At 60.5% G+C, this 43,022-nt stretch carries 35 protein-coding genes; 9 read left to right on the plus strand and 26 right to left on the minus strand.

Translation table 11 applies throughout. The annotated features are described in order from the left end of the window. Positions 1-76: 76 nt before the first annotated feature. The 13 genes from HUU46_23985 to HUU46_24045 all read right to left on the minus strand — a co-directional run bounded on the left by HUU46_23985 (position 77) and on the right by HUU46_24045 (position 13,055). A complete protein-coding gene (locus HUU46_23985; GenBank protein ID NUM56700.1) occupies positions 77-1,642 on the minus strand; it encodes a hypothetical protein in 1,566 nt (521 codons plus the stop codon). A 14-nt stretch (positions 1,643-1,656) separates the two neighbouring features. Next, complete coding sequence (locus HUU46_23990) at positions 1,657-2,853, minus strand: alpha/beta hydrolase (protein ID NUM56701.1); 1,197 nt, start codon at positions 2,851-2,853, stop codon at positions 1,657-1,659. A 5-nt stretch (positions 2,854-2,858) separates the two neighbouring features. Further along, positions 2,859-4,763 carry an excinuclease ABC subunit UvrC gene (gene uvrC / locus HUU46_23995; protein ID NUM56702.1) on the minus strand — a complete coding sequence of 635 codons (1,905 nt, stop codon included), beginning with the start codon at positions 4,761-4,763 and terminating at the stop codon, positions 2,859-2,861. A 41-nt stretch (positions 4,764-4,804) separates the two neighbouring features. Beyond that, positions 4,805-6,514 carry an aminodeoxychorismate synthase component I gene (gene pabB / locus HUU46_24000; GenBank protein ID NUM56703.1) on the minus strand — a complete coding sequence of 570 codons (1,710 nt, stop codon included), beginning with the start codon at positions 6,512-6,514 and terminating at the stop codon, positions 4,805-4,807. Positions 6,515-6,517: 3 nt separating this feature from the next. Further along, on the minus strand, positions 6,518-7,291 hold the full coding sequence (locus HUU46_24005) for a TatD family hydrolase (GenBank protein NUM56704.1): 774 nt from the start codon (positions 7,289-7,291) through the stop codon (positions 6,518-6,520). Further along, positions 7,291-8,391: a stage 0 sporulation protein gene (locus HUU46_24010; GenBank protein ID NUM56705.1), complete on the minus strand. Its 1,101-nt coding sequence runs from the start codon at positions 8,389-8,391 to the stop codon at positions 7,291-7,293. The genes HUU46_24005 and HUU46_24010 overlap by 1 nt, the downstream gene beginning before the upstream one ends. A gap of 84 nt (positions 8,392-8,475) precedes the next feature. Further along, positions 8,476-9,564, minus strand: a complete 1,089-nt coding sequence (gene holB / locus HUU46_24015; protein NUM56706.1) for a DNA polymerase III subunit delta' — start codon at positions 9,562-9,564, stop codon at positions 8,476-8,478. Continuing rightward, positions 9,561-10,181: a dTMP kinase gene (locus HUU46_24020; protein NUM56707.1), complete on the minus strand. Its 621-nt coding sequence runs from the start codon at positions 10,179-10,181 to the stop codon at positions 9,561-9,563. The genes holB and HUU46_24020 overlap by 4 nt, the downstream gene beginning before the upstream one ends. Next, positions 10,178-11,035 carry a prephenate dehydrogenase/arogenate dehydrogenase family protein gene (locus HUU46_24025; protein ID NUM56708.1) on the minus strand — a complete coding sequence of 286 codons (858 nt, stop codon included), beginning with the start codon at positions 11,033-11,035 and terminating at the stop codon, positions 10,178-10,180. The genes HUU46_24020 and HUU46_24025 overlap by 4 nt, the downstream gene beginning before the upstream one ends. Continuing rightward, a complete protein-coding gene (hisA, locus tag HUU46_24030; protein ID NUM56709.1) occupies positions 11,032-11,760 on the minus strand; it encodes a 1-(5-phosphoribosyl)-5-[(5-phosphoribosylamino)methylideneamino]imidazole-4-carboxamide isomerase in 729 nt (242 codons plus the stop codon). Before hisA ends, HUU46_24025 begins: the two co-directional genes overlap by 4 nt. 2 nt (positions 11,761-11,762) lie before the next feature. Next, the gene (rplT, locus tag HUU46_24035; GenBank protein ID NUM56710.1) at positions 11,763-12,125 is read right to left on the minus strand and encodes a 50S ribosomal protein L20; all 363 of its coding nucleotides are present in this window, start codon (positions 12,123-12,125) and stop codon (positions 11,763-11,765) included. Positions 12,126-12,214: 89 nt separating this feature from the next. Then, the gene (gene rpmI, locus HUU46_24040) at positions 12,215-12,412 is read right to left on the minus strand and encodes a 50S ribosomal protein L35 (GenBank protein ID NUM56711.1); all 198 of its coding nucleotides are present in this window, start codon (positions 12,410-12,412) and stop codon (positions 12,215-12,217) included. Positions 12,413-12,548: 136 nt separating this feature from the next. Beyond that, the gene (locus HUU46_24045; protein NUM56712.1) at positions 12,549-13,055 is read right to left on the minus strand and encodes a translation initiation factor IF-3; all 507 of its coding nucleotides are present in this window, start codon (positions 13,053-13,055) and stop codon (positions 12,549-12,551) included. Positions 13,056-13,513: 458 nt separating this feature from the next. On the opposite strand from HUU46_24045, the gene HUU46_24050 reads away from it, so the two are divergent. Next, the gene (locus HUU46_24050) at positions 13,514-14,188 is read left to right on the plus strand and encodes a DUF1080 domain-containing protein (GenBank protein NUM56713.1); all 675 of its coding nucleotides are present in this window, start codon (positions 13,514-13,516) and stop codon (positions 14,186-14,188) included. Positions 14,189-14,262: 74 nt separating this feature from the next. Further along, on the plus strand, positions 14,263-15,855 hold the full coding sequence (locus HUU46_24055) for an aldehyde dehydrogenase family protein (protein NUM56714.1): 1,593 nt from the start codon (positions 14,263-14,265) through the stop codon (positions 15,853-15,855). Positions 15,856-15,871: 16 nt separating this feature from the next. On the opposite strand, the gene HUU46_24060 is transcribed toward HUU46_24055, so the two are convergent. Further along, positions 15,872-17,239, minus strand: coding sequence for a cytochrome P450 (locus tag HUU46_24060; GenBank protein NUM56715.1), 1,368 nt, complete (start codon positions 17,237-17,239; stop codon positions 15,872-15,874). A gap of 266 nt (positions 17,240-17,505) precedes the next feature. Further along, positions 17,506-20,811 (minus strand): thioester reductase domain-containing protein, encoded by a 3,306-nt coding sequence (locus HUU46_24065; GenBank protein ID NUM56716.1) that lies wholly within the window; start codon positions 20,809-20,811, stop codon positions 17,506-17,508. Positions 20,812-21,091: 280 nt separating this feature from the next. Here HUU46_24065 and HUU46_24070 point away from each other — a divergent pair, with 280 nt between their 5' ends. Both HUU46_24070 and HUU46_24075 read left to right on the plus strand, forming a co-directional pair. Continuing rightward, complete coding sequence (locus HUU46_24070) at positions 21,092-22,666, plus strand: HTTM domain-containing protein (protein ID NUM56717.1); 1,575 nt, start codon at positions 21,092-21,094, stop codon at positions 22,664-22,666. Positions 22,667-22,776: 110 nt separating this feature from the next. Continuing rightward, positions 22,777-24,900: a hypothetical protein gene (locus HUU46_24075; protein NUM56718.1), complete on the plus strand. Its 2,124-nt coding sequence runs from the start codon at positions 22,777-22,779 to the stop codon at positions 24,898-24,900. A gap of 711 nt (positions 24,901-25,611) precedes the next feature. On the opposite strand, the gene HUU46_24080 is transcribed toward HUU46_24075, so the two are convergent. Together HUU46_24080 and HUU46_24085 are read right to left on the minus strand one after the other, a co-directional pair. Then, positions 25,612-25,914, minus strand: coding sequence for a HigA family addiction module antidote protein (locus HUU46_24080; protein NUM56719.1), 303 nt, complete (start codon positions 25,912-25,914; stop codon positions 25,612-25,614). Positions 25,915-25,926: 12 nt separating this feature from the next. After that, complete coding sequence (locus tag HUU46_24085; GenBank protein NUM56720.1) at positions 25,927-26,208, minus strand: type II toxin-antitoxin system RelE/ParE family toxin; 282 nt, start codon at positions 26,206-26,208, stop codon at positions 25,927-25,929. A gap of 101 nt (positions 26,209-26,309) precedes the next feature. On the opposite strand from HUU46_24085, the gene HUU46_24090 reads away from it, so the two are divergent. Next, on the plus strand, positions 26,310-26,855 hold the full coding sequence (locus HUU46_24090; GenBank protein ID NUM56721.1) for a dihydrofolate reductase family protein: 546 nt from the start codon (positions 26,310-26,312) through the stop codon (positions 26,853-26,855). 246 nt (positions 26,856-27,101) lie between these two features. On the opposite strand, the gene HUU46_24095 is transcribed toward HUU46_24090, so the two are convergent. The 3 genes from HUU46_24095 to HUU46_24105 form a co-directional block, all read right to left on the minus strand. Beyond that, positions 27,102-29,222: a DEAD/DEAH box helicase gene (locus HUU46_24095; protein ID NUM56722.1), complete on the minus strand. Its 2,121-nt coding sequence runs from the start codon at positions 29,220-29,222 to the stop codon at positions 27,102-27,104. After that, entirely contained in the window at positions 29,219-30,073 is an 855-nt protein-coding gene (locus HUU46_24100; protein ID NUM56723.1) for a DUF1837 domain-containing protein, read from the minus strand. Before HUU46_24100 ends, HUU46_24095 begins: the two co-directional genes overlap by 4 nt. Positions 30,074-30,171: 98 nt before the next feature. Continuing rightward, on the minus strand, positions 30,172-30,777 hold the full coding sequence (locus HUU46_24105) for a hypothetical protein (protein NUM56724.1): 606 nt from the start codon (positions 30,775-30,777) through the stop codon (positions 30,172-30,174). Between the two features lie 218 nt (positions 30,778-30,995). Between HUU46_24105 and HUU46_24110 the strand changes: the two genes are divergently transcribed. Further along, a complete protein-coding gene (locus HUU46_24110; GenBank protein NUM56725.1) occupies positions 30,996-32,222 on the plus strand; it encodes a hypothetical protein in 1,227 nt (408 codons plus the stop codon). 401 nt (positions 32,223-32,623) lie between these two features. Here the strand turns inward: HUU46_24110 and HUU46_24115 are convergent, their stop codons facing one another. Further along, the gene (locus tag HUU46_24115; protein ID NUM56726.1) at positions 32,624-35,410 is read right to left on the minus strand and encodes a hypothetical protein; all 2,787 of its coding nucleotides are present in this window, start codon (positions 35,408-35,410) and stop codon (positions 32,624-32,626) included. A 211-nt stretch (positions 35,411-35,621) separates the two neighbouring features. Here HUU46_24115 and HUU46_24120 point away from each other — a divergent pair, with 211 nt between their 5' ends. Then, the gene (locus tag HUU46_24120; GenBank protein ID NUM56727.1) at positions 35,622-37,421 is read left to right on the plus strand and encodes a metallophosphoesterase family protein; all 1,800 of its coding nucleotides are present in this window, start codon (positions 35,622-35,624) and stop codon (positions 37,419-37,421) included. Continuing rightward, positions 37,418-37,939, plus strand: coding sequence for a GNAT family N-acetyltransferase (locus HUU46_24125; GenBank protein NUM56728.1), 522 nt, complete (start codon positions 37,418-37,420; stop codon positions 37,937-37,939). Before HUU46_24120 ends, HUU46_24125 begins: the two co-directional genes overlap by 4 nt. Before the next feature lie 17 nt (positions 37,940-37,956). Here HUU46_24125 and HUU46_24130 read toward each other — a convergent pair whose 3' ends face one another. The 5 genes from HUU46_24130 to HUU46_24150 all read right to left on the minus strand — a co-directional run bounded on the left by HUU46_24130 (position 37,957) and on the right by HUU46_24150 (position 41,532). Beyond that, positions 37,957-38,139, minus strand: a complete 183-nt coding sequence (locus tag HUU46_24130; GenBank protein NUM56729.1) for a FeoB-associated Cys-rich membrane protein — start codon at positions 38,137-38,139, stop codon at positions 37,957-37,959. Beyond that, positions 38,136-40,325 (minus strand): ferrous iron transport protein B, encoded by a 2,190-nt coding sequence (gene feoB / locus HUU46_24135; protein ID NUM56730.1) that lies wholly within the window; start codon positions 40,323-40,325, stop codon positions 38,136-38,138. Before feoB ends, HUU46_24130 begins: the two co-directional genes overlap by 4 nt. 9 nt (positions 40,326-40,334) lie before the next feature. Beyond that, entirely contained in the window at positions 40,335-40,583 is a 249-nt protein-coding gene (locus HUU46_24140; protein NUM56731.1) for a ferrous iron transport protein A, read from the minus strand. Then, positions 40,567-40,863 (minus strand): ferrous iron transport protein A, encoded by a 297-nt coding sequence (locus HUU46_24145; protein ID NUM56732.1) that lies wholly within the window; start codon positions 40,861-40,863, stop codon positions 40,567-40,569. Before HUU46_24145 ends, HUU46_24140 begins: the two co-directional genes overlap by 17 nt. Before the next feature lie 75 nt (positions 40,864-40,938). Then, positions 40,939-41,532: a metal-dependent transcriptional regulator gene (locus tag HUU46_24150; protein NUM56733.1), complete on the minus strand. Its 594-nt coding sequence runs from the start codon at positions 41,530-41,532 to the stop codon at positions 40,939-40,941. Positions 41,533-41,734: 202 nt separating this feature from the next. Here HUU46_24150 and HUU46_24155 point away from each other — a divergent pair, with 202 nt between their 5' ends. Beyond that, the gene (locus HUU46_24155; GenBank protein ID NUM56734.1) at positions 41,735-42,676 is read left to right on the plus strand and encodes a glycosyltransferase; all 942 of its coding nucleotides are present in this window, start codon (positions 41,735-41,737) and stop codon (positions 42,674-42,676) included. Positions 42,677-43,022: the final 346 nt, after the last annotated feature.

Here is a 43,022-nt window from a genome sequence, read left to right on the forward strand (position 1 = left end):
CGCGACCGCCGCCGCGCCCACCGCCGACGCCGCCGCTAGAAAGCCTCGTCGTGTTAGATGCATGTTACGCTTCCCGTCATTTGATTGTTGCGTGGAATGGCGCTTCCTTGTTTGCATGTGCATCGAGTCCCGCGCGCAATGTGTCGCCCGCACTCTCCGATCCATTCACGATATATGATTGGCCGCTGCGAATTGTCAGCCACTCGGGAAACTGGTTCAGGCGTGGATAATCCGAGGGAATGTGCAAATGATCGCTGTGCCGGGGCACGTCGAACCGCAATTTCCCCGTCCAGGGCCAATCGGACTCGACCGAAACATAGGTTGTCCCATCGTCCGCTCGCACCGCGCCCACGCGAACGTCCGCCCGCCACGGTTCCACGTAACACCCCCTGCTCTTCCACAACGCGTACATCAACGCCGTCCGCGCGAAATTCCCGTCGCCGTGCCATCCCTCGATAACACCCGTATCGCGCTGTGTGGCAAGCATTCGGTCTGCCGTGTAATCCGCCCATTCGATTGCCTCGGGCACGGGAATTCGATTGATCAAGTTCATGCCGCCTTCAAGCGAATCGGCAAACCCGTCCATCCGCGCGCCTTCCCACGGATAGTCTTTCGACGCGGGCAGCCTCTTCAGCACGTGCTCGACCGCGCTCCAATACCGCGAGGCGCCGTCGAGATTCGCGACAACGAGAAACGCATTGTAGTTGTAACCCCAATTGTCGGTGCGCTCGTCAGACTTGATCTCGCCTGTCACGGGATTGACCAGGTTGTACAACAACCCATTCTCGTCGCGCGCCACATCGAGCACCCGATCGAGCATCCGGTGCATGGCCGGCTTCCACGTTTCGCGGCGCGCCGGGTCCGTTTGCGCGGCGATGAAATAGACTTCGCTCAGCCCGCCGATCACTTCACAGCCGTGATCGTCAAGCCGCAACTGCTCCGCCTGCTCGGGCGGATGCTGTTCAAGAAAATATGCGGCCAGCCGAAAGGCCGCGTCGCGATAGGCGTCGTTCTTCGTCATCCAGTACATGCGCGACAGCGCCTGCATAAGATCGCCACAGACCTCGTGCGACGTCGACGGCAGCTTCCCCACTTCCGTGTCGTACGCCGCATTATTCAGAATATCGTCGAGCAACTGCAGCATGCGTTCGGACCACGGGCTTGGACCCAGCAATTCCGTAAGCGGCACGAGCCCGTCTTTCGCATATTCGCTCGCGCCGAAAATCAAATCGTCGAGCTTCGGTTCCGGCGTGCGAAAGGCCTTCGTCGTGAAGTCGTAGTCGTCGGGCAGCGCGCCCACGCGGTTCGCAAACTTCTGTTCCGCGGCCAGCATGTCCTTCATGCGTCCCTCGAACAATGCGCGGTCCGTGTAGAAACACGACAACACCATGAATGGATAGTTGTCGGCGGCGGAGTCCTTCGCGTTCCAATACGAGTCCTTATTGAGGTTTCGCGGTATCAGACCCGTTGCCGGGTCAGCGTGCTGCAGCCATCCGTGAACAAAGCGCCAACACGCGTTTAGGAAGACCCGGTTTCGTTCGCCGTTCGCCGACGCCCGAACCCACTCGTCTTCCGCGCGCGCGGCGCACGCCGCGACCGCCAACGCCACCCCAATCCGTATGCTCATTCGCAACGTGTTCATTGTGCCCGTCCCCCTTATCGTGCGCGCTTTGGCCGTTTCTTCGCCGCGACTTCCTTGACGCCCGCTTTCGATTTTGCGCGCGTTCCCGGCGCCCCACTCCGCGCTGCGCGGGTGGCGCTCCGGTTCGTCCGGTGCGCCGTGCCGTCCGCGGGGTGCGCACGCAACCACTCGAGAATCGGCGCAAACACCTCGCGTTCCCCTTCGCGCGCGAATGCCAAATCGATGTGATTGTAGTTTGCGGACGCGCCGGTTGCGCGCGACAAGTAAATCATCTCCTTGTCGGGATTTTCGATGCCATTAAAGAACTCGATTGCCCGCGACTGCGAAATGAACGGGTCCAGCCCCGCGAAGATCGCGAAGAGCGGCGTCTTCAACTTATGCAGATTTCCGCCGATGTCGAGCGTGCCGCCGCACATTTTCCACGGCATCCCCATGGCCCAGCCGTACATTTGTTCACCGATCCCCGGCAGGGGCATTTCCGCGGCATGGAACAAATGCGGCGCGCGCAGCTTCGGGTGAATGTTGTCCCAGTTGATCGGCACAAGACTCGACTCCGGACGCCAAAAATCGAAGAACGGCGCCAGCCCGCGGAACGCAAGCGACAGCAGCGTGTGTGCGCGCTGGTTCAACCCAATCAAACCCGGACGCGGCTTCAGCCTGAACCCTTTGAAACCCGGCGGCGAACCCAGCGTTGTCGCCGACGCGAGCCCCTCGCCGCCAAATTTCAGATCGTACGCATAGAACAACATCCCGCCCATCGAATGCCCAATCCAATGAACGCGCGCGTATCCGGTCACGTCTCGAATCTGCCGCAGCGCGAGCGGGATGTCCATCAGCAACAAATCGTCAACCGTCGACGTGAACCGCATTCCCCGCCGCGGCGGTACGGCGTCGCGGCACGCGCGCGAATCGAAAGTCCAGCAGTCGTACCCCGCGTTTACAAGGTAATCCACGAGCGAGTATCCGTGGGGGACCTCGAAGTTGAGGTGGTTCGACGAAAGGCTGTGCATAAAAAACACGGGCTCGCCTCCGCCGTCTTTCGGTTTGCGCCGGTGCAGCCGAAGCTTCCACCCGTCCGAGGTCGAAACGATGTGAATCTCGTCGGAGTGCGCGGGCTCGGGATACCGCATCTGCAATTGAACGAAATAGGAAAAAGCGAGGAGCAGCACGAAAACCGCTCCCGTCGCCAACACAAACAACACGCCGAGCATCGGTACTACGCTCCCCCGTTCGACGCCGCCAGGTGCTTCTTGATGGTTTCCGCCAGCGCGGAACTGAACCCCGGCAGCGCGGCGATCTCCTCAACGGATGCCGCGCTCACTTTCGCCAACGATCCTATCCTATTCAGCAACACGCGCACACGCTTCGGCCCCACGCCGGGTATCGACGCCAGCGGCGACGTCAACGCGGACTGCGTGCGGCGTTTCCGATGATAGGTTACCGCAAACCGGTGGGCTTCGTCGCGTATCTGTGCGATGAGCCGCACCACCGCCGAATTCTGCGCTACGATTATCGGGTCTTTCATTCCGGGCAGGAAGAAGCGCTCCGGCGAATGCCCGCCGGAATCCAGCGCGCGCGATTTGGCGATCCCCGCGACATCGAGGTCTTCGATTCCGAGGTCCTTGAACACGGTTACTGCGACGTTGAGCTGCCCCTTGCCGCCGTCTATAAGCACGAGGTCGGGCAATTCCTGTTCCTCGATCGCGCGTTTGAATCGCCGCAGCAGCATCTCGCGCATCATCGCGAAATCGTCCTGTCCGTCAACATTCTTAATCGCAAATCGCCGGTACCGCGACTTGTTCGGCGCGCCGCCGTCAAACGTCACCATGGACCCCACCGGCGACGCGCCCTGAATCGTCGAAACGTCGAAGCACTCGATGCGGTTCGGCTCCTTCGCGAGTTTGAGCACGGACTTGATCTGCGTCAATGTGTCGCGCTTCACCTGTTCGGCCAGGCGCTTTTCGTCGAAGCTGCTTTTCGCGTTGCGCGCGGCGAGATCGATCAGCGCGCGCTTCTCGCCGCGTTGCGGCCAGTGGACACTCACCTTTGCTTCGCGCTTGTCCGCCAAAATTTCCGCGAGCGCCTCCGCGTCCTCCAATTCGACGGGCACGAGAATCTCCGCGGGCACTACCGGCGCGTCGGCGTAGTACTGCAACAAGAACGACCCGAGTAACTCGTCGATCGGAAGTTCGCGCTGGTTGAACGAGAACGACCGGCCTCCCGTCATCTTGCCGGCGCGAAAATAGATCACCTGCAATTCGCTGAACCGGCCCTCGGCGTAGTATCCCCAGATGTCCTGGTCGTCGCCGGGCAATGGCCGCACGGTGCGTTGGCGTTCGAGCGTCTCGCGAAGGTCGTAAAGCCGGTCGCGCAACGGCGCTGCTTTCTCGTACTCCATTTTCTCCGCGTGCTCGGCGATACGCGCGAGCAGTAGCCTTTCCAGTTCCGCGTTGCGCCCTTCGAGCACCATCAGCACCTGCTCGACGATCTCGCGGTACGCTGACGGGTCGATAAGATTTACGCACGGCGCGGAACATTGTTTCATCTGATAGTAGAGACACGGACGAGTGCGGCTGCGCAACACGCTGTCGCTGCACAACCGCAGCGGAAACATGCGTTGCAGGTGTTTGATCGTGTGCCGCACAGCCGCCGCGCTGGCGTACGGACCGAAGTAACGCGATCCGTCTTTGCGCAACTTCCGCGTCACCGTCACGCGCGGCCACTCGTGCCGCACGTTCACGCGCACGCTCACGTAACTCTTGTCGTCCTTCAACTGCACGTTGTAGCGCGGTCGGTGCTCCTTGATGAGGCTGTTCTCGAGGAGCAGCGCCTCTTTTTCGTTCGTGGTTACGAGAAAGTCGATGCGCGCCACGCGCTTCATCAGGAATTTGACGGTGTACCGTTCGTCGCATTCGGAGAGGTAGGTCCGCACCCGCGCGCGCAGGTTCTTCGCCTTGCCCACGTAGATGACGCGGTCTTTCTCGTCGCGCATGATGTAACAGCCCGGAAACGACGGCACGTCCGCGAGGTCAAACGATTCGCGAAATTGCTCCGGCGTGCGCCGCTCCGCCGTGGCAAGGTCGATACGATCGATCGACTGAATGTGGGGCGCGGAACTCATGCAAAAATGATAGCAAATTGCGCCCCTAAAGAACCGTGAACTTAACGATCGACCAGTGTCGCCGGCACCCACCTGCGTACGGAATTGATGAGATAAATACCCTTGGCGCGGCGCAGGTCCGCCTTCTCCAGCACGCGCTCATGAATCACGTGATTTCGCAGCAGGTGCTCGCGAAACGTCCCCGCAAGCAAACCGCACGACACCGGCGGCGTCACAAATTTTCCGTCTAACTCGAGCACGATATTCGCAATGGTCGATTCGGTCAATTCGCCGCGCTCGTTCCAGAGAATCACGTCGTCGCAATCCGGCCGAGTGGCGCGCGCTTGGTCGTACACGGCGCGGTGCGTGGTCTTGTGAAACAGATGAATGTCGGTGGATTGAACGTACTTTCGCGCGAGACCAACGCGCATCGACGCGGGTTTGTCCGCGGCTTGCGACTCGACGCGCACCTGCCCCGCCGGGTTCACCAACACGCGAATCCGCATAGGCGCTGAAGTCCCGTTCTGGACCGTTGCGGCAAGCGCCTCCCGCACGTTTGCGGCCTCGACACGAATGCCGAAGTAGCGCGCGCTTCGCAGAAGCCGGGCGATATGCTCCTCCGCCAGAAAGAATCGATTGTGAAAAAGTACCGTCTCGAACAAATCGAATGCCGCCACGTCGGTAGTCAAAACCGCGGCCTTGCTGAGACATTCGAGGAATTCGCTTTCCGGGTTCGAGTCCCACGTGATGCCGCTGCCGACCGGATACTCCGCCACGCCCGACCGGCCGTCGATCGTCGCGCAACGAATCGCCACGTTGAATGCGGCGTTGCCCGCCGGCGATATCCATCCGATCGCACCGCAATACACGCCGCGCGGGTACTGCTCGAACTCCGCGAGCAACTGCATCGTGCGCACCTTCGGCGCGCCGGTCACCGAACCCGAAGGAAACAGCGCGCGCATGATCTCCGGCATCCGCGCGCGCGTTCGCGACGCGATACGCGACGTCATCTGCCACACGGTCGGATAGCGTTCCACCGCGAACAGTTGCTCGACGTGTACCGATCCCGTATCGCTGATCCGGCCCATGTCGTTGCGCAACAAGTCCACGATCATCACATTTTCGGCGCGGTCTTTTTCCGACAGCAGCAACTCTTCGGCGAGATGTTCGTCTTCTTCGAGCCAACGTCCGCGCGGCCGCGTGCCTTTCATCGGCCGCGTGCGCAACACGCCGTCTTTCAGCGTGAAAAACTGTTCGGGCGACACGCAGATGATCTTGAATCGCCCCGTGTCGACGTACGCGCAATAGTCCGCCTGTTGCGCGGCGCGCAGATCGCGGAACCAGCAGAAGGCGTCGCCGCTGAACGTCGCGTGCAACGGAAACGTGTAGTTGACCTGGTACGTGTCGCCCGCCGAAATGTAGTCGAGAATCTGCTTGATGTGCGATCGGTAATCGTCGCGCGTCAAAGCCGATTCCCATTCGCTGACGACGTACGATCCGGTTCGTGGGTCGATCTTCGTCGATTTCTCGTAGATGCCGAACCACACCAGTGGCACGTCCGACGGCGCGTGGCACTCGAATGCGGGATCGAACGCGGGCGCCGCGTCGTACGAGACAAACCCCGCGGCCCACTTGCCGTCGTCGACGAAATGCTGCACCTGCTCGAGCGCGGGCAGCACCTCCGCCATCGTCTGCGCGCTGACAATCGTGTCGGGATCGCGAAACGCCTTCTCCTTCGACCGGGACGCGAATACGATTTCACCCAGCGCCATGTGTCACCTGCGCGCGCCCAACCGAAACACGCGCATTGCGTTATCGGTTGTTCGCTCGACCAGTTCCTGCACGTCGACGTTCTTCACCGTGGCCAGCGTTTCGGCCGTGTGCGTCACAAACGCGGGTTCGCAACGACGCCCGCGCACCGGCTGCGGCGCTAGGTACGGGCTGTCCGTCTCGAGCAACAATCGGTCCATTGGCACTACCGCGGCCGCCTCGCGCAGCGCGCCCGCCTTCGGATACGTTACGTTGCCCGCAAAGGAAACGTAATACCCCCGCCCCGAACACCGCTCGGCAAACGCGGCGTCGCCGGAAAAGCAATGCATGATGACGCCGGGGATTTCCGCATCGTGTTCCGCGAGAATCGAGAGCGTATCCGCCTCGGCGTCGCGGTTGTGGATCGCCACCGGCAACGACAGGTCCGCGGCGAGTTCCAACTGCGCGTGAAAGGCCGCTTGCTGCAGAGGCGCCGGGGCCTCGTTGTACTTGTAGTAATCGAGCCCAATCTCGCCGATCGCGACCACGTACCGGTTCGAGGCCAATTCCGTTAACGCCGATAACGTCTCGGCAGAAATCTCGTCGGGATGATACGGATGCACACCCACCGCCGCGTAGACGTTTTCGCGCGTCAACGCCACCGCCGCGCGGCTGGACTCCACCGTGTCGCCAATCAGCACGATCCCGTCCAACGTGTCCAGGGCGCGCGCCATCACCGCTGCGCGGTCGTCGTCGAATTTCGCGTCCTGAAGGTGGCAGTGCGTATCGACAAGGCGCATTAGGATTGTGGAGGCCTCGGTCCGCCGCCGCCATGCCCGCGGCCGCCACGGCGCCGTCTGCGGTGCCGGCCGTGCCGAACTCCCCCACCTTCGCGCTGCTGCTGGCCTTCCGGGCGCCCCGGGTGCGGCGCGCCGTGCTGTTGCGGATGCGGCGCCTGATCGCGCGGGCGATCGTCACCGCGCGGCGGCGCCGGTTGCGCTGTGTCCGTCGGTGGTGCATCCGCCTCATCCAGAAAATCAACGACCGCGGAATGTTCTTCCTCGCGATCGTCCAACTCCGCAATCGCGTCCATGCTTTCCGCACCGTCCATTTCTTCGAGGCGTTCCTGCCAGTCGGCGGGCTTGTGGCGAATTGTCGAGTGGGCGAACGCGCCCTCGCGGCCCATTGCCTCTTGATACACCTCCGGCGCCTCGACGTCGCGCCCGGCCACCGCGGAAATCTCGCGGCGTCCGCGCGATTCCTGATACTGTTCGTTTTCGTAGCTCAAACAGCACAAGAGCCGGCCGCACTGTCCACTGATCTTGGATGGATTCAACGAAAGGTTTTGGCGCTTGGCCATCTTCATCGAGATCGGCTTGAATTCGCGCAGCCACGTCGAGCAGCACAGTTCGCGCCCGCACACGCCGATACCGCCCAGAATCTTCGCCTCGTCGCGAACCTGTATGTGCCGCAACTCGATTCGTGTCTTGAGGTCCTGCGCCAGGTCGCGCACCAACTGCCGGAAATCCACGCGGTCTTCCGCCGTGAAGTAGAAAATGATCTTGTGCCGGTCGAACGTGTACTCCGCGTCCACCAACTTCATCGGAAGGTTGCGTTCCCGAACGCGAATCGCGCAAGTCTCGAGCGCGCGCTCCTCTTCCATCTGAATATGATGGAACGTCGTCTCGTCCTGGTGCGTAATCTTGCGCACCACGCTCATCTTGTACCGGTTCTTCGCCGCGTCCGGGATCGGCTCGGGCGGCACGATGCACGTCCCATACTCGAGCCCGCGCTCCGTGCGAACGATACAGTCCTCGTTGCGGACGAGTGGGATATCTTCTTCGCACAAGAATGTGAACACCCGCGTCGGTTTGCGCAGGCGCACTTTCACCGTTTGCATACCTATCTATACTCCTCGCGAGGTCTTCGCCCCGCGTCAATTGGTCTGACCCGTCAGAAGGGCCAGACCCGATCGGACGGTTGCCTACCGAGCGGCAAGCGCGAAGAAAAGGTCCCGGAACACGCGCTCTTCCGGAATGAACCGATCCAGGTTCACCCGGGCCTGTTCGATAGCCACGATCTTCGCACCGGGGTCCCCACCGCGCGACGTGCCAAGACCGTCCTTGCTGTCCTTATTCCATACGTGGCCCGTGCCGCCCGTGGCGTCGGCCACCAACACATCACGGTACCACGTTTGCATGAGGTAAAGGTACTCGACAATGTCCCGCCGGACCGTCGCCGCCATGAGCGCCAACCGCTCTTCCTTCGCGCTCTCTGCGTCGCCCCGGCTCTGCTCATCCATGGCGTCGCTTGCCGCCTCGGCCTTCACAGCGGCCTCGATTTGTTTGCGCTGGTCTTCGAGAAACGCGGCAAACTCCTCCGCCATCACGACCGGGTCGTCGCCCGACGCCAAACGCTCGACCAGCGAAAACGCGACCTTTCGCTTCTCCGAATCGACCAAATCCAACGCGCGCGACATCTGCCCTTCGGCGATCTCGGCGATACTGTCCGCGAGGTCTGTCGGCAAGTCGCGATCGCGGCGGAGTAGCTCGGAAACGGTCTCGCGGCGGAGTTGCCGAAACCGTACCGCCTGGCAGCGGGACCGAATCGTCGGCAGCAGCATCCGAGGATGTTCGCTGATCAAGATAAACAACGACCGGCCCGGCGGTTCTTCCAGGGTTTTCAAAAAGTGGTTCTGAGCGGACGGGTTCATGCGCTCGGCATCGAGCATGACAAAAATGCGCCACTGCGACTCGAACGGGCGCAGAGACGCAAACTCGTTGACCTCGTCGATTTCTTCGCGCTTGATCATGCGCGACTTGTCCTTCGGCGCGAGCACGCGAATATCGGGATGGTTGCCGTGCGCGATCTTGCGGCAGGAAATACACTGGCCGCACGCGTCGATTTTCGCTTCCCTGCAGTTCAGCGCTTTGGCGAACTCGATCGCGGCCAATTGTTTTCCCACGCCGCCAGGCCCCCAAAAGAGCAGGCCATTCGGTATGCGCTCGTGCTCGATGAAATTGCGCAATAGCCGCAGCGCAATTTCCTGATCGCGAATGTCCGCGAAACTCATGGCAAGTGCGGCTCCACGATCCGCCAAATGATGTCCGACAACTCTTCCACTGTGCGGGTCGCATCGACGGTACGGACGCGGAGGGGGTCGTGCTCGGCAATGCGCAGAAACTCGTTGCGCACGGCGCGGTGAAACGCCAGCGGTTCCGACTCGATGCGATCGAGTTCACGCGCGGCGCCCGCGCGTTCCAGCCCGATTTCCGCGGGAAGATCGAGCAATATTGTCAGGTCCGGCCACGTTTCCCTGGTGGCAATCTCGTGCGCAGCACGGATAATCCCGCGCTCGATGGCCCGCCCCGCGCCCTGATACGCCGTCGTCGAATCCGCAAACCGGTCGCAAATAACGATCGTTCCCGCGTTCAGCGCAGGACGGATCAGTTCGTCCACATGCTGCGCCCGCGCTGTCGAATAGAGCAGCAGTTCCGTCACGGGCTTGATGTCTTTGTTCGCGGGATCGAGCACGATTTCGCGAATCCGCTCGCCGGTCACCGTGCCGCCGGGTTCGCGCGTCACGACGACCTTGCGCCCCTCCGCCTCGATGCGCCCGCGCAACAACGCGACCTGCGTTGACTTGCCGCAGCCTTCGATGCCCTCGAACGTGATGAATAACCCGCTCATTCGCCCAACGCCTTGCGCCGCGCCGCCTGCGCGGACTGAAAGAACGCATCGAGTTCGTCCGCATTTCCCTGCTCGATGATGCCGCAAATCGCTTCAACATCTTCGCCGAATTCGCGTAACCCCGCGACGATGGCGTCGCGGTTGGTGAGGCAGATGTCGCGCCAGATTTCCGCGCGGCCTTCGGCGATCCGCGTCACGTCGCGGAACCCTTTCCCGACGAGGTCTTTCACGTCGCCGCCGCCGGCGGCCAACTCCGCCACGAGCGCGGCAATAATATGCGGTATATGGCTGGTGCGCGCGACAACGTCGTCGTGAAGTTGGGGCGGAATCTCCACGACGCGCGATCCGACCGAACGCCACAGGGCGCAGACCAGTTCGTGCGCATCGTCCGCGTGGTTGTCTTTTGGCTCGACAATGGTGACGCAGCCGTCGTAGAGATGCGGCGTGGAATGTTCAGGGCCGTACTTCTCGGAACCGGCCATGGGATGGCTTCCGACGAACCGATACGGTTCGGACCAATTGGTTCGAATGTGCGCACAGATTTCGGCCTTGGTGCTCGCCACGTCCGTGACCACCACGTGCGGGGCGATGCGCGTGCGAACGACATCGAGTTGCTGCGGCACGAGCGCGGCGGGCGTGCAGAGCACGACAAGGTCCGCGCCCTTCATCGCCCCGGCCAAGTCAAGCGTCCCTTCGTCGATCGCGCGCATCGCACGCGCCGTTTCAAGTACTTCCTGCCGGCGCCCAACACCGCGCACCAACTTGGCCAGGCCGCGATCCTTGAGCGCGAGGCCAAGCGATCCGCCCAGCAACCCGACACCAACGATCGTGACCGTGCCAAACCGTGGATTCATCCCTGCTCCCGCGCGACCGCGATCGCCTCCTGCAACGTGAACGCGCCCAGGTACAGGGCGCGGCCGACGATTACCTCGTCGACGCCGTCTCGTTCCGCCGCGCAAACGCGCCGAACATCGTCAAGCGACGACATCCCGCCGGACACCGTCACCGGAATTCCTACGGCGCGCGCGACGGCCCGCGTCGCGTCGACGTTTGGCCCCTTCATCATGCCGTCGCTGAGGATATCAGTATAGATGATGCGCGACGCGCCGGCGTCTTCGACTTGTTTGGCGAACTCGACGGCGTCCGTGCCAGTGTCTTCGAGCCAGGCATTCAACGAGACTTTCCCCGCACGCGCGTCGATGCCGACGGCTATCTTACCCGGGAACGCGGCTACGGCGTCGCGTAGAAATGCGGGGTCCTTGTGCGCGGCCGTGCCCAAGATGGCGCGGTCCGTTCCAGCTCCGAATACGGTTTCGAGATCGCGCATGGTGCGGATGCCGCCGCCCACCTCGGTGCGAATCCCGGCCAACGACATCGCGCGCAACGCGTCCGCGATGCACACGTGTCCCGCCTTCGCGCCGTCGAGATCGACGACGTGGACGATTTCCGCGCCACCGTCGCGCCACTGCGCCGCCTGGTCAACGGGGTCCTTCGAGAACACCGTCTCCTGGGCGTAGTCGCCCTGAACCAGGTTCACGCACAGCCCGCCCCGAATGTCCACCGCGGGGACGATGCGCATCGCTAGGCCGCTGCGAGTTTGGCTTTGACGAGTTCGACGATCTTGGCGAAGCTCGCCTCGTCCGTCGCGGCGATTTCCGCGAGCATCTTGCGGTTCACGTCGATGTTCGCCAGCTTGAGGCCCTGCATGAACCGGCTGTACGGTATGCCCGCCGCCCGCGCCGCCGCGTTGATGCGCGCAATCCACAACTGGCGGAACTCGCGCTTGCGCACGCGCCGGTCGCGGAACGCATAGACGCCCGAGTGGTCGACCTGCTGCTTCGCGGTCTTGAGGAGTTTGCTGTGTGCGCCGCGGTAGCCCTTGGCGCGCTTCAATATCTTCTTGCGGCGGTCGCGTGACGCCGGTGAATTGGTTGCTCTTGGCATGACATGAATTCCTTATCGCTATCCGCCGAAGCGGTACTGGCCTCAGTTCAGGGTGGAGCGGTGCCCGCAACGGGGCCGCGCCGAGACGACTACCCGTACGGCAGCAGAATCTTGAGCCGCTGCTTCTCCGCGTCGCTCGTGAGCGTCGCCTTGCGCAACGAACGCTTCCGCTTCTGACTCTTGTGCGTGAGCTTGTGCCGTACAAAAGCGCTGTTCCGCTTGAACTTGCCCGACGCGGTCCGCTTCAGGCGTTTCGCCGTGGCTCTATTTGTCTTCATCTTTGGCATAGCACTCTCCTATCGATAATGGCCCCGGCGCAATCGCATCGCGGGGTCCCGCTCCGGCAACGGAAAAAAGACCCCTCGACCGCCTTGTCCCAACGCGGACCGAATCCGTCTCCCGAATACAAGCCGACGCCTGTGACTACTTCGTCGGCGACAACACTACGACCATCTGGCGGCCTTCCAGCCGCACCTTGCTTGCGTCATGCTGCTCCTGGCACAAGTCCTTGGTGGAGTCGAGCACGCGCTGCAAGATCTGCTGGCCGAACTCCGGGTGCGCCATCTCGCGCCCGCGGAACGTAATCGTCACCTTGACCTTGTTGCCTTCCTGCAAGAACTCCCGGACGTGGTTCGTCTTGTAATCGAAGTCGTGATCGTCGATCTTCGGGCGATACTTGACCTCTTTTACGTGAATCACCGTCTGGTGCTTGCGCGATTCTTTCATGCGCTTGCTCTGTTGGTACTTGTACTTCCCGTAGTCCATGATGCGGCACACCGTCGGCGACGCATTCGGCGCTACTTCCACCAAGTCCAACCCCCGCTCGTACGCGTCACGTAACGCATCCGGCGGAGACATGATCCCTAACTGGTTTCCTTGTTCGTCGATAACGCGCACCTGGCGGGCGATGATCTGTTCATTCACCCGGATGCGCAAATCCACAGGCTTGGCGATAACCAGGACCTCCTATTGACCGTGGGGCCTTGTGCCCGCCCGTACGCGCCACGGCCCGCGCACAGGCACAAAAAAGTCGCGGCAGAAAGCGCCCGCCTTCTGCCGCGAACATACCAGTATCTCGCGATTTTGACCCTGCGCCCAGACCCAATCGGGCCGCGGCAAGGTGAGAAGCAGGCGCTTCTACTTGACTTACAACAGGCCGAAGTCTACCCGAGGGGACGGGCAGGTGTCAAACCTCGGGTTTCGGGAATCGGGCGTCGGGAATGGAAGACGAATCATGCCCGCGCACGGGGGCTTTCGATTCGCTGATGACAAACGCAATAGACCCGATCTGCGGAACCCGACAGCCGGCTTCCGGCGAAACGTTCGTAATTTCACACCTTCACACGGATTCGCGCTATCATTTGGCCCATCATCGGGAGCTTGTTGTCATGCTCACATTACTCGTGCTCCACGCCGCCTGCTTCGCCGCGCCGGATAACACCCTCACGGATCAGGAGAAAAGCGACGGCTGGGTTCTCCTCTTCGACGGCAAGACCCTCGACGGCTGGACGACGCCCGAAGGCGCGCAGAGCAAGACGCCCATCCAGGACGGCTGCATCAACCCGCACGGTTGCGGCGGCTACATGATGACCTATAAGGAACCGCTGGGCGATTTCGTCCTCGCGTGCGATTTCAAGATCAGCCCGAAATGCAACTCCGGCATCTTCGTCCGTACCTTTCCGTTGACTCCGCTGCCCGGCAAAGATGTCGGCTGGAACGGCGTCGAGATCGCTATCGACGACACGACGGAAGCGGGCTACGTTGACACCGGCGCGATCTACGATCTGTCCAAACCTGCCAAGAACGCCATGAAGCCCGTCGGCGAATGGAACCACATCGAAATAACGTGCAAGGGCCCGGTCATCACGGTCGTGCTCAACGGCGAGAAGGTCAACGAATGCGACCTCTCTAAGTTCACCGAACCCAACAAGCGCCCCGACGGATCGGCGCACAAGTTCGATCATCCGTTTAACACCCACCCGCAAAAGGGCTACATCGGCTTGCAGGACCACGGCAGCGACTGCTGGTACAAGAACATCAAGATCCGGCCGCTCAAAGGGTAGAATCAATTCAACCGTGGGCTGTAGATTTCATGGCCGTGGATACCAGGGCATATCACACAAGAGACGGAACCTGAATGGATCACGTCGCGCCAGATCGCCCGTCCTCTTCAGCCCCTGAAGACGGGGCGCCACTTCGTGGCAAACCTGCGGCTCTTCACGAAGCCGATGCGGGGGAACAGCAAGCGCCGTTTAGTGCGGAGACCGAACGCGCTCGTCACGCGCAACAGCGCTGGGCGCAGGTCCCCATAAACGAGCGGCTGCGGCGCGTGCGCGCGTTCCGCCACGAATTGGTAGACGCATCACGGCGCATCTGCAAGACGATTGCCGGCGACGTCGGAAAACGATACGACGAAACGCTCGTTGCCGAGGTCTTACCGCTGGCGCAAGAATGCCGTTTCCTCGAAGCGAACGCGCGCCGCATTCTGCGCCCGCGCAAGAGTCCGCTGCGCACGCGGCCGATACTGCTCTGGGGGCAGCGCGATGTAACTTTTCGACGGCCCCGCGGCGTGGTCGCCGTCATCGGCACATGGAACCTTCCTATGGCGATCAACGTCGTGCCGATCTTGCATGCCCTCACGGCCGGAAACGCCGTGCTGTTTAAGCCGTCGGAGGTCGCGCCGCGCACGGGCGAACTGATTGCCGACCTGATTGCGCGCGCCGGCTTTCCGGACGGGCTATTCCAACTGCTTCCCGCAAGCCGCGATGCGGGCCCCCAACTCGCCGAGGCAGACATCGATCACGTCGCGTTCACGGGCAGTTCGACCACGGGACGCGTGCTCGCGAGCACGCTGGGGCGCCGCTTGGTCACCTCCACCCTCGAATTGTCTGGGTGCGATCTGCTGCTCCTGCTCGAAGACGGCAATGTACCGCTGGCCGCGCGTGGCGCATGGTTCGGCGCGACGGCCAACGCCGGACAAGCCTGTGTCGGCACGCGCCGCGCCTTTGTGCCGCGTTCTCTGCTGGAGCCGTTTCTCGACGCGCTCGTGCCCTTGGTCGAATGCGCCGCGCCGGTTCCGCTCATCTTGTCCGCGCAGGTTAAACTCGCCGATCGATTGATTGCCGACGCGCTTGGACACGGCGCCCGGCTCATTCGCCGCGAGGGAGTCGAACCGGCGGACGGCCACGTGCAACCCGCGGCGCTCGTTCAGCCGGCGCCGGACACGTTGGCCTGCCGCGAAGCGTACTTCGTGCCATTACTCACGGTCGTCCCCTACGACACCGTCGAACAGGCCCTCGCGTGGGACGCGGAGTGTTCGTACAGCCTGGCAGCCAGCGTCTTTACCGCCGATGTCGCTCGCGCGCGCACCGTGGCAACACGGCTGCGCTGCGGCGTTGTCCACGTCAACGACGTGATCATCCCGATGGCGCACCCCGCGACGTCGTTTGGCGGCAGCGGCGCCAGTGGTTGGGGCCGCACGAAGGGCGTCGAGGGCCTGCTCGAAATGACCGTGCCCCAAGTGGTGAGCGCCGTCAGCGGCAGTTTTCGCCCGCACTTCGACACCTTGGGAACGCATTGGTTTTTCGATCCCGATTCGTTCGAGGCGTTAATCAAGCTGTTCCACGCGCGATCGCTGCGAGACAAATTCGGCGCTGCACGACACCTCGCCGGACAGGTGCTGGGGACGCGGCAGCGAGGCCCTTCCGACCGATTCCGCGATTCGCAGTAGCCGTCCGCGGCGCGCGTTACGTTGGCCGACGGCCCGTCACCCGCATCGGCACGCCGCGCTTCGGGCCCATCCCGAGATTCTGACGCGATTCGCGCTCCTCGCCCAGAGATTCGAGTTCCCATCGCATGACGATGGTTGCCAGCGAAACGCGCATCTGGTAATCGGAAAAAGCCGCGCCGATGCAACGCCGGTGTCCGCCTCCGAAAGGCAGAAACTCGAAAGGACTATACGATCGTTCGATGAACCGATCGGGCGCGAACGTGTCCGGTTCGGGATAGATGGCCGGGTCTTGGTGAATGGCACAAATACCAACACCCACAACCGTTCCCGTCGGGATTGTGCAACCCAACAGTTTCGTCGGTGCACGGCACACGCGCCCGATTTCGGTGTGGATAGGGTGCAGACGCAACGCTTCGTCGCACACCGCGCTGACATACGGTTGCCTCGCAATAAGATTCGGATCGGGGTCGGCCCCGAGCGCAACCAACTCATCGCGCAAACGCTGCTTGGCCGCTGGATGCCGCGCAAGCTCATAAAGCGCCCACGATAACGCGAACGCCATGTTCTTGTGTCCCGCCAGCACAATGGTTCCGATTTCGCCAAGGATCTCCTCGTGGCTCAACCGCGTTCCGTCGTCACGACGCGCCGCGTTCAGCAGACTGAGAACGTCGCACGCCTCCTCGTCGGCGCCGGCGCGCTCTGCCATGCATCGCTTGAGAAACGCCGAGAAGGCGCACTTGGCGCGCATAAACTTGCGCCACGGCGGAAACCACCACGCCTGGACCGCGGGAACGAACGTGATAAGCGGCCCGACGCCGTGCAACACCTTTGCGACCGCCACGCGCCCCTCATCGAGAAGAGGGCCGTCCTCGACGCCGAACACGACACGAAGAATGACGTCGCGCGAAATGTCCATCATTAGGTCAAGCGCCTTGATTCGATCGCCCGGCCTCAACCGGTCCGTGTGCGTGATTACAATGTCGCGGATCACGTGGCCAATGTCGCGCATGTTTTGAACGTGAAACGCGGGCATGAGCAGTTTGCGTTCGGCGCGATGCAGCGCGCCTTCCAAAATCAAAAGCGACCCGGCGCCGGCCAACCCGGCAAAGGCATCTTTGTGTGCAGCGCCATATCCGTCCGGATCGGCGCTGAGTACCTCTCGCGCGCCTTCCGCGGTCAGCGCCAAGACAACATCGCCGGACGGCGTACCGTAGATCGTGACGACATCGCCATACGTACGCCGCATCCATGCATAACTGCGCTTCGGGCGGAAAATGAAATTCCACCCTTGCACCAAACCAAATCGCAACCCAGCGGGCAATCCCGTCTCCCGCGTCGAAACGGGCACATCCGCGGGAATCGTCAAATCGTTCCCTGTATCCATTTCATCCTTCGCGCACCAAACGACTCCGATTACCACCACCGTATCCGTCCGTCGGAAAATACTAGAATGTTTCACGGTCGGCTGCACCACGTGCTCGTGCGCGTGCTCGTCATCGTACTCGATCGTTTCGAGTATCGAGTGCGAGTACGACCCTCCTTTGCCCTCCGAAGTAGCAGGGCTACGGAGGACGGGTGACGACTCACAAGCAGGAGCACAAAACAGACGGTGTGCTCAAACTTGAATTGCTCTAGTTGCGGTGCAGCCCTTCAGATCGCATCGACGACGCCGGGCGATTCCCGCGACGCGGCCCACGTCGATAGCCGCCCCGTATTCGATATCGGCTTGTCACGCGCCGGGATCAAACCCTCCCGCTGCATGTGTTTGACGATATAAGCCACGGTATTCCGGTAATCCGGTTCCACGACGTCCGGCTTCGCCTCCGCCAATGCGGCTCGATAGTGGCGATTGTCGTAGCGCTTGGGTTCCATCGGCTTGAACTTGTGGTGCGAACGATTGAAGAACACCAACAACGGATACAGTAGATCGTCCGGTTTGCACAGCCGGTTCATTTCCTTGATGAAACGCTCCATCGGATAGTATGTGAAGGTATAGCCGAATTGTTCGGTAATGCTCCGCGTCACGTCCATCATGTTGTAATACTTCGTCGTCGTGACGTGAAACGTGTTCGAGGTCGCGCGCTCCAGCGCGAATATCCGCGCGATGTGGTCGGACACGAGATCGGCGGGGAGGAAACTGACCTGGTTGAGCGCCTCAACCGAGATGCCGTACTTAATCATGAACGCCAGCAGGCGCACGCCGATATCGTCCTTGCTTCCAATGCCGCGCGATGACGCTGTGATGAGGGTCGGACGGTAGATGCGGACCGGCTGGCCCTGGCGCGCCGCGTTGAGCACCAAATGTTCCTGGATGCACTTGGACTGGGAGTAGCCGAAATCCAGTTCTTCCAACGCTTCGTTGAACTCGTGCTCCGCGGCAACCGGCCGCGCGGACCAGCCGTGAATGAATGTGCTCGATATCAGGTGGAACGGCTTCTTGCGTTTCGTGGCCGCGAGGCGCATCAGCTCGCGCGTACCGCCGATGTTGTACGGCCGCAACGCTTCGTAACTCAAAACGTAGTTCACCTGTGCTGCATTGTGCACGATGGCGTCGCTCTCCTCGCACACGCGCTCCCACTCCGCGTCGCTCAGGCCCACGCGGTGCGTTCCAAGATCCCCGCACACCACGCGGACACGGGTATGAAACTCCTCTTCAATCTCCGGCGTCCACCTTTCGGTGCGCCGCAGCGCGTCCACCAGCCGCGCGCTGCCGTGGTCTGAATCCGTGGCGCGGACCATCACCTCGATTGCGCACCTCGTCCGTTGCAGCAGACTACTCAGCAGGAAGGGCCCGAAGAACCCGGTAGCGCCTGTCATCAAAATGGACTGCGGCGTGGGCGTGGCTTCATCCGCAGGTTCCGCGGGCGGCTGCCACTGCGCGTCGGCCCGCATCGACTCGAGTTCTTGCGCGTCGTCGGACTGCTGACGCGCGGCAAGCCAATCGCGAAGCCCCGCTTCCGGCGCCTCCGATCCCTCGTCGTACACGTCCAGAAGAAACGACAATTCAGCCACGGTCAGCCGCTGCAGGAACCGCGCATCCAACTCCGAGACCAGTTCGGCGAGGCCGCGCCGCTCGAAATGGTCCTTGATCTCCAAAGTCAGCTCCACGAGCGTAAGCGAGTCCACGCCGATATCCGTAAAGGTGACGTCTTCGTCCCCGGTCAATTGATAGATTTCGCGTACGCGATCGAACAGCCCTCGCAAGCCGGAGTCGTTCCCGCCGGTTGGCGTTGCGTGAACGTACGAGGCCAAGACCTCCAACTCGCCGCTCATCCACCGCTCGCGCGTCTTGCCCCGAGCGACTTTCCCCGATGTGGTAGTGGAAATGGCACGCGGCGGCACAAAGAGGACCTGATAGGGATCGATAAAGTAGCGCGACCGGATCGCCTTCGCGACGGTCGCGGGATCGACAAGTTCGGAATTCGGGCGGACCTCTACCGCCACGACGAGGCGCTCCTGTCCGTCATGGTCCACCGAAAACGCCGCCGTCTGCACCGGCCCCGTGGGGCCGATATTCGGGAACTCCGCGGCGACGATGGCCTCGATGTCTTGCGGATAGTAGTTGACGCCGTGGACGATGATGATGTCCTTGAGCCGGCCGCAGACGTACAGTTCGCCTTCGTGGAAGAAACCGAGGTCGCCGGTGCGCATGTAGTTGCCCGGGTTGCCGGACTCGTTCGCGATCCGCGCGTGGAAAATGGCTTGCGACAATTCGGGCCGCTGCCAATATCCCTTGCATTTGCTGTCCCCGTCAATCCAAATCTCGCCGATAGCGTTTTCGCCGAGCGCGTGGTGCGACTCCGGATCGACGATGCGGACATCCATTCCCTGCAATGGCTTTCCGCAGCTTACGACGGATACCTGATTGTTGTTTCGCGCCGACGTCTTTTCGATGCACAACTGCCGCTGTTGCAGGCGCTGCTTCTGTACAGTGAGCACTCGCCGACCACGGCGCGAAACGGTCAACGTGTTTTCCGCCAAACCGTACGCCGCCTCGTATGACTCCCGCCTTAGACCGTACTTCTCGAATCGCTCGAAGAAGCGAAGATAGGTCGTGGCGTCAACCGGCTCCGCCGCGGTGGCCATCATCTTGAGCGAACTCAAATCCACGCCGAGGAGGGCTTCGTCCGGCACCTTGTCCTCGCGAAGGCAATAACCATAGGCAAAGTTCGGCGCGGTCGTCTCGGTGCCGCGCACGCGGGAAATCGTCTGCAGCCACAACGCAGGCCGCTTCAAAAAGTCGAACGGCGCGAAACCGTGGTTGGACCCTCCCATCACCACCATGTACAACTGATGACCAATGAGCCCCATGTCGTGATATTGCGGCAGCCACGACACGCCGACCGGCGGGTGCGGGCAGGTGGCGCGGGCGTTATGAATGACGTTGCCGTGCGAGACTACAACGCCCTTCGGGTCTCCTGTCGATCCCGAGGTGTATTGAAGGAACAAAATGGGACTGGACTTTCGGCGTCCGTTGTGCGAGCAACGCTCGGTGATCGTATCCGTCGCCAGCCAACGCGCGGACCGCAGGAACCGGCTCGATCGCGCCCCGCCGTCCGGCGAATCCGGCGCGTCACATATTCCGCGCAGGTAACCCGAAGTGGTGAGGGCGATTGTCGCGCCGCAATCCTGCGCAACGTGTTCGATTCTGCCAATCGCCGCTTTCGACGCTTTGGTCATCGGCGCGCACACCGGAACGGGAATCGCTCCGGCCTCGAGGCAGGCAAAAAAGCCCACCATCAATTCCAGTCCGGGCGGATAAACGAGCAACACCCTGTCGCCGTACTCGAGTTCCGCGCGCTGCGTGAGCTGCATCGAGAGTCCCAGGGCGCGCTCGTAGAATTGGCGGAAAGTATAGTGCTCCCGCGAATTGCCCTTAACGTCGAGAAAGTCGAACAGCGTCGCGTCGGGCTTCTCGCCGGCCCAATGCTCCAAACAATCCAAGAGACTGTCCATTAGATAGAGTCCTGGCGGTTTCGACGTGAAATCGGTTCACTTCCCTGCGCAACGCCTTGCATGATGCGGCCGCCCAAGATCAGTCCGGCCGGTTGTGTAACGCCGTAGGCGCCAGCGTGCCCATGCGGAACACCCACGCATAGTGAACCTTGTCGGCACGGCGCGTCAAACAAGGCGCCACGATCCGGAATCGCGCCGGTCCGGGACCGTCAAGTCGTTTGGGTCCTTTGCGCTCCTTCTGCAAGAATGGTCCTTCATCCGTTCACCTCGGGTTACATTTGTGCTGATCACCGCAATTAAGGCCAGAATTCGCTCTGTCATCGAGATCGACTATCGCGCGCTTGCGGCGCTTCGGATTTCGCTGGCCGCGGTTATCATCGTCGATTTGATCAATCGCGCGCAGGCGCTGACCGCACACTACACCGACCGCGGGGTCTACCCGCGCGCGTTCTGGATCGAGGACCAGCCCAACCGCTGGTTCTTCTCCCTGCACTTGCTGGGCGGTGAAACAGTCCATCAGGCCGCGTTGTTTCTTGCCGCGGGTGTTGCGGCGGCGCTGCTTCTCGCCGGCTATCGCACGCGGCTCATGACCGTGATAAGTTGGCTGCTCATCCTCTCGCTGCACAACCGCAATCAACTGGTGCTTCAAAGTGGCGACACGCTCCTGCGCATGCTGCTCTTCTGGAGCATATTCCTGCCCCTCGGCGCGAAGTACTCGGTCGACGCGCTGCGCGCACACCGCGCTCCGGGCGAGAAGTCCGCGCGCTCCGCGGCGACCTTCGCGATCCTGGTCCAGGTCTGTCTGGTCTATTGGTTCACCGTTCTGCACCGCACCGATCCGATGTGGTGGAACGGCAAGGCCGTCTACTACGCGCTTCACCTCGACCTATTCGCGACCCCGCTTGGCGTTTGGCTGCGCCAGTACGACGGCGTGTGCACGGCCTTGACCTACTTCTCGATTGGCCTCGAACTGCTCGGGCCTGTCCTCGTCTTCTCGCCGATACTCACTCGGCACGTTCGCCTCGTCGTGGTGGTCCTCATGGTCATCATGCACATGGGTTTCGCGCTGACCATGAAACTCGGTCTCTTCCCCGTCATCTCGATTGCCGGTTGGATCGTATTCATACCAACGCACGTCTGGGACAGGCTCGACCGCGCACGATTGCTCTCAGCCCTCAAGACAAAACTTGTTACGCTTGCCGCGCCATTCGCCGGCGATGCAGCGACACCACGCGCACCGGCGCCCGAATTGAACAACGACCTACGCGCGTTTCCGATCGAGGTCAACCCGAGGCGCATAGCGAATGCCGCGTGCCTCATGCTGTTGGCCTACGTGTTCTGCTGGAACGTCTCCGAACTGACGCCGCAGTTCGCGTTGGCCATGCCCCGCGAGTACCGGCCGCTGGGATACCTGCTGAAACTGCACCAGGATTGGTCGATGTTTTCGCCGAGGCCCACCCGCAACGACGGCTGGTTTGTCATCGAGGCCGAACGCATCAACGGAGAAAAGATCGACCTCATGACCGGCAACCCGCCGGTGTGGGAGAAACCGGAATTGGTGTCGCGCAACTTTCCGTCCCAACGCTGGCGCAAGTACATGATGAACCTGCGCGAGAAGAAGTACAGCGATCATCTCTTGTACTACGGCCGATACCTCACGCGCGCATGGAACGCGAAACTCTCGGGCGACGAACGCATCAACACGTTCGACATCTACTTCATGCGCGAAACGACCGACTACCCCACCGTCGAGGCTCCCACCAAGGTCCACCTCTGGCGCCACAACTGTTTCGCAAAGCCTCCACCGGCCGAAAACGAACAACAGGACGTAGCCGGCGACGGCATCGATCCGTAACAATTCGACGCGGCGTTCATCTCGCGGTGAGGCTTCGAGTACGTCGAGGTCTTGCTATTGCCGCGGCAATCCCCGAAGATGATCCACACATCGCCAACGGAGTATCTCCCATGTCCCAGTATTCGCGCAGAAGCGTCCTGAAACTCGGCATCGCAGGACTGCCGAGCACCGCACTTTACGCGCATATGGCGGCCGCCGTGGATGCGACGTCGAAAGCGGCACATGACGCGCAGGAAGCGAATGCTCCGATGGGAAAGGCGTCCGTCTGTTTCCGCATCGGCCAGCCGATTTGGTCGAACGACGCGCGGTTTACCGAACTGTTGAATTTGTTCGACGCCAACCGCGGTGTCACGGACGAAGTGACCCTGTTCACTTCCGAAACACATCCGCCGCTGCCGTTGGACGTAATCCTGAAGCGTGTCCCGGTGCTTCAAGCGCGGATGGATGCCGCCCGCGCGCGCGGCTACGGTTCCGGCGTGAACATCCTCTCCACCATCGGGCACCACGAGGAGAACCTGCCGAACTCGCTTTCGAGCGATTACACACCGATGACCGATCCCAACGGGAACGTCTGCCGCGGATCGTTTTGTCCGAACGACCCGCGCCTGCGGGAGTACATTACGCGCGTGTATGAGGCCCTTGCGTCGAGCGGGCCGGACTATATCTGGATTGACGACGACGTGCGGCTTTTTGGGCACATGCCCATCGGCGCGTGCTGTTTCTGCGACACCTGCGTGGCGCTGTTTTCGCAGCAGGTCGGAACCACGTTCACGCGCGACGCGCTCCGGGAGGCGCTGGGCGCCGGCACGCGAGAGGAACGTCTCGCGCTCCGCCGCGCATTCCTGCAACACAACCGCACCACGATCGGCGAACTCTTCACACTCATCGAAGGCACGGTCCACAAGATCGCCCCGGGCCTTTCGCTCGGGTTCATGACCGGCGATCGCTTCTACGAAGGCTACGCATTCGATACCTGGGCCGACATTCTCGCCGGGTCCGCGCATGCGCCGGTGCGGTGGCGGCCCGGCGGCGGCGCGTACCGCGAGGACAAGCTCGACGACTTTCCCGACAAAGCGCATGCGATGGGACGCCAGGTGTCGGTGCTGCCGGGTTACGTCACGTGTATTCAGTCGGAGGTCGAGAGTTTTCCGTACCAGCGGTTGAAGAAGAGCGTTCACGCGACGCAGATGGAAGCCGCGGCGTACATCGCTGCGGGCTGCACCGGCGCGGCGTTCAACGTCATGCCGCAGTACGACGAACCGCTCGACGAATTCGCCCCGCTGGTCGCAGGACTGAAAGACGCGCGCCCATTTTTCGATCTCCTCGTGGCGCATCTTGGCCGACAGCCGCTCAGCGGTATTCACAGCGGCTGGAACAAGGACACGTATGCCGCGTCCAACCCCGACGGGCCGTGGCTCACGGGACCGCCCGCGCCGGGCCACTGCTTCGAAATTTGGGCGAGCGGTTTGCCCGCCGCGTATTCCTCCGCGCAAGCACCGGTCACCGCGTTTGCTGGAGACACCGTGCTCGCGCTCACCGACGCGGATTTGCAGTCCGCGCTGGCGAAGGGCGTCTATCTCGACGGTCCGGCGCTCACGCGTCTCAACGAACTCGGCTACGGCGAACTCACCGGCTTCGCCGTCGAGAACACGCTGTCCATCGACTGCATCGAAGAGCTCACCGATCATCCGCTGAACGAGCACTTCGTGGGACGCCGCCGCAATTGCCGGCAGTCGTTCTACAAGAGTCCCGCGCACGTCCTTCAGCCGACGCAACCCGGGGCGCAGTCGATCTCGCGTTGCGTCGACTACACCTACACGGAAACCGCACCGTGTTGCATGGGCGTATCTGAAAACAAACTCGGCGGGCGCGTTTGCGTCGCGGGGTATTACCCGTGGGAACAACTCCAAAACCTCAGCAAGTCGTCCCAACTCAAGTCCGTCATGCGCTGGCTCTCAAAGGACACGCTACCCGTCTACGTCGCTTCGTTTCACCGCGTCAACGTGTGGGCGCGCGAGACTGCGCCGGGGCGTTTCGCCATTGCCCTGCTCAATGCGTACCTCGATCCCGCAACCGAACTCCATATCCTCATTCGCACCGATCGCGAAGCAATCAACTTTTACGACAACACCTGCACGCGCACGTACGTCGCCGCCGCCGGCCGCGAAGGCCCGTACGCGCGTTTCCCGTTGCCAACGCTTGGGCCGTGGGACGTTGCGCTGATCACCGTGTGATGCTCGGCGAGGATACTGGACGCGCCTGTCTGGTTGTGTCGCGCGTTGCTCCCAGCTCCGTAATGTAGTGAGTCATAATTAATGCCGCTCAGAGAACCGGGGTCGAGCGAAAAACGGGGACTGACTCGCTTTTCGGCAGTTTGAAAAGCGTGTCTGTCCCCGCTTTTCGAAAATTGATGCCGCTCAGAAAACCGGGGGCGAGCGAAAAACGGGGACTGACTCGCTTTTCGGCAGTTTGAAAAGCGTGTCTGTTCCCGCTGTTCGAAAATTAATGCCGCTTAGAAAACCGGCGTCGAGCGAAAAACGGGGACTGACTCGCTTTTCGGCAGTTTGAAAAGCGGGTCTGTCCCCGCTTTTCGAAAATTAATGCGGATTAGAAAACCGGCGTTGAGCGAAAAATGGGGACTGACTCGCTTTTCGGCAGTTTGAAAAGCGGGTCTGTCCCCGCTTTTCGCGGCATTTGCCCTCCAAGAACAAGATGCCATCAGCATGATTCACTACCGTAGCCCACGGAGTAGCATCCTCCTGCGCTTGGCGAGATACGGAGGACGAACTTCGACTCAACCACGGAGACACGGAGTTCACGGAGAAAAGGCACGCGAAAATTGCCGCGAAAGAACGCAGAGAGCACAAAATGCGATCTGGAACGAGGGGAAATGGTTGACGGGCTGAACTACCGAGATTAACGTAAGCTGACTATGGCACGAGCACTTAGGTGCGGGCGGCGCGGACGCGGACCTCGCGGTGGATGCGGTCGCCAAGAATATCCTCTGCGGTGTCGAGGTCGTAGTCCATTTGCAGGCCGAGCCAGAATTGGGCCGAATTCCCGAAGTAGCGCGCAAGGCGGAGCGCGGTGTCGGCGGTGATGCGGCGGGCGCCCAGGACGATTTCGTTGATGCGGCGCGCGGGCACGCCGATCTCGAGCGCGAGGCGGTTCTGGCTGAGCGCCATCGGCTTGAGGAATTCTTCGAGAAGGACCTCGCCAGGGTGTACCGGCTTTAGTTTGCGTGGCATGTGGGCTGTCTCCTAGTGGTAATCCACGATCTCGACGTAGTAAGCGTGGCCGTCGCGCCACTCGAAACAGATTCGCCATTGATCGTTGATGCGTATGCTGTATTGCCCTTCGCGGTTTCCGCTAAGTTTTTCCAAATGGTTCGCAGGCGGTATCCGCAGATCGTTTACCGATACGGACCGGTGCAACATCCGGAGCTTCCGAAATGCCGCTTGTTGAATTGCCGGCGGAAATTTACGCGAACCGTCGCGCCGGAAGATTTTTTCCGTGTCCTTGCACTTGAAGGTGCGTATCATTTGACGACAGTATATAACGTCGCGCGTTAAACGTCAATCATTATGGCCGGGCGGTCGGCGCATGGTTTGCCGCGCGACACCATCGGCGGTACTCTTACGTGATGCGACCCCTTCGGTATTCCATCAATGTCACCTTGGACGGGTGTTGCGATCATCGTGTGGGCATCCCGGACGAGGAGTTGCATCGTCACGCCGTCGAAAACCTTAACCGGGCCGATGCCCTCATCTTTGGCCGCGTGATCTACGAAATGATGGAGACAGCGTTTCGGACGCCGGCCTGGGAAGTGCTGCCCGACTGGATGCACCCCTTCGCGCGAACGATCGACGCCGCCAAGAAGTACGTCGTGTCGAGCACGCTCGAACGAGTCGATTGGAACGCGGAACTCTTGCGCGGCGATCTCGGGAACGCCGTTCAAAAGCTCAAGCAGGAGCCAGGCAAGGGACTGGCAACGGGCGGCGTGACACTCCCGCTGGCCTTGGCCGAGCTGGGATTGATCGACGAGTACGAGTTCATCGTGCATCCCAGACTGACAGGCCATGGGCCAACGCCGTTCGCGGGGCTCTCGAAGTATGTCGACTTGAAGCTCGTGAGCCGGCTCGAGTTCGCCTCGGGGGCAGTGGCGCTGCGGTATGAGCCGAAATGGTAGGCGTCGGGCTCGTTAGCCCAAGCCCCCTTTTGACCCGCTAAGTTCGATCGCCGCAGAAACCGGCACGTGCATTCTAATGATACGGCTCCAACGAGCACGAGGCCTCGAACAAGGTCCTCGCACCGCACACGCGGCGGCCTCGCGACACCTCCGCCGACTCCACCAATATAATGCGGAGGGTAAGCGATCGCGGTTAGCGCCGCGGACCGAGGGGAAGATGCTTGACGAATTTCTTTACAATCAACGCTAGGGCAGAAATTCGAGTGCGTCCGACAAGAGTTCGTATTCAAACTCTTCTAACTTGAGTGCGTTGATCCTTATCTTACGAATCCTGGCTAGTGCCGTGTCCAGGTTTTCCGTTTCACCAATCATCTGCGTCAGCTTTTCGCCAAGCTGAAGGGGAATACCGTACTCATCTAATGCAGCAGCCACGGGGTTCTTGAAGTGACATTCGACTTGAGACGCGAAGTAGGAGAAGTCGCCAAAGCGTAAGCCCAACGGCTCCAGCACAGCTTGCTGAATTCGTGATAAGGCCATGATGTACCGTGGTAGCTCGAAGCTAGCCCATGTCCGTTCGAACTCTAAAACCCTTTCCACCGCCTCATCTGGCGACTTTGCGGAGAATCGTCCTGGCACAAGTTCTTTGCGCACGCGCTCAGCGGGATTTGGAACAAGACGCATCTGCCATATCTTGAATGCCAATTGCCTGGCGCTGTAGACGCCTCCCTTGCTCCGAGCAGCTTGCACTAGGTATGACCAGATCAGGTCACAAGCAATTCGTAACTGTTCCTTCGTCGGAACATGATTCCAATCAAGAACCGAAGACCATTTCTCTGGCTCGATGAGGAGCGCTCTTGCGAGTCTAATTTGAGCGTCAGGATCGATAGATGTGTTCGCACGCATGACGGACAGGGGTAGAATCTCTTGCACCTCATACTTTCTCATGCGTTCTCTCGATGATGGAGCTAAATCATCAATGTCAATCTGCATCAATAGACTATTCGGGGTATCGATATCTTGAGTAAATACTGGAATGTCGACGAATGGAAGTTCTTCCTCCGGCGGCTCATGAAAGAGGTAAACGTGACCGACGAAATGCTCAAACATGCGCCCGGAGCGACCCTTGATATTATTAAACGTAAAAAAATCTAGTTGTTCTCGTGCAATCTTATTGTCAAATATGACGACATTCTTTGCTTTTGTGTTCACCCCCTCAATTAGGGTTGATGTGCATACGAGAAACGGAAGCTCCAATTCGTTAAATTTACGCACGACATATTGCGCTAATGCTCGTGGAAGCTTGCCATGATGCATGCCAATGCCGCGCACTAGCGCCCGACCAAACACCCAGTCAGGGTGATAGTTTCGAGACGTCCATTGCGAAGCAGGTTTGAGTCTATCTGAATTGATACCAACTCGACCTCCGATTAGCGCGTGAGCGACCTCATTAACCCTTGCTGGGGAGCGGCAGAATATCAATGTAGGTTCGTGAAGATGCTTGCACAATTGTACAAGGCGATCGAGATCCGTTCCCTTGCCTCTAACTGGGATTTGCTCAGACACAACGGTGGCAAACCTCGTCGGGTAGAAGTAGCAACGATAAGCCTTTTCAATGCCGTCAGGAATCCTCTGAATATTGGGACCAAGCAAATAGAACTGACCGCCCAATTTTTTGAGCCGGTAAAAGGCTTGATTAAGTGCCACTGTTCGCGTTTCCTCATCGGACATTCCGCTTAATTTATAGAACTCGTCAATTACAAAGAATTCGATCGCGGGAAATGTATCATACGCAACGGCTCGTTCAGCAGTGAAAATGAAAATATTCTTCTTGTCCGGCTTTTGGGAAAGATGCGTAACAATCTTAAAGCGACGCGAGAATTGTGAGAGTCGCCGTCTTGTTTCATCAATCAATGCCAATGTTGGGACAATTATCGCGATGTTGCCAAACTTCTCCGTCGCAATCAGTGCATCGATTATCCGGCTTTTCCCAAAGCTAGTTGGCGCGCTCAAGATAACATTATCACCATCAAGAAGGCGACGATATACCTCCGCTTGCTCGCGGTGAAAGACGAAGTCATCCGCCATGTTCAGAGGTCGGTGGTACTCATAAGCGATACTATCTCTAAAAGACAATGCTTCCGAATCTACGTAGGGAAACAAGCCGACCGATCTAGCAAGCGCATCAAGAAGCGACTCTAGATCGCCAAAGTACTTTCTGTGCTCTAGTGCACGCAACACCAGCTCGTTGGCTGCGGATTCGAGGATAGGATTCGAAACTACGCGGGCAATGCTCTGTAGAATAGCGAACGGTTGTTTACTTACGCCGTCAACTGATCTTAAAGCGTCACGGATTTCATTGATGTTCATATCTTCTGCCATGCCTTAAGTTTTTGATCCAAGACCTGCAACACATGCACTTTTTCTTTTAAAGGCATGAGGAAGAGATGAATTCGGATTTCTCTGGGTAGTTTTCGATTTGAGAAATTCTTGTGGTGCGTAAGTATCTCACTTTCAAACGCCCTTACATATGTCGAGTCGCATGTGGTATGCTTCGCAACGCACGGGCTATCGTATGTCAGGAGCACTGGAATGCATGCGCGCTGGAAGACTTGGTCGAGGGACGTCTCCGGCTCGAGTAGCTTTCGCAACCTTTCCGCATGCGGCCACTTCGGGTCGATCTTGTTCACTATCAGAGCAAATTCGTCGCGTAGGTAATCCGTGTCCGTGTGGGCCTGCAGTTCCGCAACGACGTCATGTATAGCTTGGCCAATGTCGTCGTAGAATTTTGCCTCCCCCAGCCAAAGCTCTAGATCGTCGGGTGGTCCAACAACATGCACTGCGTCAAAGCCTTTGACCGTCTCGTTGCGAGCCGATTTGTAGTAGATTTTGGATACAGCGGGTAGCGAATCGAAAACTTGCCGAATGGCTATGTGCAGTAGCAGTTCCCCAAACTCGCCTCGGTTTCGAAATTTTTCCGATTCATATACTCGTTTTGCTGCGCGGCGGATCAACTTTGTTGCGTTCTGATGACGAAGGTCTTCGCATTCTGTCGCGCTGAGCGCAAATTCGGGGAGCCAGTCCATCAGGTGATCCGCTAATCCTTCTGTACGCCACGAACCGCGTTCGTACCCGGCGCACAACCCGGATAGGGACGGTTGTACGTCAATATTATGAGCACGAACGGTCAAGAACGCGTCTGGTTTTGGATGCGTTAACATTTTGTGTCAGGAGTTAGGAATCTCGTGATGCAAGAATACAAGCTTCCGCCCAGTCATAATTGCTTTTGTCTGCGCGATATTCTACTACATGTGTTACCTTAAGGGAAGATTTGCGTTTCCACGGATAGGACTTCCGAGAAACCGACTGGCGCATCTGCGGTTCGAATGCATTTGCATGTGTCGGAATCGACAGGGCGGTTGGAGAGAACTTCCCATCGGCGCCTCGTGCCACGCCTCTTAAATGGGGACGATTTAGACTTGGCTGGGAAGTCAGGCAAAACCAACCGATTCTCCGGCGCACCACGGACGACTCGTGCGAAGGCGTATCGGTGTGAAACCGCGGTTGTCTTTGGTTCATAAAGAAAGAACGCCCGGCACGGAGGCCGGGCGCTACAAATACCATTGTGGTGCGAACAGATCATAAGTCCGATGGCCGCGATCTTTTTCCTCGTTAGGGGAATGGACAAAGATTTGCTAGTGGGCTTCAACTTTTTGCGGCGTTCTTCATTGAGCTTGCGGAGCCAGGCTTTCCTGATGGGTTTGGCAAAGGTTAGTTTGGCGGTGGTGGGTTTGGATTCGGGATTGAAGACGCGGACGGTGTAGGATCCGTTGCGGTCTTCGTGTTGTTTGAAGGCGGTGAGTTGGATGTTGCCGCCAGTGAGGGTGACGAAGCTGAGCGATTCTACTCGTTCCCAAATTTCTATTGCATTCTTGAAAAGCTCTGCTTTGTTCCCCCCTCAACCCACCAGCTTTCACCCAATTCTCAAAATCCGTCACCCAAACACGGGTCGTTTCGCACGCCGCGCCTAGATTCTCCGTGTTCTCCGTGTCTCCGTGGTTAAGTCGAGGCTCGTCCTCCGTAGCTCGGAGAGCAAAGGAGAATGCAACACCTTGGGCATAGGTGTAGGAGACACAACTCACCATGCCACAACCCACCACCACCCTCGGCACCCCCGCGGCGCCCTCATGGTCAGCCGAATGGCTCGCCCGCGTGGATACCGAAGAACGGTCGCTGCGCCGTCGCATCTGCGGCGCGATGACCCCGGGCGCGACCCCCTGCACCCTCGAATCCGGCCACCCCTCCGGACGCTGCCGCTACCACGGCGGCGTCCCCAGCGTCGGACCGCCCAGCGACAACCAGAACGCCCGCATCCACGGGCTCTACGCCCGCCGCCTCCAACGCTGTGGGCCGCACTGCCCCTTGTGGAAATCGTGCCCGTTCTCGGGCGACGACGTCCTTGCCTTGCCCGAGAAACAGCGTCCCATCTGCGCCTACGAACGCGACGAATACGCCGCGCTCGTCAAACACTATTTCAAGGAAGACGTCGAACCGGCCGCGGACCGGCCCGACGACAACGACGGCGAGTGCGATGACGAAACCGGCGACGCCACCTGGGCGCGCCGTTCCGTGTGGGACTTGCCCGCCCCGTCCGAATGCCCCGAACCCTTCCTCCTGCACCAACTCGTCCTGTTGACCATCATGCAGACGCGCGCCGCCGCGGTGTTGTCCGAAATGACGCTGACCGCCACCGTCGAAGTGGACTCGCCGAACTACAAAATGCGGAGCGCGAAACCGGCGGCCGCGTTGGACGCGTTTATCCGGATCGCGCGGGAGTATCGGGCGTTGCGCGCGGTGATCGATACGAAGAAGCTGAATCCGGCCCCGCAGGAGATGGGGATCGGCTCGCGCTTGAGACCGTTGATGCTGCGCGCAAGAGAGGCGATTCAGAATTCGATCGTGGGCATGGATGCAACCGACAAACAAAGACCAAACACGAATCAAACCACGAAGAACACGGAGAACAGCAGCAAGGAAGTTAGGGAATTAGGAAGCGAGACAAGAGCCGGCGAGGCAGCGAATGGCGGTAGAGCGAATAGCGAGGCAGCGATTCAAGAAGAAGTAGACGGCGAATGCGTGGCGCGCGCTGCGCGCGAGACGGATGGCGGTCTCGCGATACCGGCCGAGAAGACCGCGAAATCGGACGAAGGTGGGATTGCGGCGGTAACGAACGATGAGCCGTTGAGCCGCGAAGAGTTGGCGAGGCGCCGGAGAGCGTTGCGTCCGCCCCCGGTGTTGGGGCGCGATGCGCGTTCGCGCGGTTTTCGATCACCGATCGACGACAATTCTTTCGGCGGTCGAGGCGGATAAGGTTGTCGAGTGAATCCGCTGTGTGGCGGAAGAACAAAGCAGATCTCTTCAAGAGCACATTACCAACGAATGTCCAACCTGAGACATGGATACCGTACTCGTTCCCAAATTTCGATTTGGGAACGCACTCTTGAGAAGCTCTGCTTCCCTTCGGCTTGTCCCGTCGCCGCTACCGGGGTGCGCGCAGTGCTAAGCGGAGCTTTTCAAGAACGCATTACCGAATGGAAATTCGGTAACGAGTGAACCTAAGAGCTAAGAGCGCCCGGCATGGAAGCCGGGCCATCTCTGGGACTGGCACCGTCTTTCGCGCAGGCTTTGCGGAGCGAAACACGGTGCCTGTCCCTGCCTACAAAAGGGCCGTCCAACTTCCAGGCCGGGCGCTACAAATGCAAATCGAAATATCAAAAGGTGACTTCGATGGTTGCGATTTTTTTCTTCGTTAGGGCGACCGATAGGCTTTTGCCCGCGGGTTTGAGTTCTTTGCGGCGTTCTTCGTTGAGGTTGCAGAGCCAGGCTTTTTTGATGGGTTTCGCGAAGGTCAGTTTCGCGGTGACCGGTTTTGCTTCCGGGTTGAAGACGCGGACAGTGTAGGAGCCGTTGCGGTCTTCGTGTTGTTTGAACGCAGTGAGTTGGACATTGCCGCCGGCAAGGGTGAGGAAGCTGAGGGATTTTGCCAGCGTGCCCTTGTGGGGGCCGCATTGCGCGGGGTCGAGCGGAAGGTTGAGTTCTTCCGCTTCGGTGAAGACGCCGTTGGTCCAGTCGCCTTTATGGGGGTAGATGGAGTAGGTCCATTCGTGGGGGCCGATGCATTGGGCAAGGTCCATTTCAGGGTGGACTTCCCAGCGGCCGAAGATGGGGCAGTTGCGATAGGTGTAGGCGCGGAAGAGGGTGATGCCGAGCGTGCGTTCGGCGTTGTCGAGGGCTTCGTATTCGCGGATGCCGGTGTTGAGGATGGCGAAACCTTTTTTGCCGTCGGTGAGATCGACCCAGCGGTACATGGGGTATTGCGGGTTCGGGCGGCCGTAGTACGCGTTGCCTTTCTTGACGGTGATGTCGCGCTCGATGACGTCGTAGTTCGCTTCCGAATCCGAGACCTTCGCCTTGAGTCCGGTCGGGAACATGACGCGGAGGCGGTGGTTCTTGCACTGGTTGTCGAGCGAGGTGGTGACGTCGAGGCGTCGCTGGCCCGCGCGCAGGGTGAAGCGGCTGGTGACGACGAGTTTGCGGCGCTCTTTCGTGCGGCTGGTGTGATCGTCGGCGTCGCCGCGGAACTGCGCGGTGAGTTCGTCGTCGATGCCGATGGGAATTTCCATGTGGTACTCGACGCGGACGCGGGCGAGCAGCGGGCCGGCTTCTTCGAGCGCAATGACGCAGGGCGACCCGTGCGAGGTGATCGTCTCGTTGCCGTGTGGCTCCATGTGAATCCACGAGTGGCCGGTCTCGCCGGTGTCTTCGAGGTAGTGCAGGCCGCTGTAGGTTTGTTTCGTTTGTTTGTGGGTGATATCGAGCGTGCCGTCGCTGTTGAACTTGACGCGGAGGAACTCGTTCTCGATGACGTTCGTTTCTGTCGCCAACGAACCCGGCTCATATTGCCACTTTTCCTCGCGCACGATGTGGAAGGTTTTGTAGCCGAAGGCGGGGATGTCTTCGACTTCGACGTGGCAGAGCACGCGCTGCGTGTTCAGTTCGATCGAGATGTCCTGCAGGTTGCGGACGAGCGCGCCCCACTCGAACTGTTCCTTGCGCTGGATGCGCGAGACTTTTTTGCCGTCCGGCGTGCGGATGCTGAAGGCTTCGTAGCCCATGTTGGCGGGCATGTCGATGTAGCACGACACGACGCCGCCGCGCGGGAAGGGGCAGGGATTGAAGACGGTGAGGACGGTGTCCCTGGGCGACAGGTCCGAGTTGTCGATCGCGATTTGCACCGCACCCATGCCGCGGCGGGCAAGCCCTTCGCTGACGATGCAGATTTGGTCGAACCGGAACAGCGAGTCCTTTTCCATTTGATCGATGCCCGCGCCGGTGATGGTGTCGTGCGGATGGTTCTGCAAAAGCATTTTCCAGCACTTGTCGAGGGCGGTCTTTTCGTAGCGGCCGCCGGCCATCTTGCCGATGGCGCTCCAGGGTTCGGCGAGACGTTGCAGCGCAACTTCCGCCTTGTGGTTCGCGCGTTTGAGGCGCGTGCGCGCGCTGATGACGTCGCCCATGAGGTGCGTCCACTTGCCGGTGGATCCCGGGTCGCGGCTTTCGCCGGTGAGCACGGTTGGGTTCTTGACCTCCTTGCGCATCGCGTCCATGTAGGTCTTAAGATCGGAGAACCTGATGTCATGCTCCGGCAGCAGCTTCTGGCAGAGCTTCATGATCCGAGTTTCTTCGGGATCGGGATCGCTGGTGTCGAAGCCCTGCATGCAGCAGATGTGCGAGGTGGTGAAGTGTTCGGATTCGTCCTTCACCAGTTTCAGCAACTGATCGCGGATGGGTTTCTCGTTCCACTGTTTGATGTGTTTGTCGAGGACGTAGTAGTGATCGCGCGGTTTGTCCACGCGCGCGAGGCGGAAGGGCGCGGCGCCGCGGTCCCAGTCGTAGCGCGCCCAGACGTCGTCGGAGCCGTAGCGCAGGAAGCGGTAGACGTAGATGTAGTAGCTGAAGCGGCTCATGCAGCCGAAGCGCATACCGAGGAGGCGCGAGCCGTCCGGCCCTTCGAGAATGAATTCGCTCTTGGGCACGTTGATGCCGCGGTAGAAAATGATCGTGTCGATATCGAAGCCCTGATAGATTTGCGGCATCTGCGAGGTCTGGCCGTAGCCGAAGGGGGTGTAGCCGACCTTGGCGACCTTGCCGTAGCTTTCGGCGACGCGATGGCCGACGAGGAGGTTGCGGACGAGCGATTCGGCGTTGACGAGGTACTCTTCCGGGAGCGAGTACCACGGCCCAACGATGAACCGGCCGGACTTCACGTGCTTCTCGACGGCCGCGCGTTTTTCGGGGCGCAATTCGAGGTAGTCTTCGACGCAGAGCGTCTGGGAATCCATCGTGAAGGAGTGGAATTCTGTGTCGGTATCGAGCAGTTCGAGGAGGTTGTCCATGAAATCCAACAGGAGGAGGCGCGTTTCCTCGAAGGGATAGCCCCACTCGCGGTCCCAGTGCGAGTTGGACACAACATGGATCGTCTTACGGCCTTTGGACATGGAAACCTCCCCGGAGTTGAAAGGAGATATTTTGGCAAACGGATGCGGAGCCGCGCAATTCGCAATGCGAGCGGCATTGGAACCCAGCATTTCCATCCAACGAATTTCGCGTCACTAACGACGCGCTAACCCGGCGGCGTCAAGATGATCCCCGGCGTGAAATTGGGTTAAAGTGGGGCGTTTGGGCCGCAACGAAGTAGGAATTGTACCGATGAAATCGACTATTGCTCGTCTCTTATTACTCTTGGTATGGGTCTGTGGCGCATTCGCGCACGTGGGCGATCACCCGTCCGTTCACGACACGGTGGCGGGCGTCGTCGAGCGCATGAAAGACACGATGTCGATCGAGGCGTTGCGCGCGTTGACGGTGGAGACGGCGGCGGCGGTCCTCACGGACGACGAGAAACACGTCCTCGCGACCGAGCACCTGTCCTTCGACGTGAACGTGCCGGTGGACGTGTACGTGGTGCGCGATGCGCGGTTGGGTAAGGACCCGTATTGGCTGGCGTCGGAAGGATTCGAGCAGACGGGGCTGCGCCTGAAAGTTGACGACGAAGAATTTGACGCGTGGAGGAAGTCCTTCGCGGCGGGCCGCGTGGGGCTTGGCGTAAGTAGTCTGAGCGGCGGCGGGGACCACTACTTCGTCGTGTTGAAGCCGAAGGAAGCGGGCGCGGCGATCGAGCTGACGAATATCTATCCGGGGCGTCATACCGTCGGCGTGTTGACGAACGGCGCCCAGGTTTATGTCGATCGCGACGACAAACTCGCGGCCGAAGTGCCGGCGGAGTTCGAGGGCGCGTTCCTGTTGCGCGGCGACAACAGCCGCCGCAAGGAAGCCCAGATCGTCAACATCTTCCGCGTCACGCCGTATCCGGCGAGCGCGCGGCCCGATCACGTGGTGCTGACATGGAGCGGCGATCCGAAGACGACTCAGGCGATTCAATGGCGGACCAGCACCGCGGTGAAGCACGGCAAGGTGCAATACATCCGGAAGGCGGACCACAACCGAGTGAACTCGAAGAAAGCGAACATGGTGGACGCGGAAACGAAGCCGCTCGCCAACGCGACGCTGCTGAACGACACGTCGATCCATCGACACACGGCGGTGTTGACGAACCTCGAACCGGGCACTACCTACCTCTACTCGGTCGGCGACGGGTCGGAGGACGGCTGGACCGAGTTGAACGAGTTCACGACGGCTCCGGACGCCACCGTGCCGTTTTCGTTCGTGTACATGGGCGACGCGCAGAACGGACTCGACCGCTGGGGCTCGCTGATTCACCACGCGTACCGCGAACGGCCCGACGCGGCGTTTTACATTATGGCGGGCGACCTCGTGAACCGCGGCGCGGAGCGGGACGATTGGGACACGTTCTTCCAGAACGCCAAGGGCGTATTCGATCGCCGCCAGTTGGTGCCGTGCCTTGGCAATCACGAATATCAGAACAACGATCCGAGTTTGTATCTCGAACAGTTCGCATTGCCCACGAACGGGCCGGCGGCGATTGGCCCGGAACGCGCGTATTCGTTCGAGTACAGCAACGCGCTGTTCGTCGTGCTCGACTCGAACCAGTTGCCGGAGACCCAGACGGAATGGCTCGACCAGCAACTGGCGAATTCAAAGGCGGTGTGGAAGTTTGTGGTTTACCATCACCCTGCCTACTCGTCTTCCGTGAGACGCGACAACCCCGGCGTGCGCAAGCTGTGGGGCGCGATCTTCGACAAGTATCACGTGGACATGGCGCTTCAGGGGCACGACCACGCGTACCTGCGTACGTATCCGATGAAGGGCGAGCAACGCGTCGGGTCGCCGGCGGAAGGCACCGTGTACGTGATCAGCGTGTCGGGCACGAAGTTCTACGATCAGGGGGATCTCGATTACATCGAGTTTGGCATGACCAACGTCGCGACGTATCAGGTGCTCGATATTTACATCGACGGCGACCGTCTGGTCTATCGCGCGTACGACATCGACGGCGCCAAGCGCGACGAACTTATTATCGAGAAGTGAACGCGGCGTACACAGTCCAACGGCGCGGACCCGGCGAGGTTGACGATCTCTATGCGCTGATCGAGGCGTGCGGCGAGGACATGTGGCGCCGGCTCGGTCTCGATCACTGGAAACCGCCGACGCCGATAGAAGTCTTTCGGGACTATGCGCGCACGAAGGAAGTGTATGCCGTGCGCGACGGCAACGAGTTGGCCGCTACGTTCACGATCGGACCCGATGCGCCGGAGCCGTACCCGCCCTCGAACTGGGCAAACCATGCACACCGGGCGATCTACTTGAACAAACTTGCCGTTTCGCCAATGTTGCAGGGGCGAGGACTCGGGCGATGGTGCATGGACGAGGTCGAACGGTTGACGCGCGAGCGCGGATTTCACGCCGTCCGTTTCGATGCCTTGACGCGAAACGCGCCGCTGCTTGCGTTCTACGATCACCTGGGCTACCGGCGGTGCGGCGACATGTACGTCTATGACGAAATCGGGCGGGGATGGGACATCGTGTTGTACGAGAAGGTGCTGTAAGCGGGGAGGGCGGACAACTATTTTGGATTCTGGATTTTGGATTCTGGATTGAGCGCGAGATCAGTCGTCGATCGCGCGGCCGGGCATTCGCCGCAACCGCAGCCGGTCGATTTGCCGGTGAGCGTGCGATACCAGCGGCGCGCGAGGTAGGCGGCGCACGCGCCAATAACTGCCGCGACGACTAGGCCTTGCCACGTCATGCGCCGCCCCATCCGAGCCACGTTGCGGCGTGGTAGATCGTGAAGGCGCCGATGTACGCGAGCGTGGTCATGTAGGCGAAGGTAAAGGCCGGCCACGCGACAGACTTTGTTTCCCGGCGGATGATCGCGAGCGTCGCGCCGCACTGGCAGCACAACGCGAAGAACACCATGATGGACAGGGCGACCGGAATGTCGAAGAGCAACGCGCCGTCCGCGCGTTGGGCGCCACGCAACGTTTCCTTGAGCGATTCGGACGCTTCGTCCACGTCACCGCCGAGGGCGAAGATGGTGCCGAGCGTGGCGATGACCACCTCCCGCGCGGGGAACGACGCGATTGCGGCCATGCCGATGCGCCAGTCCCATCCCAGGGGCCGCACCAGCGGTTCGATGGCGACGCCCATGCGCCCGAAGTAGCTATTGCGCAAGTGTGCTGCGCTTTCCGCGTTGTTCAAATCCGTGAGCGCGGCGTCGAGGTCCGCGCCCGTTTGGCCGGACTGCTCCACTTGGGCGCGCTGTTCCGCGAACTGTCCCGCGATCGATTCGGAGTGTGGAAAGTACGCGAGCGCCCACACGATGACGGCCACGGCGAAGATAATGGTGCCCGCGCGGATGATGAATTCCTTGCCTTGTTCGTAGACCTTGCGCGCGACGGTGCCCCACTGCGGCCATTTGTAGGTTGGCAGTTCGAGCAGAAACGGCGGAGTGTCGCCCTTGAGCAATGTGCGCTTGAGCGTCCACGCGACGGGAACGGCGACGAGGATTCCCGTGCAATACATCGCGAACAGGACGACGCCCTGCAGGTTCAGCACGCCGTACACTTTTGTATCGGGGATGAACGTGGTGATCATGAGCGTATACACCGGCAGGCGCGCGGAGCAGCTCATGAGGGGCGCGACGAGTATCGTAGTGACGCGGTCACGGCGGTTGCCAATCGTGCGTGTCGCCATGATGCCGGGAATCGCGCACGCAAACGACGAGAGCATTGGAATGAAGGACTGGCCGGAGAGTCCGCAACGGCTGAGGAGTTTGTCCATGAGAAACGCGGCGCGCGCCATGTAACCGCAGGCCTCGAGGAGCGCGATAAAGAACATTAGAATTACGATCTGCGGCAGGAACACCAGTACACTGCCGACACCGCCGACGACCCCGTCGACGACGAGACTCTGCAGCATGCCTCCGGGAAGCATTTCGCCGATCCACGCGCCGGCGCTTCCGATTGCGGCGTCCACCAAATCCATGACGGGACCGGCCCACGCGAATATGGCTTGAAACATGAGCAGCATCACGGCCGCAAAGACGAGCGTGCCGTAGACTTTGTGCGTGAGGACCGCGTCAATCTTGTCTGAACCGGTTATGAGCCGCGTTGCCGGCTTGCGCACACCGGCGGCAACTACGCGTCTCACCCAGTTGTACCGGCTGCGGGCTTCGATCGCGGCGAGCGAGCCGTTTTGCGCGACGCGGCCGCGGTGGCGGTCGACGATCTCGGAGATGCCGGCGTGCGCGCGCGCGAGCCTTTTCTCGATGTAGCCGTTTCGATCGATCAGGAGGCGGAACGCTTCGACATGGGGGACTTCGCGCCCGATTTCGCCTTTGCGGGCGTTTAATTCCGCTTCAAGTGCGGCGAGTTCCTTGGTCAATGCCTCGGGGTACTCCGGACCCGCGGCGCCGTTTGCCGGACCGTGATCGGTCACGCGCACGAGCGCCGCGCGTAGATCGTCGATGCCGATTTTCTTGTGCGCGCAAATGCGAACGACGGGCGCGCCGAGTTCTTCTGCGAGCGTGTCCGTGTCGATTTCAATCTGGCGCTTATCGGCCAGATCGCTCATATTCAGTGCGACGACGAATGGCTTTCCGATTTCCCGCAACTGTGATACGAGATACAGATTGCGTTCGAGGTTGGTGGCGTCGACGACGGCAAGGATTGCATCGACGGGCCGCTCGCCGGCCTGCTGGCCGAGGAGGACGTCCACAACAATCGATTCATCGGGCGACCGCGCGGCGAGGCTGTAGGTGCCGGGGAGGTCGATCACTTCGACGGTCGAACCGTTGTGGCGCATGGCGCCGGCTTTTCGTTCGACAGTGACACCGGGGTAGTTGCCGGTCGAGTGGGCGAGGCCGGTCAGCGCATTGAAGAGGGTGGTTTTGCCGACATTGGGGTTGCCGATAACCGCTATCGTCTTAGCCACGGCCCGGCCCTACGCGAGGCAAACGAGGGCGGCTTCGGTTTTCCGCAAGGAGAGGTGGTATCCGTGAATGATGATTTCCATGGGATCGCCCAAGGGGGCCATCCGGACCACTTCAACGCCGGCGCCTTCGATCACGCCCATTTCGAGCAGCCGCTGGTGGACGGCGCCGTCACCGTGCAATCGCTCGACAACACCGACGTCACCCGGTTTCAGTTGATCGAGCGTCCGGTTCGTTCCATTGCTATGCAAGGCTGGCATCCTCCGCGGGGGATGCATACGCTGCGGACCACGACAATTCCATCGGGCATACGCGGACACTTTCCGCCTCATTGGCGCGCAGGCACAGCCTGGAATCGCCGACTTCAATAATCAGCGGCGACCCGGCGCGCGCCACACGAATGGGCACGCCCGCCATCACGCCGAGCACGCGCAGGCGCGCGCTCAACGGCGAATCGTCATCGAGCGCTACGACGAATACTTCGTCGCCGTCCGTGCAATCTGTGAGGGCCACATCCATTACATCTACATCCACAGCCATCGTTATCCCCCAATCGTTCCTTGCCGCGGCGGCGCCCCCCGGCTGCCGCGCGGCACTGTTATTCACGCGCCCGGTCTAGTGATCGAGCCTGGATTTCTTGCTCTTGTTGCTCCCGGTGTGATACTCGCACACCTCCCCCGGCGGCGTAAGGCATTCGCCGCCTTCGCACAGCGGGCAACTCTCGACGGATTCGCAACCCGGGCGGAAACTTGCCATAACGCTGTGGATTTTGGCGGCGCGCGATTCGTCGCTAAGGATATAGCGCATGAGCCACACCAGACGCCGTCCGGTCTCGAGGCTCATCAGATGTTCCATCTTGCAGGCGTCCGACATGGCCACTTCGCTCGACATGCCGAGAACTTCCTCGAAGAACTTGGTTAGGATACGGAAGTTTTGTTCGACGAGGCGCGCCATTTGTTTGCCGTCATCTGTAAGGAGGAGGAATCGATGCGGGTCTTCGGTGATCCATCCGCGCTTTTTGAGCTGCGAGATGGACATCGAGGCCGCGCCGCGCGATACTTCCAACATCTCGGCGACATCGGTGACGCGGGCGTATCCGAATTCGTCACGGAGCGCGTCCACGGCCATGAGATAATGGGCGGCCGAGTGTGTGATATCGTTCTTCTCGAAGTCGCGCCAGCGGGTTGAATCGTTGTGTTGAATGCTCATTGGGCCTTCCTGATCAGCATACTAAACACATGTCACTTGGATTATACGCAATGATTTGGCCGCTGTCAATTGGTTTCAATGATGTCCAATGGTCAGCCGGCGGTACGCAACGGGTTTGGCTTGACCTGCGTAACTAACGGCGCCTACAATAGTTGTGGGTTTCATCGACGGGCATTCGCCCGAGGGGCTGGGATTCACCGTTATGGAAGCCGTCGACGTATCGGTTGGGTTGGTGGTCAGGAACGCGGGGGCCTTTTTGCCCAAGGTGCTTGCCCATCTAGAACAGCAAACGTACCCTGCCGGACGTTTCGAGGTCGTTGTGGCGGATCGGAGCAGTTCTGACGACACGCCGGCAATTCTGGAACACCATGCGGAAGGATCGCCGGTTAAATTGCGCACGGTCAGCGCCGACGTTTCGACGATGCCTGCGGCTCGCAATTGCATCCTTCGGGAGAGTCGCGGGCGTTGGGTGGTGTTTCTCGACGCGGAACTGCTGGCCAGTCCCAAGCTTGTCGAAACCCACATACGGGCGCAGGACCAACACGGCGGGGACTGCGTGGTCGTGGGAAACATCGAGCCACACCCTCAGGCGGCGCGCCACGCGCGGTTGCGGCATTTTGCGCCGCCCGACGTGGAGCCGTTTGCGCACAATCAACCGTTGCGCTTTCTCGATTGGCGCTGCTGGAACCTTTCCGCGCCGCGCGCTCAGCTTGTCGAGGCTGGTGGATTTGACGAGTCACTGGCGGTACCGGGACTTGAGGACGTTGAACTGGCATGGCGTCTCGAACGCACGGAGATGCAGGGGTACTTCAACGAACAGGCCGTCGCATATTCGTGGCAACAGGTAAACATAGAACGAGAGGTGGAGCGGCGCTACTCGGAGGGCTTTACACTGTGGCACGTCCTGGGCAAGACGCACTCCGACGTGCTGGCAAACCGTTACTTGGGTCCCAGTGGGCGGCCGTGGTCGGCGTCGGAGCTTATGCTGGCGCCGGTGTACCAGCGGGTGTGCCATTCGATCGCGGTCCACGCGGGGCCGTTCGATTGGGTGTGCCGGCGCATGGCACGGACCGCGGTGATTCAAGGGTACCGCGACGCGAAACGCGGAAGACCACCGCGATACGAAGCCGGAGTTACGCTGTAGCATGGCAACGGTTGTTGGCGGATGCGCACCGTCTTGCGCGAGCGGGCGCGAAGGGGACCAAAAGGATCAATAGGACCTATGGGACCTATGGGACCTATGGGACCAAGGGGCCGATGGGACCAAGGGGACCTAGGGGCCGATAGGACCAAGGGGACCGATGGGACAAGGGGACCAAAAAGACACGCTGGAAATTGGAGATCGCGCAACGATCGACGATTTCCGAGACACGGGTTTCGACAAAGTATTAGAGTAATTCTTTAGCCGAGTGAAGCATTTATGGAAACTGCCGATAAACATAATGCTTGGATTCAGTCGAGGGACGGAGGTTTTGGTGACCCAGCAGACG

It is taken from the genome of Candidatus Hydrogenedentota bacterium (assembly GCA_013359265.1).
Taxonomy (GTDB): Bacteria; Hydrogenedentota; Hydrogenedentia; order Hydrogenedentales; family SLHB01; genus JABWCD01.

What these genes read in the sequence shown, in the direction of transcription:
- HUU46_24130 (NUM56729.1), bottom strand. Translation starts at nt 38,139, where the DNA reads ATGACGTGGCAAGGCCTAGTCGTCGCGGCAGTTATTGGCGCGTGCGCC.
- HUU46_24150 (NUM56733.1), bottom strand. Translation starts at nt 41,532, where the DNA reads ATGAGCATTCAACACAACGATTCAACCCGCTGGCGCGACTTCGAGAAG.
- holB (NUM56706.1), bottom strand. Translation starts at nt 9,564, where the DNA reads ATGAGTTTCGCGGACATTCGCGATCAGGAAATTGCGCTGCGGCTATTG.
- HUU46_24060 (NUM56715.1), bottom strand. Translation starts at nt 17,239, where the DNA reads ATGGATACAGGGAACGATTTGACGATTCCCGCGGATGTGCCCGTTTCG.
- HUU46_24050 (NUM56713.1), top strand. Translation starts at nt 13,514, where the DNA reads ATGCTCACATTACTCGTGCTCCACGCCGCCTGCTTCGCCGCGCCGGAT.
- HUU46_24075 (NUM56718.1), top strand. Translation starts at nt 22,777, where the DNA reads ATGTCCCAGTATTCGCGCAGAAGCGTCCTGAAACTCGGCATCGCAGGA.
- rpmI (NUM56711.1), bottom strand. Translation starts at nt 12,412, where the DNA reads ATGCCAAAGATGAAGACAAATAGAGCCACGGCGAAACGCCTGAAGCGG.
- HUU46_24120 (NUM56727.1), top strand. Translation starts at nt 35,622, where the DNA reads ATGAAATCGACTATTGCTCGTCTCTTATTACTCTTGGTATGGGTCTGT.
- rplT (NUM56710.1), bottom strand. Translation starts at nt 12,125, where the DNA reads ATGCCAAGAGCAACCAATTCACCGGCGTCACGCGACCGCCGCAAGAAG.
- HUU46_24155 (NUM56734.1), top strand. Translation starts at nt 41,735, where the DNA reads ATGGAAGCCGTCGACGTATCGGTTGGGTTGGTGGTCAGGAACGCGGGG.
- hisA (NUM56709.1), bottom strand. Translation starts at nt 11,760, where the DNA reads ATGCGCATCGTCCCCGCGGTGGACATTCGGGGCGGGCTGTGCGTGAAC.
- HUU46_24115 (NUM56726.1), bottom strand. Translation starts at nt 35,410, where the DNA reads ATGTCCAAAGGCCGTAAGACGATCCATGTTGTGTCCAACTCGCACTGG.
- HUU46_24005 (NUM56704.1), bottom strand. Translation starts at nt 7,291, where the DNA reads ATGCGCCTTGTCGATACGCACTGCCACCTTCAGGACGCGAAATTCGAC.
- HUU46_24025 (NUM56708.1), bottom strand. Translation starts at nt 11,035, where the DNA reads ATGAATCCACGGTTTGGCACGGTCACGATCGTTGGTGTCGGGTTGCTG.
- HUU46_23990 (NUM56701.1), bottom strand. Translation starts at nt 2,853, where the DNA reads ATGCTCGGCGTGTTGTTTGTGTTGGCGACGGGAGCGGTTTTCGTGCTG.
- HUU46_24095 (NUM56722.1), bottom strand. Translation starts at nt 29,222, where the DNA reads ATGAACATCAATGAAATCCGTGACGCTTTAAGATCAGTTGACGGCGTA.
- HUU46_24140 (NUM56731.1), bottom strand. Translation starts at nt 40,583, where the DNA reads ATGCCAGCCTTGCATAGCAATGGAACGAACCGGACGCTCGATCAACTG.
- HUU46_24110 (NUM56725.1), top strand. Translation starts at nt 30,996, where the DNA reads ATGCCACAACCCACCACCACCCTCGGCACCCCCGCGGCGCCCTCATGG.
- HUU46_24085 (NUM56720.1), bottom strand. Translation starts at nt 26,208, where the DNA reads ATGATACGCACCTTCAAGTGCAAGGACACGGAAAAAATCTTCCGGCGC.
- HUU46_24065 (NUM56716.1), bottom strand. Translation starts at nt 20,811, where the DNA reads ATGGACAGTCTCTTGGATTGTTTGGAGCATTGGGCCGGCGAGAAGCCC.
- HUU46_24020 (NUM56707.1), bottom strand. Translation starts at nt 10,181, where the DNA reads ATGAGCGGGTTATTCATCACGTTCGAGGGCATCGAAGGCTGCGGCAAG.
- uvrC (NUM56702.1), bottom strand. Translation starts at nt 4,763, where the DNA reads ATGAGTTCCGCGCCCCACATTCAGTCGATCGATCGTATCGACCTTGCC.
- pabB (NUM56703.1), bottom strand. Translation starts at nt 6,514, where the DNA reads ATGGCGCTGGGTGAAATCGTATTCGCGTCCCGGTCGAAGGAGAAGGCG.
- HUU46_24100 (NUM56723.1), bottom strand. Translation starts at nt 30,073, where the DNA reads ATGTTAACGCATCCAAAACCAGACGCGTTCTTGACCGTTCGTGCTCAT.
- HUU46_24080 (NUM56719.1), bottom strand. Translation starts at nt 25,914, where the DNA reads ATGCCACGCAAACTAAAGCCGGTACACCCTGGCGAGGTCCTTCTCGAA.
- HUU46_24055 (NUM56714.1), top strand. Translation starts at nt 14,263, where the DNA reads ATGGATCACGTCGCGCCAGATCGCCCGTCCTCTTCAGCCCCTGAAGAC.
- HUU46_24090 (NUM56721.1), top strand. Translation starts at nt 26,310, where the DNA reads ATGCGACCCCTTCGGTATTCCATCAATGTCACCTTGGACGGGTGTTGC.
- HUU46_23985 (NUM56700.1), bottom strand. Translation starts at nt 1,642, where the DNA reads ATGAACACGTTGCGAATGAGCATACGGATTGGGGTGGCGTTGGCGGTC.
- HUU46_24010 (NUM56705.1), bottom strand. Translation starts at nt 8,391, where the DNA reads ATGCAAACGGTGAAAGTGCGCCTGCGCAAACCGACGCGGGTGTTCACA.
- HUU46_24145 (NUM56732.1), bottom strand. Translation starts at nt 40,863, where the DNA reads ATGGCTGTGGATGTAGATGTAATGGATGTGGCCCTCACAGATTGCACG.